This window comes from Nocardioides sp. NPDC092400 (assembly GCF_040684155.1).
Lineage (GTDB): Bacteria > Actinomycetota > Actinomycetes > Propionibacteriales > Nocardioidaceae > Nocardioides.
On sequence record NZ_JBFBFJ010000001.1, the window covers coordinates 866,846 to 923,865 of the forward strand.

A 57,020-nucleotide genomic window follows, 5' to 3' on the forward strand; every position below is an offset into this window, starting at 1 on the left:
CGCTGACGCCCGCCGGCCGGCGCCCGCGCGGGCCGGAGCGCGGTGAGCGGGACGGTGGGCGGACCCGCCGGCGGCGGCGCCGCCGGGGACGACCGGTCGTGGGACTGCCCGATCCTCCACGTCGACATGGACGCGTTCTTCGCCTCGGTGGCGCTCCGGGAGCGGCCCGACCTCCAGGACGTCCCGGCCGCGGTCGGTGGCGGCCACCGCGGCGTGGTCCTCTCGGCCAACTACGCCGCCCGCGCCTACGGCGTGCGCGGCGGGATGCCGGGGGTGCGTGCACGGCGCCTCTGCCCGCAACTGGTGTCGGTGCCCGGCGACCACGCGGCGTTCTCGTCGGTCTCCACGGCACTGCGCGAGATCTTCCGGCGGGTCACGCCGCTGGTGGAGATGGCCTCGCTCGACGAGGCGTTCCTCGACGTGCGCGGGTCGACGCGGCTGCTCGGCTCGCCGCGGACGATCGCGGAGCTGGTCCGGGCGACGGTGCAGGAGGAGCAGCGCATCACCTGCTCCGCCGGCGTCGCCCCGACGGTCTCGGTGGCCAAGCTGGCCAGCCGCCGGGCCAAGCCCGACGGTGTGGTCGTGGTGCCGCCGGAGGAGGTCGTCGACTTCCTGCACGGCCTCGACGTCGGTGAGCTCTACGGCGTGGGCGACAGCACCGCCCGCAAGCTCCGGCGGATCGGCCTCACCACGGTCCGCCAGCTCGCCCACGCACCCTTCGAGGAGATACGTGGCGCGGTCGGGACGGCGGCCGCTCGCCAGCTGCAGGTGCTCGCTTGGGGTCGCGACCGCTCGCAGCTCCACGAGCGGCGCGGCCCCCAGGAGCCGGACCGCTCGATGGGCGCCCAGCGGACGTTCGCCCGGGACCTGACCGCCCGTGCGGACGTCCTGCGCGAGGTGCTCGCCCTGGCGGAGAGGGTCACGCGGCGGCTGCGCGCCGGCGGAGTGGCCGGACGCACGGTGGTGCTCACCGTCCGCTACACCGACTTCACCACCCTCACCCGGTCCAAGGCGCTGCCGGAGCCGACCGACGTCACCCAGGAGGTGTACGTCGCGGCCGTCGCGCTGCACGACGCGCTGCGCCAGGGTCGCTCCGGTGGCCGGGCCGGAGCGGCGCTGCGCCTGGTCGGGGTGCGGGTCGAGGGTCTCGTGCCGAGCACGCGGGTCCAGCGCCAGCGCGTGCTCGGGGAGCGGGAGCACGGGTGGTCCGACGTCGACCGGGCGGCCGACCGGGCGGGCGCCCGGTTCGGCAGCGGAGCGGTGCGCCCGGCCACCCTGCTGCCGGGCGCGGACCGGGCGAGGCGAGCAAAATCCTGAGGCGCCTACCGTGTTGCGGACGGCCTGCCTAGACTTGCTCCACGGCCCACGCAGGGACGTATTCGGCTCGTGAGACCAGTGGAGGACCGGTGCCACTCTCGGAAGAGGAGCTGCGACTGCTCGAGCAGATGGAGCGCGCACTCTCGGAGGAGGATCCGAAGTTCGCCTCCACACTGCGCGGGACGTCGCTGCGACGCTCGGCGCGACGTCGCGCGATCCTCGCCGGGGCCGGCTTCGTGGTCGGGGTCGCCGTCCTGATGACCGGTGCGGTCAGCCAGGTCGCGCTCGTCGGGGTCGTCGGGTTCGTCATCATGCTCGGCTCCGCGACCGTCGCCCTCACCGCGATGCGCGGACAGGCCGCAGCAGCGGCCGCCGCCCCCACGGACCCGCGGCAGGCGGCCCACCCCTCGCGCGGCTTCACCGTCATCGACGGCGGCCGCAAGGGACGCTCCGGTCGCACCCGCCGCTCGCGCCGCACGTCCGGCTCCTTCATGGAGCGCATGGAGCAGCGGTGGCGCCACCGTCGGGAGCAGAACGGCGGCTTCTGAGCCGCACGCTCCCCGGGTCATTGACCCGGTGAGCAGGACCTCCGGGCGACCGGGTGGGCCGAACCCTGTGCGTCCCCGGCGCCCGCGTCCGGTGCCGCGGCTGCAGCGGCTGCCCCCCGCGCGACCCGTGCGCCGCCCACGTCGCGTCGGCGGGAGCGACGTCGGGCCCCCGCCCCCGTCCCGGTCGCCCGCACCGGGTCCCGGGCCGTCGCCCGAGCGCCGCTCAGCTGGTGACGTGGTCGACCACGGCGCCGTACCGCGCGCCGCCCGCACCGGCGCCGGGGGAGCCGGTCGCCGGGGTGCTCCGCACGAGCACCGACCGGGGGAACCAGGTGGCGAGGCGCCGCGCCCGTCGCGGTGCCCCGTCGCGCAGCGCCTCGGTCACGGTCTCGACCTCGGCGCGGAGCGCACCGGTCGCGTCCGCGCCGCGCGGGGAGTAGCGCAGCACCTCCAGCGCAGCCACCATCCGGTCGAGGGCACGGACGGCGTCCGGGGCGAGGGAGGGTCCTCGGGGCGGGGGCTCCGCGGTGTGCTCACCGGCCGGGGCACCGAGGTGCTGGGCCACCCAGTCGCCGGTCTGCCGAGGGGTCCGGGAGTACGGCCACGCGAGCCCGAGGTCCAGGGCGGTGTCGCGTACCTCGTCCCACGCCGGTTCGGGGCCGGCCGACAGGCGACGGTCCCTGCGCCGGGTCCGGACGGCACGCGGCACGAGCGCCAGTGCGAGAAGGAGGCCTCCGCCGACGCCGCCGCCGAGGACCGGCAGCAGCCAGGCCCGGTCGTCCTGGTCCGCGGCGGCGTCGTCGACCTGGTCCTCCTCGGTGGCGTCCGCGCGCTGCTCCTGGGCGCGGTCGGCCTGGCGGGGGGCCGGGCCGATGCTCGAGTCGGGGACCTGGGGGTCCGGCGCCTGGACGTCCTGGCGGGTCCACGTCGGCGCGCCCTGGGTCCGGGCGGCCGGCGTGGGCTCGAAGCGGACCCAGCCGCTGCCGGCGAAGAACAGCTCCGGCCAGGCGTGGAGGTCGTGCGCGCTGAACTCCCAGGTGTCCCGCCCGACGCTCTCGGGACCCAGGAAGCCCACTGCGACGCGGGCGGGGATGTCCACCAGCCGGGCCAGGACCGCCATGGAGGCGGCGTACTGCTCGCAGTAGCCCCGGCGACCCTCCGGGCTCAGGAAGGAGGCGAGGTCGCCGCTGCTCGTGCCCGCGTCCGCGCTCGTGTCGTACACGAAGCCACCGGTCTCGCGGAACCAGCGCTGCAGGGCCACCGCCTTCTCGTAGCGGGTGCTGGCCTCGCGGGTAACCTGCACCGCCAGGTCGCGGACCTCCGTCGGGAGGTCGGCCGGGACGTCGGTGTAGGTGCTCGGCACCGAGACGCCGGCGGCCGGCGCGCGGGCCATGTCGGTGGCGTCGTAGGAGAGCTCGAGGCCCGTCATCTGGTAGCTGAGGCCCGCGGAGTCCAGGTCGTCGTCGGCCGCGATGAAGTCGCGGGTCTCGGTGTCGTAGCGCCAGTCGCCGACCGCCTGGACCCGGCTGCTCGTCGTCCACGTCGGGAGCCAATCGGACTTGAAGGTCTCGTAGACGTCGACGTCGTAGTCGTAGGCGCGGCGCCCGAGCGCGGGGTCGACGCCCTGCAGCGGCGGCAGCGCGCCGTCGGCGGCGTTCCCCTCCGGGACCTTGCGGTTGCCGGCGCTCCAGGTCTCGCCGTTGAAGGAGGTGAGCGCGGTGGTCCGCAGGTACGACGGGTCGGGGTCGTCGGTGGTCAGTCGCAGCAGCGGCTCGTCGGGGCCCAGGACCAGGTCCTGCTTGAGGTCGGCGAGCGGGTTGGTCAGCGTGATGTCGTCGTCGCCCCCGGGGCCCGCGCCGAAGTCGACCAGCCGCAGGTCGAGGGTGGGGACCGCGAGCGGCACCGCGACGGCGAGCGCGGTCGCGACCCCGCCGATGGCCCCGGCCGTCCTGCGGGCCCGGCCGGTGCGGACGTCGAAGCCCAGCGGGTGCTGGTCGCCCAGGGCACGACCCCAGCGCGTGACCCGCTCGCTCTCGTGCAGGTAGAGCACGAGCAGGAAGCCGGCGGCGGTCAGCACGAACACCCATCCGGAGAGCTCGCCGCCGATGACGCTGACCGGGACGCTGTAGATCGTGAGCAGCGGCAGGCCGGCCAGCGAGACGCGGCGCAGCGTGGACACCAGCACGTCGACCAGCAGGAAGCAGCCGAGGCCGCCGGCGAGGAGCAGGGGATCGACGGGCGGCACATCGCCCGGCACCGGAGGCGCGTACTGGTTCGCGCTGTCGACGGCGCCGCGGAGAGCCGCGTCGAGCTCGACCCACCCGGGACCGAGCGGCACGGGGTAGCCGGTGATCGACAGGCTGGTGACGACACCGCCGGTGAGCACCTGGAGCAGGACGACCAACGGGCGCGGCACGCGGGCCCAGCGGGCCAGGGCGCCGGTGGCCGCGACGACGAGGCCGATGACGGCGAGCGGGCCGAGGTAGCGGCCCGGGACCTCGGTGAAGGGACGCCACGACATCGTCGCGACCCACGTGGTCGCCGCAGCGGCCAGCGAGATCGCCAGCGTGGTGCGCAGGTTCGCGCGACGGGTGCTCATCCGACGACCTCCTGGGCGGCTGCCTGCGACGCCGTGGCCTCGTGGGCCGCGACGTGGGGGACGGTGTCGGGTCCCCGGACGGCCGAGCCCTGGCCGGCGGCCGAGCCCAGCTCCTGCCAGACCGACTCGAGCCGGTCCCGCGGGCCGAGCGCGGTCGCGCGCCAGCCCTGCTGCACCAGCACGGGGACCGACGCCCCCGGAGCACCGGACCGGTCCCCGGGACCGGCGGTCGCCCGACCACCGGCGGCGGCCCAGGCGTCCACGTCGACGGCCACCGCGAGCCCGGCCCCGGCGTGGTTGCGCATCCTGCGCAGCACGGGCACGTCCACCGCCCCCACCGCGCCGAGCACGGCGACGGTCAGCCCGCCGTGACCCTGCTCGCCGAGCCAGGACCCGTCGAGGCGGGGCGTCGCGATCGGCCGCAGCACGGCGAGCGCCTCGAGCAGCGGGCCCTCGCCGACGTCGGCGTCGCGCTGGTGCCACGCGCTGCCGTGGTCCTCACCGGCCGCCGTGACGAGGCGGACGGCGAAGCCGCGCCGGCACAGGTGGACCGCGATCGACGCCGCGGCCGAGACGGCCGCCTCGATGGAGGAGGCGACGCCCTGGCCGCGGTGCACGCCGGCGCGGTTGTCGATGAACAGGGTCGCCCGGGACTGCCAGGGCTGCTCCTCGCGGCGCACCATCAGCTCCCCGGTACGGGCCGAGCTGCGCCAGTGCACCCGGCGCAGGTCGTCGCCCCGGCGGTACTCGCGGACCGTGACGTCCTCGGCGGAGCCGGTCGCGAACGCGCGGGGGCGGTTGTCGCCGGCGCCGGTCCAGCCGCCCCCCAGCGGGATCGAGGGCAGCACGACGGTGCGGGGGGTGACCGTGAGCGCCGCGGTGGTCTGGAACGCCCGGCCGAGCTCGACGAGGCCGAACGGGTCGGCCACCCGGACCGACATCGGCCCCAGCTCGAAGCGACCGCGCACGTCCGAGCGCACCTGGTAGGCGACCTGCCGCTTCCACCCGTGGGAGATGCCCTCGAGCACGAAGCGGGGGCGGGAGCCCAGCACGTAGGGGACCTGGTCCTCGAGGAGCAGCAGACCGCTGGGGGCGCGGCCCTCGTTGGTCAGCGTCAGGCTGACCCGGGCCGGCTGGCCGGCGCCGACCACCTGGGGGGCGACGGTGCGCACCAGTGCCAGCTTGTAGCGGCTGCGGGACAGCACGGCGGCGGTCAGCAGGGGCAGGGCCAGCACGAGCACGCCCACCCGGTTCAGGGCCGGCTGCCCCAGCACGACGGCGCACACGATGGCGGTCACCCCGGCGGCCACGAAGGCCCGGCCGCGGACGGTCAGGCCGGCGAGCGCCTCACGCACGGTGCTTCCCGTGGAGGCCTGCGGCGGACCGGCCGGAGCCGTGCCGCGTCATGTCCGGTGCCCGTCGGGCACCGGGACGGAGGCGAGCACGCCCTCCAGCACGGTGCTGGTGGAGCGCCCGCTCATCGCCGCCTCGACGCTCGGCAGCAGCCGGTGCGCCAGGACCGGTCGGGCGAGGGCGACGACGTCGTCGGGCAGGACGTAGTCGCGGCCGTGCATGGCGGCGTACGCCTTGGCCGCGCGGACCAGGTGGAGCGTCGCGCGCGGCGACGCGCCCAGCGTGAGGTCGCTGGTACGACGCGTGGCGCCGGTGAGCGCGACGACGTAGCGCTGCACGGCGTCCGAGACGTGCACCTGGCCGACAATCGCGGTGAGCTTGCGGATCTCTGCGGCGTCGGTCACCGGCTCGAGGTCCTCGAGGGGGCTGGCGCCGGTGTGCGAGGCGATCATCGCGATCTCCGCGGCCTCGACCGGGTAGCCGACCGACACCCGCGCCATGAACCGGTCCCGCTGCGCCTCCGGCAGGGCGTAGGTGCCCTCCATCTCGATGGGGTTCTGCGTCGCGATGACCATGAAGGGCGTGTCGAGCTGGTAGGTGGTGCCGTCGACGGTGACCTGGCGCTCCTCCATGCACTCCAGCAGTGCCGACTGGGTCTTGGGGGAGGCGCGGTTGATCTCGTCGCCGACCACGATGTTGGCGAAGATGCCGCCGGGCCGGAACTCGAACTCGCGGGTGTCCTGGTTGAAGACCGAGACACCGGTGACGTCGGAGGGCAGCAGGTCCGGCGTGAACTGGATGCGCCGCACGGTGGAGTCGATGCTCCGGGCGAGCGCCTTGCTCAGCATGGTCTTGCCGACGCCCGGCACGTCCTCGATGAGCAGGTGCCCCTCCGCGAGCAGCACGACCAGCGAGGACGACACCACGTCGGGCTTGCCCTCGATCACCCGCTCAATGTTGGAGCGGATGCGCGTGACCACGTGCGCGAGCGTCTCGAGGTCCGCGCCTCCCGCCGTCGGAGTACCCACGTCGACCCTTCCCGTCCCGTCCAGCCCTGCGCACCACCGTATTCGGTGGCGGCAACCTACGCCGCTCCACGAGCTCCGGCGACGTCCTCGACGGGTCCGCCCCACCCCTCCTCCCCACCACGCCCCACCCCTCCTCCCCACCGGCGCCCCACCGCAATGCCGCGGGTGGGCCGGAGCGGTCGGAAGTCGCCGCTGACCTGCGCCGACGGCCCGGGTGTCGGTGGCGCTCGCGTACGCCACCGCGGGGGCGGGGAGCGGCGTCGTACGCCGGAAAAAGGGGCGTGGACACGCTCGATGTGGTTGACGGTGGGGAGAAGTGGGTTAAAGTGGTGCGAAGTGGAGGAAGTGGCCGTGACGGAGGTGCCCGATGTTCTTCATGGGCACCTACACCCCCCGGCTCGACGAGAAGGGGCGGCTCTTCCTCCCGGCGAAGTTCAGGGAGCGACTGTCGGAGGGGCTCGTGGTGACGCAGGGTCAGGAGAACTGCCTGGTCGTGTGGCCGACCGACGTCTTCATGCAGGAGGCGCAGCGCGCCCGGGCGACGCCGATGACCAACCGCTCGGCACGTGAGTACGCCCGCGTGCTCTTCGCCGGCGCGGACGAGGGACAGCTCGACAAGCAGGGGCGCATCTCGATCCCCGCGACCCTGCGCGACTACGCATCGCTCGAGAAGGACGTGGTCGTCATCGGCGTCATGGACCGGATCGAGATCTGGGACCCGGCCCGGTGGCAGGACTTCTCCGCCGAGGCCCAGCGCAAGTTCGCCGAGCTCGACGAGGCCGGGGACGACTGACCGGCCCCACCCCGCCCCACCGGGCACCACCCGCAGCACCCGAACCGAAGAACGGATCCGCAGGGCCAGGTCTCTGGCCCGCTCTCCCCGCCAGCTGGCGCACCTTCCCCGGTGCCAGGTGGCGGCACTTCCCCACCGGGGGAGCGGGCAGGAGACCTGGCCCTGCGGCACCGCAGCACCACGCAGCACCACGCACCACCACCGCGCACCACCGAACTCAGCAGGGGTCGAATCCGATGAGCACCACGCACGTGACGTCCGCCAGGACGAGCGACGGTGCCGTCCCGCGGGTACGGCACCAGGCCCGCGACGCGGCCGTGCTCATGGTGTTCTCCGCGGCCACCTCGATCTCGCTGGCCGTCACGCTCCTCCTGCTCGCCCGGCTCGGGAGCTGAGCCCGCGATGAGCGCGCCCCGCCACGTCCCGGTGCTGCTCGACCGGGTCGTCGCCCTCCTGCAGCCCGCCCTCGACCACGACGGCGCCGTCCTCGTCGACTGCACCCTCGGTCTCGGCGGCCACACCGAGGCGGTCCTGGAGCGCTGCACCGGCGCCCGGGTCATCGGTGTCGACCGCGACCCCGAGGCGCTGCGCCGGGCCGGCGAGCGGCTCGCGCCGCACGGCGACCGCTTCACCGGCGTCCACGCCGTGTACGACGAGCTGCCCGACGTGCTCGACGACCTCGGGCTCGCCAGCGTCGACGCCGTCCTGTTCGACCTCGGCGTGTCCTCCATGCAGCTCGACGTGCGCGAGCGGGGCTTCGCCTACGCCGAGGACGCCCCGCTCGACATGCGGATGGACGGCACCACCGGCCCCACGGCGGCCGACGTGCTCAACACCTACTCCGCCGGAGAGCTGACCCGCGTGCTCCGCGACTACGGCGAGGAGCGGTTCGCCAAGAAGATCGCCCACGCGATCGTGAGGCGCCGCGAGACCGAGCCGTTCACCACCTCCGGCCCGCTGGTCGAGCTGCTGTACGCCGAGATCCCGGCGCCGGCGCGCCGTACCGGCGGGCACCCGGCCAAGCGGACCTTCCAGGCCCTGCGCATGGAGGTCAACGACGAGCTGGCCGTGCTCCGTCGAGCGATCCCCGCGGCGATCGACGCCATCGGGGTCGGCGGCCGCGTGGTGGTCGAGTCCTACCACTCCCTCGAGGACCGGCTGGTCAAGCAGGCGTTCACCGCCGCGACCCGGTCCACCGTCCCGATCGACCTGCCGTTCGTGCCCGAGGGGAGCGAGCCGGCCCTGCGCCTGGTCACCCGCGGTGCCGAGCAGGCCGACGAGGACGAGATCGCCCAGAACCCGCGAGCGGCCTCGGTCCGCCTGCGTGCCATCGAACGGCTTCGCGCATCCCAGGGAGCAGCCTCATGAGCACCACGTCCAGCGCCGCGTCGCAGATCCGGCACCGCGTCCCGCGCCTGGCCGAGGCGGCCGTCGAGCGGGCCCGCCTCACCGTCGTCCCGCGCCGTCGCGTCCGTGCCGCACGAGTCCCCTTCGTGACCCTGGTGAGCCTGGTGCTGCTCGGCGGCGTCGTCGGGCTGCTGCTGTTCAACACCCAGATGCAGCAGGCGTCCTTCGCCGCCACGGCCCTCGAGCAGCAGGCGGGCAACCTCGCCGCCCGCGAGCAGACCCTGACGATGGAGATCGAGCGCCTGCGCGACCCGCAGACCATCGCGGCGCGCGCCACCAAGCTCGGGATGGTCGTCGCCCCGGCGCCCGCGTTCCTCGACCTCGACACGGGCGCGGTCGAGGGCACGCCCGCGCCGGCCGGCGACGGCACCTCGCTGCGGATCCGCCCGCGCCCCCCGGTGCTCCCGCCCTCCCTCGACCCGACGCCCACCGTGGTGACCGACCTCCGGCCCGGAGCCGTGCCGCCCGAGGGCGTGCTGCCCGAGGACCGAAACTCCGGCGACACGGGCCGCGGTGACGGCCAGGGACGCGGTGACGGGGGTAGAACTTCACAGGAGTCACAGCAGTCCCAGGGCTCCCAGGGCCAGCAGGACCGCCAGCAGGACCGCCAGCAGGACCGCCAGCAGAACCGCCGCTGACCACTCACCTCGATCAGGACCCAGGGAGACCCCGTGCGACGTACCCGCCCGACCAGCGGACGGCGCGGCGCCCTGCGCGGGTCCCCGCAGCTCCGGCTGCGCGTGGGGTTCATCCTGATCGCGATCGTGCTGTCGGTCTTCGGTGGCCGGCTGGTGCAGCTGCAGGGCCTGGACCCGCGGTCGTACGCCGCGATGGCGGCCGCCGAGGGCACCGAGAAGGTCGTCCTCCCCGCGGTCCGCGGCGACATCGTCGACCGCAACGGCAAGCCGCTCGCGGACTCCGTCGACGGGCTGATGGTCGTCGCCGACCCCTTCCTGACCGCCGACAAGGCCCAGGAGATGGCGACGTTCCTCGCCCGTCGGCTCGACGTCGACTACGTGCAGACGCTCGAGCGGCTCCGCGAGGAGGACAGCCGGTACGAGTACATCGCCCGGCAGGTCCCCTCCACCCTCGCCACGGACGTGCTCAGCGAGGCACGTGAGCTCGGGTACGACGGCCTCATCACGCAGCGCGACCCGGTGCGGGAGTACCCCGCCGGCGACGTGGCCGCGAACATCGTCGGCGCCCTCGGCACCCCCGACCCGGAGAAGGGCGACCAGCCGCTCGTCGGTCTCGAGCTCGCCCTCAACTCCTGGCTCGCCGGCACCGACGGCTCGGCCCGCTACGCAGTGGGCGGCGGCAACAAGCTCCCGCTCGGCGAGAACGTCGAGGTGCCGCCGGTCGACGGCAAGGACGTCGAGACGACGCTGGACCGCGAGATGCAGTGGTACGCCCAGCGCGTGCTGCGCCAGACCGTGGAGGACGCCGGCGGCACGTCGGGCTACGCGGTGGTCCTGGACACCCGCACCGGCGACGTGCTCGCGCTGGCCGACACCCCGACGTTCGACGCGAACGCGCCGGAGCTCGCCGACAAGCCCGACCTGGTCTCCCGCGCCCTCGGCGACGTCTACGAGCCCGGGTCGGTGGAGAAGGTGCTGACCGTCGCGGGCCTCCTCGACGCCGGCAAGGTCACGCCCCGGACCAAGATCACGGTGCCCCCGCTGCTGCACCGCCAGGACCGCCCGATCGGCGACTGGTGGGACCACGAGGAGATCAAGCTGACCCTGGCCGGGGTGCTGGCCAAGTCCTCCAACATCGGCACGGTGCTCGCGGCCGACAACTTCGACGAGGGGCAGATGCGCGACTACCTCGTCGACTTCGGGCTCGGGTCCCGCACCGGTCTCGGCGTGCCCGGCGAGTCGGCCGGCATCCTGCCCGACGGCAGCGCGTGGACCAGCCAGACCGAGGACCGCATCGCGTTCGGCCAGGCGCTCTCGGTCAACGCGATGCAGATGGCCGCCGCGGTCAACACCATCGCCAACGGCGGCGTGCGGGTCGACCCCAGCATCATCCGGGGGACCGCCACGCTCACCGACGGCACCGAGGTCGGCACCGGCACCGCGACCCGCCGGCGCGTGGTCAGCGAGCAGGCCGCCCGCCAGACGGCGCGGATGATGGAGCTGGTCGTCGACCCCGACGTCGGAGTCGCCCCCGCCGCGGCGGTGCCCGGCTACCGGGTCGCCGGCAAGACCGGCACGGCCCAGCGTGCGGTCGACGGCGGCTACGAGGGCACCACGGTGTCCTTCGCCGGCTTCGCCCCGGCGGACGAGCCGCGGTTCACCGTGTACGTCGTCGTGCAGGAGCCCGACGCGGGCGGCGGCGGCTCGGTCGCGGGCCCCGCCTTCGCCAAGCTGATGAGCTACGCGCTGCGCCGGTACGGCGTCCCGCCCACGGGCACCGAGCCGTCGCGCCTGCCGGTCGAGTGGTGAGCCGCGGCGATACCCTCGCCGCGTCATGACGAGCCCCCTCCGGCCGCGGCACCCGCGGCGCACGTCCCTGTCCGACCTCGTCGCCGAGGTCGGCGGCCTCCACCTCGCCGACCCCTCCGAGGAGGGCGCGGCGACCACCGTCACCGGTGTGTCGCTGAGCTCCCAACGCGTCGTGCCGGGCGACCTGTACGCCGCGCTGCCGGGCGCCCGGGCCCACGGCGTCGACTACGCCGGCCCGGCGGTCGAGGCGGGCGCGGTCGCAGTGCTCAGCGACGCCGCCGGCGCCTCCCGAGCGGTGGGGCTCGGCGTGCCGGTGCTGGTCGCCGAGGACCCGCGCGCCCTGCTGGGCCGGCTCGCCGCCCACGTGTACGGCGACCCGGCCACCCGGATGCGCATGGTCGGCGTGACCGGCACCCAGGGCAAGACCACGACCACCCGCCTGGCCGAGACAGGTCTGCACGCGGCCGGGGTCGGCGCCGCCGTCATCGGCACCGTCGGCACGCGGGTCAAGGGCGTCGACGTGCGGACGACGCTGACGACCCCCGAGGCCCCCGACCTGCACGGCCTCTTCGCCGCGATGGTCGAGCAGGACGTCGAGGCCTGCGCGATGGAGGTCTCGAGCCACGCCCTGGTCATGGGCCGCGTGGACGGCATCGTCTTCGACGTCGCGGTGTTCTTGAACCTCGGCCGCGACCACCTCGACTTCCACGCCGACGTCGAGGACTACTTCCGCGCCAAGGCTGCGCTGTTCACCCCCGAGCGTGCCCGGCTGGCACTGCTCAACGTCGACGACGAGCACGGCCGCCGGCTGGTGCGGGAGGCCACCGTGCCGGTGCGGACGTTCTCGGCCACCGGCGCCGAGGCGGACTGGCGCGCCGTGGACGTCGAGCTGCACCCGCACGGCTCGCGGTTCCGCGTGCTGGGTCCCGACGGCCTCGAGGTCGCGGCCGCCTGCCCGATCCCGGGCGGCTTCAACGTCGCCAACACGCTCGCCGCGGTCGCGGCCTGCGCCGAGGCCGGGCTGGGCGCGGCGCGGGTCGCGGACGGCATCGCGTCCGGCGCGGGCGTGCCGGGCCGGCTCGAGCGGGTCGAGGCCGGCCAGGACTTCGTCGTGGTCGTCGACTACGCCCACAAGCCCGACGCCGTCGAGGCGGCCGTCGCCGCGCTGCGACCGGTCACCGAGGGGAGGCTGCTCGTCGTGCTCGGCGCCGGCGGCGACCGCGACCCCGGCAAGCGGCCGATCATGGGGGAGATCGCCTCCCGGCTCGCCGACGTGCTGGTCGTGACCGACGACAACCCCCGCACCGAGGACCCCGCCGCGGTCCGTGCGGCCGTGCTGGCCGGCGCGACCGGCGGTGCGGAGGTGCTCGAGGTCGGTGACCGGAGGGCCGCGATCCGCGAGGCGCTCGCCCGGGCACGCGCCGGCGACGTGGTGCTCGTGGCCGGGAAGGGGCACGAGACGGGTCAGGAGGTGGCCGGCGTGGTCCACCCGTTCGACGACCGCGAGGTCGTCCGCGAGGAGCTGGAGGCGGTGCGGTCGTGATCCCCATGACGCTCGACGAGGTGGCCGGGGTGGTCGGCGGGACCGTCGACGGCGACGGCACCACCCAGGTGACCGGCCCGGCGTACCTCGACAGCAGGGAGCCGGTCGTCGGCGGGCTCTTCGTCGCGATCGCGGGGGAGCGGGTCGACGGGCACGCGTACGCCGCCGACGCCCACGCCGTGCTCGGCAGCAGGCCCACGGGGCGCCCCGGCGTGCTCGTCGACGACCCGGTCGCGGCGCTCGGCCTGCTGGCGCGCCACGTCGTGGACCGCACGGGCGCGACCGTCGTCGCCCTGACCGGCTCCCAGGGCAAGACCGGCACCAAGGACTACCTCGCCCACGTGCTGGCCACCGCGGCCGGCAGCGGCGTGCCCGGGAGCACCGTCGCCACGCGCGGGAACCACAACAACGAGCTGGGCGTGCCGCTGACCGTCCTGCGCGCGACCGCCGACACCACCCACCTCGTCGTCGAGATGGGCGCTCGCGGCGTCGGGCACGTCGAGTACCTCTGCCGGGTCGCGCCCCCGGTCGTCGCCGCGGTCCTCAACGTCGGCACCGCGCACATCGGCGAGTTCGGCAGCCGCGAGGCGATCGCGCAGGCCAAGGGCGAGATCGTCGAGGCCCTCCCGGGCGCCGGCACCGCCGTCCTCAACGCCGACGACCCGCTGGTCGCCGCGATGGCCCCCCGCACGGCCGCCCGGGTGCTGACCTTCGGCGAGGCCGGCGACGTCAGCTGGCGGGGGCTCGAGCTCGACGAGCTCGGCCGGCCGACCTTCGAGCTCGGGCACCGGGGCACCTGGCACCTGGTCGCGCTGCGCCAGGTCGGTGCCCACCAGGTGGCCAACGCCGCCGCGGCCGCGGCGATGGCGCTTGCCCTCGGTCTCGACCTCGCCGACGTCGCGGCCGCGCTCGGCACCGCGGAGAGCGCGTCGCGTTGGCGGATGGAGCTGCGCGAGCGCGCGGACGGGCTCGTGGTGCTCAACGACGCCTACAACGCCAACCCCGCCTCGACCGTCGCCGCGATCGACGCCCTCGCCGCCATCGGCCGGCGCAGCACGCGTCGTACCGTCGCGGTGCTGGGGGAGATGCGCGAGCTCGGGCCGACCAGCCACGAGGACCACGTCGCCGTCGGCCGGGCCGCCGCCGAGGCCGGGGTGGACGTCGTCGTCGCCGTCGGCGAGCCCGCCGCGGGCATCGCGGAGGGCGCGCGCCAGGTGGCCGGGTGGACCGGTGAGGCGATGCTCACGGCGGGGCGGGACGAAGCACTGACCTGGGTGCGGGAGAATGCTTCGGCCGGGGACGCCGTCCTCGTCAAGGCCTCGCGCGGAGCCGCGCTCGAGGTCGTCGCGGAGGGACTTCTGGAGGAAGCGACGTGAGAGCCGTACTGCTCGGGGGTGGGCTCGCCCTGCTCATCTCCCTGCTCGGCACCCGGGTCGCGATCACCCAGTTCACGCGGATGGGCTACGGCCAGGAGATCCGCGACGACGGGCCGACCAGCCACCACACCAAGCGCGGGACGCCGACCATGGGCGGCGTCGTGATCATCGCCGCGACCGTGCTGGGCTACTTCGCCGCGAAGCTGATCACGACGAGCGAGCCGTCCGCGTCCGCGCTGCTGCTGCTCTTCCTCTTCGTCGGCATGGGCCTCGTGGGCTTCCTCGACGACTTCATCAAGATCTCCAAGCAGCGCAGCCTCGGCCTGCGCAGCAAGGCGAAGATGGTCGGCCAGACCGTCATCGCCCTCGTCTTCGGCTTCCTGGCGCTCTCGCCGTGGTTGGAGGACGACCGCGGACGCACGCCCGCCTCGCACAGCATCTCCTTCATCCGTGACTTCGCCTCCTTCGCGCTCCCGACGGTCGTCGTGCTCGCGCTGATCTGGCTGATCGTCACCGCCACCTCGAACGCCGTGAACCTCACCGACGGGCTCGACGGCCTCGCCACCGGGGCCAGCGTGATGGTCTTCGGCGCCTACACGCTGGTGAACATCTGGCAGAACAACCAGTCCTGCGAGATCTCGCCGGGCGCCACCTGCTACGAGGTGCGCGACCCGCTCGACCTCGCCGTCATCGCCGCGGCGATCACCGGTGCCTGCTTCGGCTTCCTGTGGTGGAACGCCTCGCCCGCGCAGATCTTCATGGGCGACACCGGCTCGCTGGCGCTGGGCAGCGCGCTCGCCGGGTTCGCGATCCTCACCCGGACCGAGCTGCTCCTGATCATCCTCGGCGGCGTCTTCGTCGTGGAGACCCTCTCGGTGATGCTGCAGGTCGGCTGGTTCCGGATCAGCGGCGGCAAGCGGATCTTCCGGATGGCGCCCATCCACCACCACTTCGAGATGCTCGGCTGGGAGCAGGTCACGGTGGTGATCCGGTTCTGGATCGTCACCGGTCTCTGCGTCGCCGCCGGCCTGGGCATCTTCTACGCCGAGTGGGTGGCCGGGATCTAGGTCTCGCCCCGCCCCCCCAATCGCTCGCTTCGCCCCGGTCCCGCGGGGGCGCCCCGGAGGTCTGTGGTGAATCTCGACTCGTTAGGACAGCGCGACTCCTGGCAGGGGGTCCGTGCCGTCGTCGCCGGCTTCGGCGTCTCCGGCTTCGCGGCCGCCGACAACCTGCTCCACCTCGGTGCCTCGGTCACCGCCCTCGACGAGTCCGCGGCCGGCAAGGAGGAGAAGGCCGAGCTGCTCGAGGTGCTCGGCGCCTCGATCCGGCTGGAGCAGGGCGCCACGGCCGTGCTGCCCGACGACGTCGACGTGCTCGTCACCAGCCCCGGCTGGCGCCCCGACGCACCGCTGCTCGCCCAGGCCCGGGACCGCGGCGTACCGGTCTGGGGCGAGGTGGAGCTGGCCTGGCGCCTGCGCGACCCCGAGCGGCCCGTGCCCTGGCTCGCGGTGACTGGCACCAACGGCAAGACCACGACCGTCCAGATGCTCGACTCGATCCTGCGCGCCGCCGGGCTGCGCAGCGTCGCGGCCGGCAACGTCGGACTGCCCCTCGTCGAGGCGGTCATGGACCCCACGCCGTACGACGTGATGGCCGTGGAGCTCTCCAGCTTCCAGCTGCACTACACCCGGTCGATGGCCGCGGAGTCCGCCGCTGTGCTGAACCTCGCCGAGGACCACCTCGACTGGTACGACGGCCCCGACCCGATGCGGGCCTACGCCGCCGACAAGGGCCGGATCTACGAGGGCGTCGAGCGCGCCTGCGTCTACAACGTCGCCGACCTCGAGACCGAGCGGCTGGTCCGCGAGGCCGACGTGCAGGAGGGCGCCCGCGCGATCGGGTTCACCCTGGGCATGCCCGGCGTCGGGATGCTCGGGGTGGTCGAGGACATCCTCGTCGACCGCGCGTTCATCGAGGAGCGGGGCACCAGCGCCGCCGAGCTCTGCACGGTCGCCGACCTGGCCAGCCCCGCGCCGCACGTCGTGGCCAACGCGCTCGCCGCCGCCGCGCTGGCCCGCGCGCACGGCGTCTCCCAGCAGGCCGTCCGCGACGGGCTGCGGGCCTTCCGGCCCGACGGCCACCGGATCGCCCTGGTCGCCGAGCACGACGGCATCGCCTGGGTCGACGACTCCAAGGCCACGAACCCGCACGCGGCGCAGTCCTCCCTGCAGGCCTACGACCCCGTGGTGTGGGTCGCGGGGGGACTGGCCAAGGGGGCCCGCTTCGACGACCTGGTCCGCGCCGTGCGTGACCGCCTGCGCGGCGTGGTGCTGCTCGGGCGGGACCGCGCGGTCATCGCCGAGGCGCTCGCGCGACACGCGCCGGATGTGCCCGTGATCGACGTCGGTGCCGGTGAGACTGGTCCCGAACAGGCACCCATGGAGCGCGTCGTGGAGGCGGCGGCCGTGTTGGCCCGACCCGGCGACACGGTCCTCCTGGCTCCGGGATGCGCCTCCATGGACCTGTTCGCCAGCTACGCCGACCGCGGGGAGCAGTTCGCGGCCGCCGTACGCGCCAGGACGAGCTGACCGGACACCGAGCACCTCACGGGAGGGGGACGCGTGACGACCACCGCGAACCCGCCGGGCACGACCCGGGCCCCGGCCCCCGGCAGCACCGAGGAGAACGACGGCGGACCGTCATCGAGGTTCGCCTGGTTCGCGGCGGCCCGCGACGCGATGGACCGCCCGCTGACGGCCTACTACCTGCTGCTCGGCGCCTCGGGCCTGCTGCTGACCATCGGCCTGATCATGGTGCTCAGCGCCTCGAGCGTGTACTCCTTCCGGGTCTTCGACAACTCCTACGCGATCGTCACCCGTCAGCTGATCTGGGTGGCGCTGGGCCTGCCGGCCGCGTGGGTGGCGAGCCGGCTCAGCACGCGGTGGCTCAAGCGGCTGGCGTTCCCGGCGTACCTCGTCGCGCTCGTGCTCCTGCTGATGACCGCCTTCCTCGGTGTGACCGTCAACGGCAACCAGAACTGGCTCGCCCTGGGCCCGGTGCAGATCCAGCCCTCGGAGATCGCCAAGCTCGCCCTGGTCCTGTGGGCCGCGAGCACCTACGCCAACAAGGAGCGCCGGCTCGACAACCTGCACCAGGTGATGGTGCCGGTCGTCCCCGGCCTGCTCCTCGCGACCCTGCTCGTCGTCGTCGGCCACGACCTCGGCACCGCGCTGGTCTTCATGGCGATCCTGCTCGGCCTGCTGTGGGTCGTCGGCGCACCGGCCCGGTTCTTCGCCTTCAGCCTGTCGATCCTCAGCGTGGTGGCGATCTTCGTCGCCTCGACCAGCTCCGAGCGGCTGGGTCGGATCACGAACTTCGTCGACCCCTTCCAGGACTACCACGACAAGGGCTGGCAGCCGGCCCACGGCCTCTACGCCCTCTCCACCGGCGGGTTCTTCGGGCAGGGCATCGGCGCGAGCCAGCAGAAGTGGGGCGACCTGCCCGAGGCCCACACCGACTTCATCTTCGCCGTGCTCGGTGAGGAGCTCGGCCTGGTCGGCACGCTCCTGGTGATCGGGTTGTTCCTCACCATCGCCTACGCCGCGGTGCGCGTCGCCCGCGACACCGCCGACCCGTTCGTGCGCTACTGCACCTTCGGCATCGTGGTGTGGCTGATGGGCCAGATGATCATCAACGTCGGCATGGTGCTGGCCCTGCTCCCCGTCATCGGCATCCCGCTCCCGCTGGTCTCCTACGGCGGCTCGGCCCTGCTCCCGTCCCTGGTCGCGCTCGGCCTGCTCATCGGCTTCGCCCGGCGCGAGCCGGAGGCGGCGCGCGCACTGGCCCACCGCAAGCGCGACCGCGGCCGCTCGCTCGTAGGCTGACCCGCGATGCGCGTCCTGCTCGCCGGCGGTGGAACCGCCGGCCACACCTCGCCCCTGCTCGCCACCGCCGACGCCCTGAAGCGGCTGCGGCCCGACATCGAGATCACCTGCCTCGGCACGCCCCGCGGCCTGGAGAACCGGGTCGTGCCGGAGGCGGGCTACCCCCTCGAGCTCGTCCCGCCGGTCCCGCTGCCGCGCAAGCCCGGCGCCGACCTGCTCAAGGTGCCGGTCCGCCTGCGCGACGCCGTGCGCGCGACCAACGACGTGCTCGACCGGGTCCGGCCCGACGTGGTCGTCGGGTACGGCGGGTACGTGTCGGTGCCGGCGTACCTCGCCGCCCGCCGCCGCGGCCTGCCGGTCGTCGTCCACGAGCAGAACGCCCTGCCCGGCCTCGGCAACAAGGTCGGCGCCCGGGTGGCCCGGCGGGTCGCGGTGTCCTTCCCGGACACCCCGCTGCCGAGGGCGGAGTACGTCGGCCTGCCGATCCGTCGGATGATCTCCACGCTCGACCGGCCCGCCCTGCGGGCCGAGGCGCGCGCGTTCTTCGGGCTCGACCCGGACCGCCCGACCCTCGTCGTCACGGGCGGCTCCCAGGGCGCCCGCCGGCTCAACCAGTCGGTCTCCGGTGCGGCGGCCGCGCTCGGCGCGGCCGGCGTCCAGGTGCTGCACGTCGTCGGTCCGAAGGGCGAGGCCGCCCCGGTCGCGACCGGCACGCCGTACGTCGTGGTGGACTTCGTCGACCGGATGGACCTCGCCCTGGCCGCGGCCGACCTGATGGTCTGCCGCGCGGGCGCCAACAGCGTCACCGAGGCCGCCGCCTCCGGGGTGCCGGCCGTGTTCGTGCCGCTGCCGATCGGCAACGGCGAGCAGGAGCACAACGCCCGGCCGGTCGTCGACGCCGGGGGAGCGCTGCTGGTCTCCGACGCCGCGTTCACCACCGAGTGGGTCGCCGCCACCGTGCCCGGCCTGGCCACCGACCCCGAGCGGCTCGCCGCCATGGGTGCCGCGGCCAGCGGGCTCGTCCCGCGCGACGCCGACGAGAAGCTCGCCCGCATCGTCCTCGAGGTCGGGGGCGCCGCGTGAGGGTGCCCGTCCCTGACGTCGTGGTGCCGGCCGAGGAGCTCGGCGGCGTCCACTTCGTCGGCATCGGCGGTGCCGGCCTCTCGGCCATCGCCCGGATCATGCTGGCCCGCGGGATCGCGGTCAGCGGCAGCGACGGCGTCCACTCGCCGACGCTCGACTCGCTGCGTGCCGCCGGCGCGACCGTGCACGTCGGCCACGCGGCGACGCAGGTGGGCGACGCCGACACGCTCGTGGTCTCCACGGCCGTGCGCGAGGACAACCCCGAGTACCTCGAGGCGGTCCGCCGCGGCCTGCGCGTCCTGCCGCGCTCGACCGCATTGGCCTCGGTCATGGCCGGCCGCCGCGTCGTCGCGGTCGCCGGGACCCACGGCAAGACCACCACCACCTCGCTGCTCACCGTCGCCCTCCAGGTCGCCGGTGCGGACCCGACCTACGCCGTGGGCGGGGAGCTCGCCGCGACCGGGACCAACGCCGCCGAGGGCACGAGCGACCTCTTCGTCGCCGAGGCCGACGAGAGCGACGGGGCGTTCCTGCACTACAGCCCGTACGCCGCGATCGTGACCAACGTCGACGCCGACCACCTCGACCAGTGGGGGACGCCGGAGGCCTACGCCGAGGCGTTCGACCGGTTCGCCGACACGGTCTCCCCCGAGGGCTTCCTGGTCTGCGTGGTCGACGACCCCGGCGCCGCCGCGCTGGCCGAGCGGCAGCGCGCCGCGGGGCGCCGGGTGGTCACGGTCTCCACCCGCCCCGACGCGGGTGCGGACGTCGGCCCGGACGCGCTCGCCGGGGTGACCCTGTGGTCGCCCGGCGACCACTACCTCGCCGACGCGCTCGCCGCGCTGGCGACCGGGCTGGCCCTCGGGCACGACCGCGACGCGCTGGCGCGCGGCCTGGCGTCGTACACCGGGACGAAGCGGCGCATGGAGCGCAAGGGCGAGGTCGGCGGGGTGCGCGTCTACGACAGCTACGCCCACCACCCGGCCGAGATCGTCGGGGACCTGCAGTCCGGCCGGGCGCTGGCGGGGGAGGGGCGGCTCGTCGTCGCCTTCCAGCCGCACCTGGTCTCCCGCACCCGGATCTTCGGCGAGGCGATGGGCGAGGCGCTCGGTGCGGCCGACGAGGTGGTCGTGACCGACGTCTACCTCGCGCGGGAGGAGCCCGACCCCGAGGTCACCGGCGGGTACGTCGCCCGCGCCGTGCCGCTGCCGACCGACCGGGTGGCCTACGTCCCCGACCTCGACGACGTCCCCGCCGAGCTGGCCCGTCGGGCCCGCCCCGGCGACCTCGTGCTGACCCTCGGCGCCGGCACGATCACCTCCGTCGGCCCGCGCGTGCTGGAGCTGCTGCCCGACCATGGCTGACCGGTCGAGCACCGACACCTTCGAGCGCACCCGCCGGCGGTTCGTCCGTCGCCGGCGGGCGGGTCGCCGACGGCGCTGGCGCCTCGTGCTGGCCGCCGTCCTGGCACTGGCCCTGGTCGCCGGCGGCGTGTGGCTCACGTTCTTCTCCGACCGGCTGGCGGTCTCCGGGGTGGAGGTCCGCGGGACCGACTCGCTCAGCGTCGGCGAGGTCCGCGCGGCCGCGGACGTCCCGGAGGGGGAGCCGCTCGCGACCCTCGACCTCGGTGCCGTCGAGGCGCGGGTCTCCACGCTGGCCCCGGTGCGCAGCGTGGACGTGTCGCGCAAGTGGCCGGACTCGGTGCTCATCGAGGTCACCGAGCGCACGCCGGTGGCGGTGGTCTCGATCGGCGGCGTCTTCCGCGGCCTCGACGCCGAGGGCGTCGTCTTCAACCGCTACCGCCGCGCACCGGCCGGCCTGCCGCGGGTGGAGGTCGACGCCGACGTCGCCGACGACGCGCTGGTCGAGGCGGCCGCCGTGGTCGCCGCCCTCCCCGCGGACCTCGCCACCACCGTCGACCACGTCGAGGTGCGCACGGTCGACCAGGTCTCCCTCGAGCTGCGCGACGGGCGCACGGTCCGGTGGGGGAGCGCGGACGACTCCGAGCAGAAGGCCGAGGTCCTCGCCGGCCTCCTCGCCGCCCAGGAGGCGCCGGTGTACGACGTCTCCGTCCCTGGGCAGCCCACCGTCTGCACCCAGCCCCGGGTCTGCGGCGACTCCTGACATCTCGGGGCGTCGGGCCTCCTGAGGCGGCCGCGGCGCACCTTCCCGGGGCAGTCCCTCGCTCACCGGGGTAGATCTGCCCCGGTAAGCGTGGGAGTCCCCGGTCCACCGGGGACCCCTGCACGGCACCCCCGCCACGACACCCGCCACGACACGCGGCGTGTCCTCCCGGATGCAGGTCGGTCGGTTGCCTAGTGTCGTAGCCACGACGTGGTTGACATAACTATAACCCTCCACCTGAGGGTCAGAGTTGGGAGACCACGTCGGACGAACTTCTCCAGCGGGCCAGCCCCGCACCGCACCGGACCGACCACCACCGAAAGGCGAAGCCGCCGTGGCAGCTGCACAGAACTACCTGGCCATCATCAAGGTCGTGGGCATCGGCGGTGGCGGCGTCAACGCCGTCAACCGGATGATCGAGGTGGGGCTCAAGGGTGTCGAGTTCATCGCGATCAACACCGACGCCCAGGCCCTCCTCATGAGCGACGCCGACGTCAAGCTCGACATCGGTCGCGAGCTCACCCGCGGCCTCGGCGCGGGCGCCAACCCCGACGTGGGTGGCCGGGCCGCCGAGGACCACGCCGACGAGATCGAAGAGGTCATCAAGGGCGCCGACATGGTCTTCGTGACCGCGGGCGAGGGCGGTGGCACGGGCACCGGCGGCGCGCCGGTCGTGGCGCGCATCGCCCGCTCGCTCGGCGCGCTGACCATCGGCGTCGTCACCCGCCCGTTCGCCTTCGAGGGCCGGCGTCGCGCCAACTCCGCCGAGGAGGGCATCGCCGCGCTGCGCGAGGAGGTCGACACCCTCATCGTCATCCCGAACGACCGGCTGCTCTCGATCAGCGACCGCAACGTCTCGGTGCTCGACGCCTTCAAGCAGGCCGACCAGGTGCTGCTCCAGGGCGTCTCCGGCATCACCGACCTGATCACGACGCCGGGCCTGATCAACCTCGACTTCGCCGACGTCAAGTCGGTCATGGCCAACGCCGGCTCCGCCCTGATGGGCATCGGCTCGGCGCGCGGCGAGGACCGTTCGGTGGCGGCCGCGGAGATGGCGGTCTCCAGCCCGCTGCTCGAGGCCTCGATCGACGGCGCCCACGGCGTCCTGCTCTCGATCGCCGGCGGCTCCGACCTCGGCCTGTTCGAGATCAACGAGGCCGCGGCGCTCGTCGCGCAGGCGGTGCACCCCGAGGCCAACATCATCTTCGGCGCCACCATCGACGACGCGCTCGGCGACGAGGTCCGGGTGACGGTGATCGCCGCGGGCTTCGACGGTGGCACGCCCAAGCGCCGCGACGAGGGCACGGTGCTGCGCCGCGAGCCGCGCCCGCAGCAGTCGCAGGAGGAGACTCGCAACGCCGCGCAGGCGCTCGCCAGCACCCGCCGCGACGACGCGCCCCGCGCCGAGGAGCGCCAGCCGGTGGCTGCCCGCCCGCAGCAGGCCGCGCCGGTCCAGCAGGCGGCGCCCGCGCAGCCCGCGGCCCGTCCCGCCCCCCGGCAGGTGCAGTTCGACGACGACGAGCTCGACGTCCCGGACTTCCTGAAGTAGTCCGCGGTGTTCGCCTTCCGTACGACGCACGGCCCCGTCAGCCGCTCGGTGGAGCTCGCCTTCACCGACCGGTACGGCGGGGTCAGCGCCGCGCCGTACGACGAGCTGAACCTCGCGATCGAGGGTGACGACGACCCGGGGTCCCGCGCGGAGAACCTCCGCCGGGTGCTGGCCGACTTCGCCCCCGACGCGGCCCTGGCCGACCTGCGGCAGGTGCACGGCTGCGACGTCGTGACGGCCGAGGGGCCGGTCGAGCGGGCCACCGCCGACGGCCTGGTGACCACCCGGGACGACGTGGTGCTGATGGTCCGCGCCGCCGACTGCGTCCCGGTGCTGCTCTCGGGCGGCACGGTCGTCGGGGCGGCCCACGCCGGGCGGGCCGGGGTGCTCACGGGCGTCGTCCCGGCCACGGTGGAGCGGATGCGGGAGCTGGGTGCGAGCGACGTGGTCGCGTGGATCGGCCCGCACGTGTGCGGGAGCTGCTACGAGGTGCCGGGACGGATGCAGGAGGAGGTGGGTCGGGTGGAGCCGAGGACGGTCTCGACGACGACCTGGGGCACGCCCTCCCTCGACCTCGGTGCCGGCGTCCGCGCCCAGCTCGAGCGGCTCGGCGTCGAGGTCGCGGAGGCCGCCGGGGCGACCCGGTGCACCCGCGAGTCGCCCGACCTGTACTCCCACCGCCGCGACGGCCGGGGCGCCGGTCGGCACGCCGGCCTGGTCAGGATCCTGCGGTGAGCCGCCGCGCGGAGCTGGCCGCCGGCCTGGCCGCGGTCCGGGAGCGGATCGCCGGCGCGTGCGCCGACGCCGGCCGCGACGTCGACGAGGTCACCCTGGTGGTCGTCACCAAGTTCTTCCCCGCCTCCGACGTCCGGCTGCTCGCCGACCTCGGTGTCACCGACGTCGGCGAGAACCGCCACCAGGAGGCCGAGGCCAAGGCCGCCGAGTGCGCCGACCTCGGCCTGCGCTGGCACTTCATCGGCGGCCTGCAGTCGAACAAGGCGGCTGCGGTGGCGGCGTACTCCGCGGTCGTGGAGTCCGTCGACCGCGCCAAGCTGGTCGGCCCGCTCGCCCGCGGTGCCGGCGGCCGGGAGCAGCCGCTCGACGTGCTGCTGCAGGTCAGCCTCGACCCGCCGGGCCGCGAGGGCCGTGCCGGCGTCGACCCCGACGACCTGCCGGCGCTCGCCGCGCGGGTAGAGCAGGAGCAGGACCTGCGGCTGCGCGGCCTGATGGCCGTCGCGCCGCTGGGGGAGGACCCGGCCGCGGCGTTCGCCCGGCTGGCAGAGGTGCGCGCGGCGCACGTCGCCGAGCACCCCTCGGCGACCTGGCTGTCCGCCGGCATGTCCGGCGACCTCGAGCACGCGGTGCGCATCGGTGCGACACACGTGCGGATTGGCTCCGCGGTCCTCGGTTCGAGGCCTGCGGGGAAGTAGTGTCCAGATCATCCAAGGAGTGCCCCTCGCGGGCGCTGAGTTCCGAAAGGTCACACCCATGAGCGGCGCGATGCGCAGGATCGGCGAGTACCTCGGCCTGCTCGAGGACACCGGCCGGTACGACGACGAGTACGACGGCGACGACTACCACACGCAGGAGACGACGCCCGTGGCCGCGGCCGCGCGCGCCCAGCGCCCGCGTGCCGCCGCGCCGGCCCCCGTCGCCGACCTCGCCGAGCGGCGCCGTCCCGTGGCCGCGGCCCCGGCGCCGGCCCCCGCGCCCGGCGTGGTCGCCGAGCTGAGCCGGATCACCACGCTGCACCCGAGCACCTACAACGAGGCGCGCACCGTGGGTGAGAACTTCCGCGAGGGCGTCCCGGTCATCATGAACCTCTCCGAGATGGACGACGCCGACGCCAAGCGGCTGGTCGACTTCGCAGCGGGCCTCGTCTTCGCCACCCGTGGCACCATCGAGCGCGTCACGAACAAGGTGTTCCTGCTGTCCCCGCCCAACGTCTCGGTGGCCGCGGAGGACAAGCAGCGGATCGCCGAGGGCGGCTTCTTCAACCAGAGCTGAGGTCAGGTGCAGGTCATCGGGTCGATCATCGAGATCGTCCTCTGGGTTTTCATCGCGCTGCTGTGGGTGCGGTTCGTCGTCGACTGGGTGCAGGTCTTCGCCCGCTCCTGGTCGCCGACCGGTCCGCTCCTCGTGGCGCTCGAGCTCGTCTACTCCGCCACCGACCCGCCGATCAAGGCGCTGCGGCGCGTCATCCCGCCGCTGCGGCTGGGCGCCGTCGCCCTGGACCTCAGCTTCATCCTGGTGATGATCTCGGCCTACGTGCTGCTCCAGGTCAACCGCGCCGTCTTCCTCTGAGGGCGCCCGCAGGTGGGAGCCGCCCCGGCGGGTCCGCCCGGCGGGTCTGTTCCGGGCCGCTGACCAGCGACTCTGCCGAGTCACACCAGTCCCAGGGCAGGCGCTATTGTTCGACGGAGGCAGCAGCCACAGCGTCTGCCACACGCACTTGCCACTACCGACACGACATTGAATGGGTGAGGTCATGCCGCTGACGCCTGAGGACGTGAGCAACAAGCGCTTTACTCCTGTCCGGCTCCGCGAGGGCTACGACATGGGTGAGGTCGACCAGTTCCTCGACGAGGTGGAGGCCGAGCTCGCGCGGCTCACGAAGGAGAACGACGACCTCCGGGCCCGGCTGTCCTCCGTGCAGTCGGGCACCCAGCCGGTGCCGGTCGCCCAGCCGGCCCCGCCGGCCGAGCCCGCCCCCGAGCCGGTCGCCGAGAAGGCTTCCGAGCCCGCCCCGGCGGCGCAGCCCGTCGCGGCCAGTGTCGGTGGCTCCGTCGAGACGATCCGCGTCGAGACCGTCCCGCAGGCGTCCAACGCCGCGGCCCGCCTCCTCGAGATCGCCACGCGCAACGCCGACGAGCTCGTCGAGGAGGCCAAGAACGACGCCGACAAGATCGTCGGCGAGGCCCGCACCAAGGCCGAGCGCCTCGAGTCGGAGTCGAAGTCCAAGGCCGACCGCCTCGAGTCCGACGCCCGCACCCGCGCGCAGATGCTGGACTCCGAGACCGCCGAGCGCCGCCAGCAGATGTTCGGCGAGCTCGAGCGCGAGCGGGACCGCCTCAGCAGCGAGGTGGAGACCCTCCGCTCGTTCGAGCGCGAGTACCGCTCCCGCCTGAAGACCTACTTCACCCAGCAGCTCGAGGCCCTCGGCTCCGCCGAGAGCGCCGCGCCCACCGACGAGCAGCCGGCGCCCAAGCGTCTGCGGTCGATCCTGGGCGAGGACGAGAGCTGAGCCTGCCCCGCAGGTAGCCGCCCCGCGGCAGCACGACGACCGGACGGCCGGCCCCAGCACGGGGCCGGCCGTCCGTCGTGCGCAGGGGCGTCGGCGCGGCCGGCAGGTCGCGCCGCGGGGTGCCCGGTTGGTCTCGTCGCCGGGCTCGGCTACCCTCCCGCCACACGGTGGCTTCCCGTCACCGACGTGACCGGCCCAGGAGGACCGATGGCGCGGAGCACGACGAAGCCGACCGCGAAGGCAGCGGGCAAGGGTGCCGCGAGCACCAAGGACGCGGCGCAGAAGGTCGACCTCTCGACCCTGGTGGTCAAGGAGGGCGAGGAGGCCTGGACCAGCGCGGAGCTGACCGAGGTCCTCGACGACCTGCACGAGGCCCGCGAGCACAGCGCGACGATCATCGAGGGCCTCGACAGCGAGATCAGCGGCCTGATGCGCGACTCCGGCGACGGGGCGGGGCAGGACCAGGCCGACATCGGCTCGACCACGTTCGAGCGCGACCACGAGCTCACGGTCCTGGCCAACGAGCGCGACAAGCTCGCCCAGATCGACCGGGCCCTCGCGCGCATCGACGACGGGACGTACGGCGTGTGCGAGTCGTGCGGGGAGCCGATCGGCAAGATGCGGTTGATGGCTTTCCCCCGTGCGACACTCTGCATGACATGCAAGCAGCGCGAGGAACGTCGCTGAGCGACGACACCGACCGTCCCGCCGTACCCTCGCACACGCGCACGGGCCGGTTGCGCCTGGTCCTGGCGGCCGTCTTCGCGGTGCTGTACGCCGTCGACGTGGTCTCCAAGGTGCTGGCGGTCGAGCACCTCACCGGGCGGCCCGACGTCGAGGTCGTCGGCGACCTGCTGGTGCTGCACCTGGTGCGCAACCCGGGCGCGGCGTTCAGCACCGGCACGGAGTACACCGTGGTGCTCTCCTGCATCGCGATCGTGGCGCTGTGCGTCGTCCTGTGGCTCGCCCGCCGGGTCGGGAACGTCGTGTGGGCGATCGCCCTGGGCCTGCTGCTCGCGGGCGTCGCCGGCAACCTCACCGACCGGCTGCTGCGCTCGCCCGGTCCGCTGCGCGGTCACGTGATCGACATGTTCATGCTGCCCAGCTGGCCGGTCTTCAACGTCGCCGACATGTGCATCAACGTGGCGGCCGGGCTCATCCTGCTGCAGGCCTTCCGGGGCGTGCGGATCGACGGCACGCGCGACGAGGGGGAGAAGTGACCCAGATCGACCAGCGCAGCCTGACCGTCCCCGACGGGCTCGCCGGCGAGCGCGTGGACGCCGCCATGGCGCGCCTGTTCGGCGTCTCCCGGACCCGGGCGGCCGAGCTGATCTCCGCCGGGCACGTGCAGCTGGACGGCGTGGCGCCCGGCAAGAGCGACCGGGTCCTGCCCGGCTCGGTGCTCGACGTGAGCATCCCGAGCATGGTCGACCCGCTCGAGGTGGTCCCCGAGATCGTCGAGGGCATCGGGATCATCCACGACGACGACTCCATCGTGGTGATCGACAAGCCGGTCGGCGTCGCGGTCCACCCCTCGCCGGGCTGGAACGGTCCGACGGTCGTCGGCCACCTCGCGGGCGCGGGCTTCCGGATCGCGACCAGCGGCGCGTCGGAGCGGCAGGGCATCGTGCAGCGCCTCGACGTCGGCACCTCGGGCGTGATGGTGATCGCCAAGTCCGAGCACGCCTACTCGGTGCTCAAGAACGCCTTCCGCGAGCGCACGGTCGACAAGACCTACCACGCGCTCGTGCAGGGGCACCCCGACCCGCTGGAGGGGACGATCGACGCCCCCATCGGCCGGCACCCGAAGGCCGACTACAAGTTCGCCGTGATGGCCGACGGCCGGGCCAGCGTCACCCACTACAACACCCTCGAGGCGCACCGCTTCGCCAGCCTCCTCGAGGTGCACCTCGAGACCGGCCGCACCCACCAGATCCGCGTGCACATGGCCGCGCTCAAGCACCCCTGCGTGGGCGACCTGACGTACGGCGCCGACCCGACGCTGGCCCGACGGGTGGGCCTGGAGCGGCAGTGGCTGCACGCCGTGCGGCTCGGCTTCGAGCACCCGGAGACCGGCGAGCAGGTGAGCTACGAGTCGACGTACCCCCAGGACCTGGCGGACGCGCTCGAGGTCATCCGTGACGCCTCCTGACCGTTCCACGGCCGGCGGCGACCCGCTGGAGCTGACCGTCCGCCCGGCGGAGCCGGCCGACGCCACCGCGCTGGCGGCGGTCCACCTCCGCGCGCGGCGCGCGGCGCCGATGCCGGACTCGCCCCACCCCGACGCCACCCTCGCGCCGTTCCTGGCGACCCGGATCGGCGCGGACGAGGTCTGGGTGGCCGAGGCGGGGGAGCGGGTCGTGGGCTACGCCCGGCACACCGGCACCTGGCTCGATGACCTCTACGTCGAGCCCACCGCCGCCCGGCGGGGCGTGGGCTCGGTGCTCCTCGAAGTGGTCAAGGAACGGCTGCCCGACGGGTTCTGCCTGTGGGTCTTCGAGTCCAACGCCCCCGCCCGCGCGTTCTACGCCCGGCACGGCCTGGTCGCGCTGGAGCGGACCGACGGATCGGCCAACGAGGAGCGGAGCCCGGACGTGCGGATGGCGTGGCCGGGCCGCGACCCGGTGGCGTTCCTCCGCGGCCTCGTCGACGAGGTCGACGTCGAGCTCGGCGACCTGCTGGCCCGCCGGGCCGCCCTGACGCGGGCCATCCAGCCGCTCAAGCCCGACGCCGCACGCGACCCCGCGCGGGAGCGGCAGGTCGCCGAGCGGGTCGCCCGCCGGGCACCGGAGCTGGGCACCGAGCGGCTCGTCCCGGTGGTCGACGCGATCATCACCGCCTCCCTCGACGCCGCCCGCTGACGCGTGCGTCACGGTCCGCGCGACTGTCGGCGGCGAGTGCCAACATCGGTCCCGGCCGTCGAGTAACCTGACGTCCTTCCCCAGGATCGACGCCGGGCCGTCCACCCGGTGGCTGATGCTGCCCACCCGCCGCTTCGACCCCGAGGAGATGCGCACCGCCGATGTCGACCGGCTCCCAGGACTCGTTCGTCCACCTGCACGTCCACACCGAGTACTCCATGCTCGACGGCGCGGCCCGTCTGGGCGCCCTGACCGGACGCGCGGCCGAGCTGGGCATGCCCGCGGTGGCGATGACCGACCACGGCAACGTGTTCGGCGCCTACGAGTTCTACCGCAAGGCCAAGTCCGCCGGCGTCAAGCCGATCATCGGCATCGAGGCCTACTTCACGCCCAACATCTCCCGCTACGAGCGCAAGGGCGTCAACTTCTACGACGGCGGCCCCGACGACGTCTCGGCGCGTGGTGCCTACACGCACATGACGCTGCTCTCGGAGTCGACCGAGGGCATGCACAACCTGTTCCGGCTCTCCACGGGCTCCTGGCGCGACGGGTTCTTCAAGCAGCCGCGCATGGACCGCGAGCTGCTGGCCCAGCACAGCAAGGGGATCATCGGCACGACCGGCTGCCCCTCGGGCGAGGTCCAGGTCCACCTGCGCTACGGGCAGTACGACGCGGCGCGCAAGGTCGCCGGTGAGTTCCAGGACATCCTGGGTCGGGAGAACTACTTCCTCGAGCTGATGGACCACGGGCTCGACATCGAGAACCGCGTCCGCGACGGCCTGCTCCGGCTGGCCAAGGACCTGCAGATCCCGCTGCTGGCGACGAACGACTCCCACTACGTCATGCGGGAGGACGCGAAGTCCCAGGAGCACCTGCTCTGCATCAACTCCGGCTCCACGATGGACATCCCCGCCGGTGACGGCCCCGGCCAGCGCTTCGCGTTCTCCGGCGACGGCTACTACCTGAAGTCCGCCGAGGAGATGCGGGCGCTGTGGGTCGACAAGTACCAGCTGCGCGAGGCGTGCGACAACACGCTGCTCATCGCCGAGCGGTGCGACGTCCAGTTCACCGAGGGCAACGGCACGTTCATGCCGAAGTTCCCCTGCCCGCCGGGGGAGAACGAGGACTCCTGGCTGGTCAAGGAGGTCGAGAAGGGCCTGCGGTTCCGCTACCCGGACGGCATCCCGGAGGCCGTGCGCAAGCAGGCCGACTTCGAGGTCGGCGTCATCACCCAGATGGGCTTCCCCGGCTACTTCCTGGTCGTCGCCGACTTCATCGGCTGGGCCAAGGACAACGGCATCCGCGTCGGCCCGGGTCGTGGCTCCGGTGCGGGCTCGATGGTCGCCTACGCGATGCGGATCACCGACCTCGACCCGCTCGAGCACGGCCTGATCTTCGAGCGCTTCCTCAACCCCGACCGCGTCTCGATGCCCGACTTCGACATCGACTTCGACGAGCGCCGGCGCGGCGAGGTCATCAGGTACGTCACCGAGAAGTACGGCGACGACCGGGTCTCGATGATCATCACCTACGGCACGATCAAGGCGAAGCAGGCCGTCAAGGACTCCAGCCGGATCCTCGGCTACCCCTTCGCCATGGGCGACCGGATCACCAAGGCGATGCCGGCCGCGGTGATGGGCAAGGACGTCCCGCTCCAGGAGATCTTCAACCCCGAGCACAAGCGGTTCGGCGAGGGCGGGGAGTTCCGGTCGCTCTACGAGGCCGACGGCGACGTCAAGCGCGTCGTCGACACCGCCATCGGCATCGAGGGCCTCAAGCGCCAGTGGGGCGTCCACGCCGCCGGCGTGATCATGTCCAGCGAGCCGCTGATCGACATCATCCCGATGCTCAAGCGCCCCGCCGACGGCGCGATGATCACCCAGTTCGACTACCCCACCTGTGAGGGCCTCGGCCTGATCAAGATGGACTTCCTCGGGCTGCGCAACCTCACGGTGCTCGACGACGCGGTCAAGAACATCGCCGCCAACCGCGGCGAGACCGTCGTGCTCGAGGAGCTCCCGCTCACCGACGAGGCGACGTACCGCCTCCTCCAGCGCGGCGACACCCTGGGCGTCTTCCAGCTCGACGGCGGCCCGATGCGCGCCCTGCTGCGCTCGATGCGTCCCGACACCTTCGAGGACATCTCCGCGGTCGGCGCGCTCTACCGGCCCGGTCCGATGGGTGCGGACTCCCACAACAAGTACGCCCGCCGCAAGACCGGCCGGGAGCCGGTCGAGGCGATCCACCCCGAGCTGGCCGAGCCGCTCGAGGACATCCTGGGCGAGACCTACGGCCTGATCGTGTACCAGGAGCAGGTCATGGCCATCGCCCAGAAGCTGGCGGGCTACAGCCTGGGACAGGCCGACATCCTGCGGCGCGCGATGGGCAAGAAGAAGAAGGAGGAGCTGGACAAGCAGTTCGCCGGCTTCTCGGCGGGCATGCAGGAGCGCGGCTACTCCATGGCGGCGGTCAAGACGCTCTGGGACATCCTGCTGCCGTTCTCCGACTACGCCTTCAACAAGGCCCACTCCGCGGCGTACGGCCTGGTGTCGTACTGGACCGCCTACCTCAAGGCCAACTACCCGGCCGAGTACATGGCGGCGCTGCTGACCTCGGTCAAGGACGACAAGGACAAGTCCGCGATCTACCTCAACGAGTGCCGCCGGATGAAGATCCAGGTGCTCCCGCCGGACGTCAACGAGTCGGCGTCGAACTTCACCCCGGTCGGCACCGACATCCGCTTCGGCCTCACCGCGGTCCGCAACGTCGGCGCGAACGTCGTCGACGGCATCGTCGCCGGGCGCGAGGAGAAGGGCCGCTACACCGACTTCAACGACTTCATGGAGAAGGTGCCGGCGCTCGTCTGCAACAAGCGGGTCATCGAGTCGCTGATCAAGGCCGGTGCCTTCGACGAGATGAACCACCGGCGGCGCTCGCTGGTCGCCATCCACGAGACCGCGGTCGACCAGTACGTCGACATCAAGCGCAACGAGGCCATCGGCCAGGACTCGCTCTTCGGCGGCATGGACACCGAGGACGGCGGTGGGTTCGGCATCTCGGTGACCGTGCCGGAGATGGACGAGTGGGACAAGACGACCCTGCTCGGCCACGAGCGGGACATGCTCGGGCTCTACGTCTCCGACCACCCGCTGCTCGGCCTCGAGCACGTGCTCGCCAACGGCACCGACTGCACGATCGGCCAGCTGATGCTCGACGAGGACCGGCAGGACGGCGCGCCGATCACGGTGTCGGGCCTGGTCACGTCGGTGCAGCGCAAGATCACCAAGCGCGGCGACGCCTGGGCGATGATCACCCTCGAGGACCTCGACGGCGCGATCGACGTGCTGCTGTTCCCGAGCGCCTACCAGCTGGCCAGCACCTACCTCACCGAGGACGCCATCCTCACGGTGAAGGGGCGGCTCTCGCGCAGCAAGGACCAGCCCGAGATCCACGGCCAGGAGGTGACGGTCCCCGACATCTCCGACGGTCCGTCCGGTCCGGTCGTGATCTCGCTACCGTCCACCCGGTGTACTGGTCCCGTGGTGGAACAGCTGCGAGACGTCCTGGGCACGCACCCCGGCATGACCGAGGTGCGGCTCCGCCTGCTGACGCGTGAGGCGACCAAGGTGATGCGCCTCGACGACCGGCTGCGGGTGACCCCGAGCCCCGCGCTCTTCGCCGACCTCAAGCAGCTGCTGGGCCCCGGGTGCCTGACCAGCTGACCGTCGCCGCACCCCGCGGCGCGACGACCGTCCGCGGTCGGCCCCCCATCCGCGTCCTGGTGCTCCAGGCGCTCGCGGCCGTCGCGCTGCTCGTGGTGGCCGGCGCCGCCGCCGGCGCGGTGTGGTTCCAGCTGTGGACGCCGACGCCGGGCGTCGTGCAGGACGGCCGGTGGTTCACCGACGAGGACGGGCTGCGCCACGCGTTCGCCGGCACCGGTCTCTACGTCCTGGTGGCCGTCGCCGCGGGGCTCCTCTCCGGTGCCCTGGTGGCCTTCCTGCTCGACCGCGCCGAGCTGGTCACCCTCGCCGCCACGCTCGTCGGGGCGGCGCTGGGCGGTTGGCTGATGCTCCGGCTCGGGCTGCACTGGAGCCCGGCGGACCCCGAGGTGCTGGCCCGGACGGCGAGGGACGGCACGGAGCTGGACAGCGCGCTCACCGTCGACGTCCCGCACGCCTGGCTGGCCTTCCCGGGCGCGGCGCTCCTCGGCACCGCCGTCGTCTTCCTCGCCACCACCAAGCGCGGGGCCTGAGCAGGTCGCTGCGCGGGTAGGGTCCGGCTGACCGCAGCCGCAGGAGGCCACGATGAGCAGCCCCGTCCCCCCGTCCGGCACCCCCGAGTACCTCGAGCAGGGTGGTGGTGCGCCCGCGCCCCGCTCCCCGGGCACCCGCCGCCGCACGGCGTTCGTCGCCGGCGGTGTCCTCGCGGCCGCGGTCGTGGGAGGTGGCGCGTGGGCGGCGATGTCGTTCCTGGCCACGGGACCGCAGCCGGCCGAGGCGCTGCCCGGCTCGACGCTCGGGTACGTCTCGGTCGACCTCGACCCCGGTGGTGCGCAGAAGATCGAGGCGCTGCGGACGCTGCGTGAGTTCGAGGCGTTCCGTGACGAGGTCGGCCTGGACACCGACGACGACGTGCGCCGCTGGGTCTTCGAGGAGGTCCTCGGCGGCGCGGCGTGCGAGGGCGTCGACTTCGGCGACGACGTCGACCCCTGGCTCGGCGACCGGGCCGCGGCGGCGGCCGTCGACGTGGGGGAGGAGGACCCGGCGGCGGTGTTCGTGCTGCAGCTCGACGACGCCGACGCTGCCGACGACGGGCTCGCCGCGGTGAAGGACTGCCTCGGTGGCGGCGAGGACGGCGCCTGGCACGTCGCGGGGGACTGGGCCGTGGTCGCCGAGACCCAGGAGATCGCCGACCGGGTCGCGGAGGAGGCGGAGGACTCCCCGCTGTCCGAGGACGAGGACTTCACGCGTTGGACCGGCGAGGCGGGCGGCTCCGGCATCGCGACGGCGTACGCCGCCCCCGAGGCGGGCCGGGTGCTCGCCGACCTGGCCGACGAGCTCTCCATGCCGTTCCTCGGCGGGGAGGTGCCTGCGCCCGCGCTCGGGCTGTCCGTGCCGGACGGCGGGAGCGACGGCTACTCCTCCGAGCCCCCGACCGAGGAGGACCTGCCGCCGCTCCCCGCGCCGGGGGCGACGGAGGAGATGACCGCCGCACTCGAGGACTTCGAGGGGATGGCCGCGACGCTCCGCTTCGACGACGGCTCCCTGGAGCTCGAGGTGGCCGCCGGCGCCGGCGGTGCCGACGACGTCACGACCACCGACGAGGGAGGCGCGCTGGTCGCCGACCTGCCCGACGACACCGTGGCCGCGCTCGGGATCGGACTCGCCGACGGCTGGGCCGAGGGCCTCCTCGAGCAGGTCGCCGCCCCTCTCGGCGCCGACCCCGACGAGCTGCTCGCCGAGCTGGGCGTCACCGGGCTGGAGCTCCCCGAGGACCTGGAGACCCTCACCTCGGGTGGTGTGGCGGTCGCGGTGGGGGCCGGGATCGACCCCGAGGCGTTCTTCACCGGAGAGGGTGGGACCGTCCCGGTCGCCGCCCGGCTGGGCGGCGACGTCGAGGCCGTGGAGTCGGTCCTCGACCGGCTCCACGGGCAGCTGCCGCCGTTCCTGGCCGGCGTGCTGGAGCGGACGGTGGCCGACGGCGCGGTCGCCGTCGGGCCGGACCCGGCGTGGCGCGAGCAGGTCGCCGCCGGCGGTGACCTCGGCGGCTCGGAACGGTTCCGCAGCGTCGTCACGGACGTCGACGAGGCCGGCGCGGTGCTCTACCTCGACTTCGACGCCGGCCTCCTCGCCGACCTGGCCGCCGACGACGAGGACGTCTCGGGTGTGCTCGGGCCGCTCGCCGCCCTCGGTGCCACCTCGCGGATCGAGGACGGCGTCTCCCGGTCCACCGTCCGGATCTCGACCGACTGACCTGGTCGCCCCGGCCGCACGGGTCAGCGGCTGATCGGTGCGACGACGGCGTCGGTCGCGGTCACCAGGTCGCCGGGGGCGAGGCCAAGGTCGAGGCCGCGGCGGCCCCCGGAGACGTAGACCGTCGGGTGCTCCAGGGCGGTGGCGTCGACCACCGTCGGGTGCACCCGCTTCTGCCCGAGCGGGGAGATGCCGCCGGCGACGTACCCCGTCGCCCGCTCGGCGGCGGCCACCTCGGCCATCGCCGCCTTGCTCCCGCCCAGGGCGCGGGCCAGCGCCTTGAGGTCCAGCTGCCGGTCCACCGGCACGATCCCCACGACGAGCCGCCCGTCGCAGCTGGCCATCAGCGTCTTGAACACGCACGCCGGGTCCAGCCCGAGCGCCTCGGCCGCCTCGAGCCCGAACGACGCGGCCCGCGGGTCGTGCTCGTACTCGTGGGTGGTGAACGCGATCCCGGCGGCGCCGAGCGCCACCGTCGCGGGGGTCCCGCCGGCGCGGGCGGCGGTCTTCTTCTTGGCCACGTCTTCCTCGACGACTCTCTCTCGGCGGCCCAGGCGGGTCCGGTCAGTTGGGCGACCAGCGGGTGCGGGCCACGTCGGTGGCCGGCAGGGAGGGGATGACGTTCATCGCGCGCAGCTCGGTGCGCAGCAGGTCGGTCACGAGGATCAGCCGCTCCTCGGCGTCCTCGGCCTCCAGCAGCATCTGGCGCTCGGGCATCGGCAGGGGAGCGCAGGCCGCCAGCGTCCAGGAGAGGTACGACGCGTCGCGGGGCAGCGTGCCGTCGTAGGGGTCGGCCCGGATCTCGGCCAGCGCCGCCCGGTAGGCGACGAAGGTCGCCCGCGCCTGCTCGAGCAGCCCCTCGGGGACCGGCCGGGTGGGCTCGGGCCGGTCGTGCACGTGGCCGACCGGGAAGAGGCCGGTCGAGTCGAGCCGGTCGAGCTCGATGCGGTCCAGCCCGACGGCGACGACGTCGAAGGAGCCGTCGGGGTGCGGCTCGACCTCGGTCAGCTGCACCTTGACGCCGATCCGGTACAGCGACTGCGCGCCGTGGTCGCCGATCTCGTAGCCCTCCCGGATGGCGACGGAGGCGAACACGCGCTCGGCGGGGTCCTCGACGCGCAGCAGGTGGTGCACCAGGGCGCGGTAGCGGTCCTCGAAGACGTGCAGCGGCACGCTGACCCCGGGGAAGAGCACCGCGTTCAGCGGGAACATCGGCAGCGCGTCGGTCACGCCCCCAACCTAGTGCGCGGGGCCTGCGGGTGGTCCACGCAGCGTCGGCGGTTCGGGGCGGGGACCGCCCGAACGTAGGATCGGGGCCATGATCCGCCGCATCGACCTGCGCGGGACCACGGGTCCCGTCGACTACCGCGACGTCGTCCCCCGGGCCGACTTCGACGTCGAGGCAGCGGTGCCCGCGGTGCATGCGATCTGCGAGGCGGTGCGCACCCGCGGCGTCGACGCCATCAAGGAGTACGCCCGCCAGTTCGACGGTGTCGAGGTCGACGACCTGCGCGTCCCGGACGGTGCGCCGGCCGCCGCGCTCGCGCAGCTCGACCCCGCGATCCGCGCCGCGCTCGAGGAGTCGGTGCGCCGCCTGCGCGCGACCTGCGAGGCCGAGCTGGAGAAGGACGCCGTCACCGACCTCGGCCCCGGCGCCCGGGTGACCCACCGCAAGGTGCCGATCCGCCGCGTCGGTCTCTACGTGCCCGGCGGCCTCGCGCCGCTGGTCTCCAGCGTGCTGATGAACGTGGTGCCCGCCCAGGTCGCCGGCGTGGAGTCGATCGCGCTGGCCTCCCCGCCGCAGAAGGAGTTCGGCGGAGCCGTGCACCCCACGATCCTGGCCGCGTGCGCGCTGCTGGGCGTCGAGGAGGTCTACGCCGTCGGCGGCGCCCAGGCCATCGCGATGTTCGCCTACGGCACCGGCCCCTGCGAGCGGGTCGACCTGGTCACCGGGCCGGGGAACATCTACACCGTCACCGCCAAGCGGCTGCTCAAGGGCCAGGTGGGCATCGACTCCGAGGCCGGTCCGACCGAGATCGCGATCCTCGCCGACGACACCGCCGACGCGGCGTACGTCGCCGCCGACCTGGTCAGCCAGGCCGAGCACGACCCGCTGGCCGGCGCCGTCCTCGTCACCCCCTCCGAGCGGCTGGCCGGCGAGGTGGAGGCGGAGCTGGACAAGCAGGTGTCCGCCACCCGCCACACCGAGCGGATCCGCACCGCGCTGACCGGCCCGCAGTCGGGCATCGTGCTGGTCGAGGACCTGGAGCAGGGCCTCGACGTGGTGAACGCCTACGCCGCCGAGCACCTCGAGATCCAGACCGAGGACGCGCCCGCGTGGGCCGGCCGGGTGCGCAACGCCGGGGCGATCTTCGTGGGTCCGCACGCACCGGTGAGCCTCGGCGACTACTGCGCCGGGTCGAACCACGTGCTGCCCACCGGCGGCTGCGCGTGCCACTCCTCGGGCCTGTCGGTGCGCGCGTTCACCAAGTCGGTGCACGTCGTGGACTACTCGCGCGAGGCGCTGGCCGAGGTCGCCGACCACGTCGTCACGCTGGCGGAGGCCGAGGACCTGCCCGGTCACGGCGCCGCGGTCCGCGTCCGCTTCGGGGGCTGATTGCGTCGTGTTCCCGCCGATCCGGGAGGAGCTGCGCGGCCTCGAGCCGTACGGCGCCCCCCAGCTGGACGTGCCCGTCCAGCTCAACACCAACGAGAACCCCTACGGCCCGTCCGAGGCCTGCGTCGCCGACATCGCGGCGTCGGTCGCGGAGGCGGCCCGGGGGCTGCACCGCTACCCCGACCGCGAGCACTTCGCGCTGCGCACCGCGCTGGCCGACTACCTCGCCCGCGACACCCCGCACGGGATCGCGGTCGAGCAGGTGTGGGCGGCCAACGGCTCCAACGAGGTGATGCTGCAGCTGCTGCAGGCCTTCGGGGGTCCCGGTCGCTCGGCGCTCAGCTTCGCGCCGACGTACTCGATGTATCCGGAGTACGCCCGCGACACCTCCACGACGTGGGTGCAGGGGCGCCGCGAGGACGACTTCTCCCTCGACCTGGACGCGGCGGCCGCGCTGGTGCGCGAGCAGCGGCCCAGCGTGGTGCTGCTGCCCTCGCCGAACAACCCGACCGGCACCGCGCTGCCGCCCGAGGCGGTCACCGTGCTGTGCGAGGCGGCGGCGTCCTACGAGCCGCAGGGCCTGGTCGTGGTGGACGAGGCGTACGGCGAGTTCCGGCGCGCCGGGGTCCCGAGCGCGCTCGAGCAGCTGCCGGTCCACCGCAACCTGGTCGTCACCCGGACCATGAGCAAGGCCTTCGCCGCGGCCGGGCTGCGGCTGGGCTACCTGGCCGCCGACCCGGCGATCTGCGACGCGATCCGCGTGGTGCGGCTGCCCTACCACCTCTCCGCGGTGACCCAGGCTGCCGCGGTCGCGGCCCTGCGGCACGCACCGGAGCTGCTCGGGAAGGTCGACGAGCTGCGGGCCGAGCGGGACCGGGCCGTCGCCTGGCTGCGCGAGCAGGACCTGCAGGTGGCCGAGAGCGACGCCAACTTCGTGCTGTTCGGCACCTTCGCCGACCGCCATGCTGTCTGGCAGGGGCTGCTGGACCGCGGGGTGCTGGTCCGGGAGGTCGGCCCCGCGGGGTGGTTGCGGGTCTCGGTCGGAACACCCACGGAGATGGCCGCGTTCAGGCAGGCGTTGAGCGACGTACTGGTGACGGAAGAGGGACAGTCATGAGCAGGACCGCACGCATCGAGCGACAGACCAGCGAGTCGAAGGTGCTCGTCGAGGTCGACCTCGACGGGACCGGTCGCCACGACGTCTCCACCGGCATCGGCTTCTACGACCACATGCTCACCGCGTTCGCCCGGCACAGCCTGGTCGACCTGACCGTGCAGTCCGAGGGCGACCACTGGATCGACGCCCACCACACCACCGAGGACACCGCCATCGCGCTGGGCCAGGCGCTGCGCCAGGCCCTGGGCGACAAGGTCGGCATCCGCCGGTTCGGCGACGCCACCGTGCCGCTGGACGAGGCGCTCGTGCACGCGGTCGTCGACGTGTCCGGCCGGCCCTACTGCGTGCACACCGGCGAGCCGGAGGGACAGCAGTACGTCCAGCTCGGCGGGTCGACCCCGGCGTACCTCGGGTCGCTGACCCAGCACGTCTTCGAGTCGATCGCCTTCCACGGCCACCTCGCCCTGCACGTGCGCGTGCTCGCGGGCCGGGAGCCGCACCACATCGTCGAGACCCAGTTCAAGGCCTTCGCGCGCGCCTTCCGCGACGCCGTCGCCCTCGACCCGCGCGAGACGGGGATCCCCTCGACCAAGGGCGCCCTGTGAGCGGGCCGAGCGTCGCGGTCCTCGACTACGGCTCGGGCAACCTGCGCTCCGCGGTCCGCGCGATGGAGCAGGCGGGCGCCGAGGTCGAGCTGACCTCGGACTTCGACACCTGCCTGGCCGCCGACGGGCTGCTGGTGCCCGGCGTGGGTGCCTTCGCCGCCTGCATGGAGGGCCTGCGCGCCGTGAAGGGCGACCGGCTGATCGGGCGCCGCCTCGCGGGCGGGCGGCCGGTGCTGGGCATCTGCGTGGGCATGCAGGTCCTCTTCGGCCGCGGCGTCGAGCACGGGGTCGAGACCGACGGCTGCGACGAGTGGCCCGGCGTGGTCGAGCGGCTGCAGGCCCCGGTCGTGCCGCACATGGGCTGGAACACCGTCGAGGTCGCCGAGGGCTCCACGCTGTTCGCCGGCATCGAGGACGAGCGCTTCTACTTCGTGCACTCCTACGGCGTGCGCGAGTGGGAGCTGGTCACCAACGACAGGACCCGGGCGCCGCTGGTGACCTGGGCCGAGCACGGCGGGGACCGCTTCGTCGCGGCCGTCGAGAACGGCCCGCTCACCGCCACCCAGTTCCACCCGGAGAAGTCCGGGGACGCCGGCGCGGCGCTGCTGCGCAACTGGGTCGCCTCGCTGAGCGCCGGGCGGTGAGCAAGGAGCGGGCCCGCCGTCGCGAGGAGCGGCAGCGGGAGGCCGCTGTCGTCGCGGCCGCCCGGGCCGCCGAGGCCGAGCGGCGGGAACGTCGTGACGCGCGCGTCCGTGCGGTGACCGCCCGCCTGCCGGCGCGGCGTACCCGGCCCTCGGGGATCCTCGCCACCCGGCGCCGCCGCCAGTGGCAGTGGCTGCTCGGCGCCCTGCTGGTCGCGAACGTCGCGGTCTGGGTCCTCGTCCCGGAGTGGTCGGCCCGCCTGGCCGCGCTCGTCGTCGCCGCCCTCGCCGCGCCCGTCCTGCACACCCTGCTGTTCCGCCGCTGAAGCCCGCGGTCCACCCCACACCCGAACCAGGAAGCGAACCCCATGTCCTACCTCCAGCTCCTCCCGGCCGTCGACATCACCGAGGGTCGCGCCGTGCAGCTCGCCCAGGGCGTCGCGGGCTCCGAGCGGGTCTACGGCGACCCGGTCGCCGCCGCGATGCGTTGGCAGGACGCCGGCTCGGAGTGGCTGCACCTGGTCGACCTCGACGCGGCGTTCGGCCGCGGCTCCAACCGGGCGCTGCAGGCCGAGATCGTCGGCGCGCTCGACATCGACGTGGAGATGAGCGGCGGCATCCGCGACGACGAGTCGCTCGAGGCGGCCCTGGCCACCGGCTGCCGGCGGGTCAACATCGGCACCGCGGCGCTCGAGCAGCCCGAGTGGTGCGCGCGGGTGATCGCCGAGCACGGCGACCGGATCGCGATCGGCCTGGACGTGCGCGGCCGCACCCTCGCGGCCCGCGGGTGGACCCAGGACGGGGGCGACCTCTACGAGACCCTCGCCCGGCTCGACGCCGAGGGCTGCGCGCGGTACGTCGTCACCGACGTCAACAAGGACGGCATGCTCCAGGGGCCGAACCTGCAGCTCCTGCGCGACGTCTGCGCCGCCACCGACCGGCCGGTGGTCGCCTCCGGCGGCGTCACCACCCTCGACGACATCCGGGCCCTCATGGACCTGGTCCCCGACGGCGTCGAGGGCGCCATCGCCGGGACCGCGCTCTACGAGGGCCGGTTCACCCTCGAGGACGCCCTCGCGCTGACCAAGGGCAGCGCGTCGTGACACTCGCGGTCCGGGTGATCCCGTGCCTCGACGTCGACGGCGGCCGGGTGGTCAAGGGCATCAACTTCCAGGACCTGCGCGACGCCGGTGACCCCGTCGAGCTGGCCAAGGTCTACGACGCCGAGGGCGCCGACGAGCTGACCTTCCTCGACATCTCCGCCTCCCACGAGGGCCGCTCCACGACCATGGAGATCGTCTCGGCCACCGCCGAGCAGGTCTTCATCCCGCTCACGGTCGGCGGCGGCGTCTCCTCGACCGAGGACGTCGACCGGCTGCTGCGCGCCGGTGCCGACAAGGTCGCGGTCAACACCGCCGCGATCCGGCGCCCCGAGCTCGTCGCCGAGGTCGCCGACCGCTTCGGCAACCAGGTGCTCGTGCTGTCGGTCGACGCCCGGCGCGCGGCCGGCACCGCCTCGGGCTTCGAGGTCACCACGCACGGCGGGCGCCGGTCGGCCGGGCTCGACGCCGTCGAGTGGGCCGTCCGCGCCGCCGAGCTCGGTGCGGGGGAGATCCTCCTCAACGCGATGGACTCCGACGGCACCCAGGACGGCTTCGACCTCGAGCTGATCCGCGCGGTCCGCCGCGAGGTCACCATCCCCGTCATCGCCTCCGGCGGCGCCGGCCGCGTCGAGCACTTCCCGCCCGCGGTCGACGCCGGCGCCGACGCCGTCCTCGCCGCCACGGTCTTCCACTTCGGCACCCTCCGCGTCGGTGACGTCAAGCGGGCCCTCGACGAGGCCGGCCACCCGGTCCGGTGACCGGGCCTGCTCGCCGGGCCGGCTCGGGTCTCGGGGTCGTCGCCATCGTTCAATTGCGCGGAAGTGACGCTGTGCAAGCGCTTGCACCCGTCGACACGGCGACGATCGAACGATCGGTGCGCCCCGGGACCGGTACGCCGCGGGCGGCCCGGTGAGCCCCGGGAGCACGGCGGGCGCCCGGGTCGTCGCGCTGCACGTCGCACCGGAGCGGCACGCGCCGATGGAGGCGCGGGCGAGCATCGAGGTCGTCGCCGGGCGGGGCGTGGTGGGGGACCGGTGGTGGGGCGCGAAGCACCGGCACGTGTCGGTGCAGTCCGCCGAGGCGCTGGCCGAGGCCGCCGCGGAGCTCGGCCGGCCGGTCCCGCCGGCCGCCACGCGACGTACGGTCACGATCGCCGGGGGAGCCGTCCCCACCGAGCCCGGGGCCCGGCTGCAGGTCGGCGAGGTGCTGCTCGAGGTGGTCCGCGTGGCCGCGCCCTGCCGGGTGATGGAGTCCTCGATGGGCACCGGCGGCGCCACCGCCCTGCGCCGCCGTGGTGGCTCGATCCTCCGGGCGCTCACCTCCGGCACCGTCCGCCTCGGCGACGAGGTGAGCGTCGTCCCCACCGCCTAGAGGCGCTCGGCGGCGTCGCTGGCGTACCGAGCGGCGGTCCGGCGACACCCCGTGAGGGAGCGACGGCGGCGGAACCTCAGCGGACTTGCGCAGGCCTTGAGGGAACGTCGGGGAGGAGCCGGGGAGTGCCTTGATCTGGGCTCGGCAGAGTTCAGGTCATCAAGGAACACACCGCCGGAGAGACCGGCGGACCACTCACCGGAAGGCTCCCTCCGATGCGCACCTCCACCACCACGAACCGCAAGAACACCCGCAAGACCGCCGCGAAGATCGCCGCCTCTGTCGTCCTGGTCGCCGGCGCCGCGTCGGTCGCGGGCCTCGGCACCTTCGGTGCGTTCACCTCGACGACCTCGGCCTCCGAGCAGGTCGCCGCGGGCACCATCACCCTCGGCCTGGGCGCCGCGTCCCAGCCCACCTCGGTGCAGGCCGCCGGCCTGGTCCCCGGTGACAACGTCCAGCGCGACCTCACCCTGACCCGCGGCGCCACCGACGAGAAGTTCGGCTCGGTCTCGATGACCACCACGCCGAAGGTCGGCAGCCTGCTCACCACCGACACCGCCAACGGCCTCAAGCTCGCCGTCGACCAGTGCTCGGTGCCGTGGACCAAGGCGACCCCCGCCGCGACGAACGGCGCCCTCACCTGCTCCGGCACGACCACCTCGGTGCTCGCCGCCAGCCCGGTCATCGGCGCCAACCGCGCCCTGCCCGTCGCCCTGACCTCGCTCAACGACGCCAAGACCTCCTACCTGCGGGTCACGATGACCCTGCCGGAGGCCGCGGGCAACGACTTCCAGGGCAAGAACGCCACCGTCGACTTCACCTTCGACGCCACCCAGCGCGCCGCCGAGAGCCGCTGACCACCAGCCAGCGGCAAGCCCCGGCAGCACGCCAGCAGCACCCCACGGATTCCGGTCGCCGACGGCGGCCGGAATATCGTGGCGCGCCCCGGAGGTTGAGCCCGGGCCGAGGGAAGCAGGAGCGGGTGACGGACGAGCAGGAGCAAGGCCGGGGTTCCACGAGCGCGGGGTTCCGCGTGCTGTGGGTGGCGATCCGGCGCGAGCCGTGGATCTTCACCCTGTCGACCCTCGGGAGCGTCCTGTTCGGCGCGCTGACCGTCGCCGACGCCTGGGTCCTGGGCTGGTCCACCGACCACGTGGTCCTGCCGGCCTTCGAGGACGGCGAGGTGGGCGCCGACATGCTGCTCGCCGTCCTCGGCCTCTTCCTCGGCGTCGCGATCCTCCGCGCGGTCGGCATCGTGGCCCGCCGCCTCGGCGCGGGCGTCATGCAGTACCGGATGCAGGCGCACACGCGCCGCGCGGTCACGCGCCAGTACCTCTCGCTCCCCATGGCGTGGCACCAGCGCCACCCCACCGGCCAGCTGCTCTCCAACGCCAACTCCGACGTCGAGGCGGCGTGGGGACCGATCGCGCCGCTGCCCATGGCCGTCGGGACGGTCGCGATGATGGCGATCGCCGTGGTCCAGATGCTGCTGGCCGACCTCGTCCTCGCCGTCGTCGGGCTGACCATCTTCCCGGTCGTCATCGCGGTGAACGTCGCCTACCAGCGCCTGGCCCAGGGCTGGATGACCCGGGCACAGCAGCTGCGCGCCGAGGTCAGCGAGATCGCCCACGAGTCCTTCGACGGGGCGATGGTCGTCAAGACCCTCGGCCGCGAGGGCGAGGAGACCGAGCGGTTCGCCGCCCGGGCGCGCGAGCTGCGCGACGTCAACATCAAGGCCGGTCGCATCCGCGCGGCGTTCGACCCGACGCTGGCCGCGCTGCCCAACCTCGGGGTGCTCGTCGTCCTCGCCGTGGGCGTCTCGCGGGTGCTCAGCGGCGCCACCGACGCCGGCGACGTGGTCACCGTGGCCTACCTGCTCACCATCGTCTCCTTCCCGATCCGCTCCATCGGCTGGCTGCTGGGGGAGTTCCCGCGCAGCGTCGTGGGCTACCGCCGCGTGCGCAGCGTGCTGGACGCGACCGGCGAGATGCCGTACGGCGACCGCACCGTGCCCGCGGGCGGGACCGGCCCCCGCGGCGCCTCGCTCGCGGTCGAGGGCCTCACCTACTCCTACGAGCCCGGCCAGCGGCTGCTCGACGGCGTCGACTTCTCCGTGGCCCCCGGCCGCACCGTGGCGGTCGTGGGCGCGACCGCGTCCGGCAAGAGCACCCTCACCATGCTGCTGAGCCGCCTGGTCGACCCCGATGGCGGTCGGATCCTCCTCGACGGCACCGACCTGCGCGACCTGGCCCGCGGCGAGCTCGCCGACGCCGTCGCGACCGTCCCGCAGACGCCGTTCCTCTTCGACGACACCGTCCGCGGCAACGTCACCCTCGGCGCCGACGTCTCCGACGAGGAGGTGTGGGCGGCGCTGCGCGCCGCGCAGGCCGACGGGTTCGTCGCCGCCCTCCCGCACGGCCTCGACGCCCGGCTGGGGGAGCGGGGGACCTCGCTCTCCGGCGGCCAGCGGCAGCGGATCTCGCTGGCCCGTGCGCTCGTGCGCCGCCCGCGGCTGCTGGTGCTCGACGACGCGACCTCCGCGGTCGACCCGGAGGTCGAGGCGCGCATCCTCGCCGCCCTCCGCGACGAGACCGGCGCCGGCCCGACCCTCGTCGTCGTGGCCTACCGCAAGGCGACGATCGCCCTGGCCGACGAGGTCGTCCACCTCCAGGACGGCCGCGTCGCCGACCGCGGCACGCACGCCGAGCTGCTGCGCCGGAGCCCGGCGTACGCCAACCTCGTCAACGCCTACGAGCAGGAGCACGAGCCCGAGGGGCAGGAGGTGGGCGCATGAGCACCGTCATGGACTCCGGCGAGGACATCGGTGCGATCCGCACCATCCGCCGCGGCGTGCACTTCTCGCCCGAGCTCAAGGAGGGCATCGGCGGCACGCTCGTGCTGGCGGTGCTCGCCTCCATCGGCCAGGTCGTCGTCCCGGTGGTGGTCCAGCAGGTGCTGGACCGCGGGGTCAACGGCCCCGACGGCCCCGACGTGTCGTTCACGGTCTGGGCCGGCGTCATCGCCGCGCTGGCGATCGTGGTGACCAGCTGGGCGTCGTACGCCATGACCACGCGGCTCTTCACCACGGCCGAGCGGGGGCTCGCGACGCTGCGGACCAAGGCCTTCCGCCACGTCCACGACCTGCCGCTGCTGACGCAGAACACCGAGCGCCGCGGCGCGCTGGTCGCCCGGGTCACCAGCGACGTCGACCAGGTCAGCCAGTTCCTCGTCTTCGGCGGGCTGCTCTTCGTGGTCAGCGTCGGGCAGGTGGTGATCGCGACCATCGTGATGGTCGTCTACAGCTGGCAGCTCGCCCTCGTGGTGTGGCTCTGCTTCGCGCCGCTGTTCCTGTCGCTGCGCTACTTCCAGCGCAAGCTCTCCGACGCGTACGGCACCGTGCGGCGCCAGGTCGGCCTGATGCTCTCCGCCGTGTCCGAGCCGGTCGTCGGTGCCGCGGTCGTGCGGTCCTACGCCGTCGAGGACCGGACCCAGCGCCGCATCGACGAGGCCATCGACGCCCACAAGGCCGCCAGCACCCGCGCGCAGGGCTTCACGGCGTTCTCCTTCTCCCTCGGCGGCGTCTCGGCCGGCCTCGCCAACGCCGGCGTGCTCATCGTCGGCATCTGGCTGGGCCAGGGCCGGCTGTGGGGCGGCGACATCACCGCCGGTGAGGTCGTGGCCTTCGCGTTCCTCGTGACGCTGTTCGTCGGCCCGGTGCAGATGGGCACCCAGATCCTCACCGACGCCCAGAACGCCATCGCCGGCTGGCGCCGGGTGATCGGCATCCTGGAGACGCCGGCCGACCTGGTCGACCCGGGCGAGGACGGCGTCGTGCTGCCGCGCGGCCCGATCGACGTGCGGTTCCAGGACGTGTCGTTCGCCTACCCCGGTGGTCCGCTGGTGCTCCGCGACATCGACCTGGCCATCGCCTCGGGCACGCGGGTCGCCGTGGTCGGCGAGACCGGTTCGGGCAAGTCGACCGTCGCCAAGCTGCTGACCCGGCTGATGGACCCCTCCGAGGGTCGCGTGCTGCTCGACGGCGTCGACGTCCGCGACATCCGGTCGGAGTCGCTGCGGCGCAGCGTCGTGCTGGTCCCGCAGGAGGGCTTCCTCTTCGACGACACCCTCGCCGCGAACGTCCGCTACGGCCGCCTGCACGCGACCGAGGACGAGATCCGCGCGAGCGCGGAGGAGCTCGGCCTCGGGGACTGGCTCGCCGGCCTGCCGCGCGGGCTGGAGACGCGCGTCGGGCAGCGGGGCGAGTCGCTCTCGGCCGGCGAGCGGCAGCTCGTGGCGCTGCTGCGCGCGCACCTCGCCGACCCCGACCTGCTCGTCCTCGACGAGGCGACCAGCGCGGTGGACCCGGCGCTGGAGATGCGCATCGGCCGGGCGCTCGAGCGGCTGATGAGCGGGCGCACGTCGGTGACCATCGCCCACCGGCTCTCCACCGCGGAGAACGCCGACGAGGTCGTCGTCGTCGACCGGGGTCGCGTCGTGCAGCGGGGGCCGCACGCCGCGCTCGTCGCCGAGGAGGGCGGCGTGTACGCCGGGCTGCACGCCTCCTGGATCGCCCAGCAGGGCCGCTGACCCGCCGGGCCGCCGCCCCGGGCCCGGTACGGCCCTAGCTGTGATACCTAGCCCCGCAGCTCCGCGGTGGTCGCCGGGGTCGGGCGCGGCGCGCTCGGCTGGCGCGCGTGGACGGCGACGCTCGCCACGACCAGGGCCGCGGCGGTCCCGAAGGCGACGGTCGGCGTCGTCGCCCCGGACAGCGCGCCGAGCCCGGCGGCGCCGACGGCCTGCCCGGCGGTCAGCGCGATGAACAGCGCGGCGGTCGCCTGGGCCGCCCCGCGGGGGACGACCCGGGTGGCCACGGCGATGAGCACGCCGCTGAGGGCGACGTAGCCGCCGCCGAAGGCGGCCAGCGCCACCGCCGCTGCCGGGACGCTGGCCGGTGCGGCCACCAGGAGCGCGGTCGCCGCCGCCACGACGAGGGCCGACCCCGTCCAGGCCCGCTGCGGACCCCACCGCACGACGAGGTCCCCGCTGAACGCACCGAGCACCCCGGCACCGCCGAGCACGGCCCACAGGAGGGCCGTGGTCGCCCCACCCATCCCGCCGTCCTCGCCGAGGAGCTCGCGCCCGAAGGTCCACACCGCGGCGCTCCCGGCGCCGGCGAGGACGGCGGCCAGCATGGCGGGCCGCACCGCGGAGAGGTCCACCCCCGGACGGTCCGCGTCCGGTCCCGCCTCTGCCGCCGCCCAGGTCGCGCGCCGGTCGGCCCACCACGTGGTGAGCAGCGCGGCGACGGCGAAGCCCAGCCACAGCAGGCGCCACTGGTCGGCCACCACCGCGGCGAGCAGGCCACCGGCCACCACCCCGAGCCCGGTACCGCTGTTGACCACCGCCTGCGCACGGTCCGCGGCCGGAGCCCGGACGGTGGCAGCCACCGCGGCCACCAGCGCCGGCGAGGCCAGCCCGGCGCCGCTGCCACCGACGAGGACCCCTGCGGCGAGGGCCGGGGCGGACCACGCGAGGCCGACCGTCGCGGACCCGGCGGCGGCGAGGAGGCCCGCCACCCACAGCGTGACCCGCGGGTGGCCGCGGGCGACCAGCCGGTGCGCGAGCAGCGCCGCGGCGCAGTACCCGGCGAAGCTGCCGCCGGCCACCGCACCCGCGATGCCGGGCGAGATGGCGAACTCGTCGGCCAGGACCGGCAGGTGCAGGCCGTAGCCGAACCGGACCAGCCCGTAGGTGACCGCAATGACGGCCGTCCCCGCCGCGACGACACCCCGGTGCTCCGTGCTTCCCATGCCTGCTCCTCGACAATAACGATCGTTACGGTGAGCCGATCGTTACAGTAACCGCATGGTGGAGGCCCAGACCCGGACGGGTGCCCGTGACCGCATCCTCGACGCCGCGGAGCGGCTCTTCTACGCGCACGGGATCGCCGCCACCGGCGTGGACGCGGTGCTGCGCGAGGCCGGGGCGTCGCCGGCCACCCTCTACGCGCAGTTCGGGGGCAAGGACGGGCTGGTCGCCGCCTACCTCGAGCGCCGGCACGACCGGTGGCGCGCGGCCTGGGACGAGGCGCTCGCCGCCGCCGAGGGGCCCGAGGCGCGGCTGCTGTCGGTCCTGGACGCCGTGGCCGGCTTCCGTCGGGAGCACGGTGCGACCCGCGGGTGCGCCGTGCTGGCGGCGGCCGTGGAGCTGCCCGCGGCCGGCCACCCCGCGCGGGCCTGGGTCGACGCCGACACCCGGCTGCTGCGCGAGCGGCTCCGCGGTCTCGCCGCCGAGGCGGGCGCGGACGACGCCGACGCGCTGGCCGCCGAGCTGCTGGTCGTCTACGACGGGCTCCTGGCGGCGTACGCCCGGGGGGACGCCGGGCCGGGGCCCGACCCGCTCGTGCTGGCCAGGGACCTCGCCGAGGCCGCCGTCGACCGGCGGACCCGCCGCTCGGGCTGAGCCGGCGACGGCCGGCGGTCGGGCGGCGGTCGGGCGGCGGTCGGGTGCTCGCGCCCGACCGGGGATACTGGCCCGGTGAGCTCCCTGGCCCCCGACATCGCCGACCGACTCAAGCGCACCGCCGACGGCCTGGTGCCCGCGGTCGTGCAGCAGCACGACACCGGCGAGGTACTCATGCTCGGCTGGATGGACGACGAGGCCCTGCACCGCACGCTCACGACCGGGCGCGCGACGTACTGGTCCCGCTCCCGCCAGGAGTACTGGATCAAGGGGGCGACCTCCGGCAACGTCCAGTGGGTCAAGCAGGTCCGCCTCGACTGCGACGGCGACACGCTGCTGGTCAAGGTCGACCAGGAGGGCGCGGCCTGCCACACCGGCGACCGGACCTGCTTCGACGCGGTGGAGCTGCCGACCCGTGGCTGACACCGCCGCCGCTCCCCAGACGCCCGCGACGCCTCCGGGCCGGCGCACGTTCGGGCCGGTCGTCCTGCTCGGCCTCGCCGGCGGCACCCTCGCCGCGGTCGGCGGCAGCAGGCCCTGGGCCGAGGTCGCCGGCGGCTCGGACCAGGCGGGCGCCGTGCTCGGCTACTCCCTCGGCGACACCGGCGAGATGCCGGCCGCGACCGCGGCGGCGCTGGTGGTGCTCGCCTGCTGGGGCGTCGTGCTGGTCACCCGGCGCCGGGTACGCCGCGCGGTCGCCGTCCTCGGCGCGGTCGCCGCGATGGGGCTGGCGGCCGCGGTCGTCGTCGGCTGGTCCTCGACGGTCGACGACCTGCGGGACGCCTACACCGCCGCCAGCTCGACGGCCGAGGTCGGCCGGACCGGTTGGTTCTGGGCCTCGGCGGTCGGGGCGCTGCTGACCCTCGTCGCCTCGGTCCTCGCGGTGCGGCTGGTCCCGCAGTGGCCGGAGATGGGCAGCCGCTACGACGCCCCGACCGGCGGCACCGGTGCCGACCCGGTCGCCCGGCCGGTGGAGGAGGCCACCAACATCGACCTGTGGAAGGCGATGGACGAGGGGCACGACCCGACGGCCTGATGCCGTCCCCGGTGTCGCTAGGATCGCCCCCGAACCTCCCGCACGACCCTCACCCCGACCCTGATCGAGGAGCACCACGCATGTCTGCTGACAACCACGGCAACACTCCCGCGGCCTGGACCGCCGTCGTGGTGGCCCTGCTCGGCTTCGTGGTCGGCGGCGTCGGGCTGATGCTCGACCCGATCAGCTTCGTGGTCTTCTGGGTCGGCGTCGCGCTGGCCGTCGGCTCGCTGGTGCTGTTCATCGTCATGGACAAGATGGGCCTGCACGGGTGATCCCGCGGTGACCCGCCGGCAGCGCCTCCTGGCGCCCGCGGTCACCATCGGCGGCCTCGCGGCCGCCACCCTCGCCCTGCACCTGCGCGACCCGCACGAGGGCGGCAGCTGGGGCGTGTGCCCGAGCGCGCTGCTCGGGCTCTCCTGCCCGGGCTGCGGCGGGCTGCGGGCGGTCAACGACCTCACGCACGGCCGGTGGGCCGACGCCGCCTCGAGCAACCTGCTGCTCGTCGTGCTGCTGCCCCTCGCGGTGCTCGCCCTCGCGGTGTGGACGGCCGACCGCTGGCGAGACCGGTCCCGCGCGCTCCCCGCCGGGGGGACCGCCTCCTGCGCCGCGGTCGGCGTCGTGCTGGTCTTCACGGTGCTGCGCAACCTGCCGGCCGGGAGCTGGCTCGCCCCCTGACCGGCAGGCCCGCGTCGCCACGACGGGCGACGCGTCGGCATCAGCTGGTCTCGATGCCGCCGTCGAAGGTCAGCGCGCCGGTCGCGAACAGGATGATCTGCAGCACCAGCAGCGCCACGGCGATGATGCCGAGGATGAAGCCCGCCTTGGCCATGCCGGAGCCGCCCTGGCCGGTGCGGGCGTTCTCCGCCTGGGCGCCGCGGCCGAGGATGATCGCCACCACGCCGAGCGGGCTGCAGCACAGCAGGCCGAGGATGCCGGTGACGAGGGCCCAGACGGCCTTCTTGTTGGTCGGCTGCGGGCCGCCGCCGCCGTAGGACGGCTGACCGCCGTACGGGGGCTGGCCACCGCCGTAGGGAGGCTGGCCGCCACCGTAGGGGGGCTGGCCGCCGGCGCCGCCGTAGGGCGGCTGGCCGCCGTCGTACGGTCCGGACGGCGGGGGCGGGTCGGTGTAGCTCATGAGGGGTCTCTCCTGGGTCTCGTGGCCGGGGTCCCAGCGCCCGGCCGGTGGAAGGACCGTAGCGGTCCGCGTGACAGACTCCTGGGAGGCGGAACCGCTGCCCGACGGCGCGGTCACACCCGTGCACCTGCCCGACCCGAACGAGATCCGATCCGAGGAGGACCCGTGTCCGTGCTCGACGACATCGTCGCCGGGGTCCGGGCCGACCTCGCGGAGCGCGAGGCGGCCCTCCCGCTGGCGGACGTGCGTGCGGCGCTCGCGGACGTCGACCCGCCGCTCGACCCGATGCCGCACTTCCGTGCGCCGGGCTCGAGCGTCATCGCCGAGGTCAAGCGCCGCAGTCCCAGCAAGGGCGACCTCGCCGACATCCCGGACCCCGCCGTGCTCGCCGCGGAGTACGCCGCCGGCGGTGCCGCCGCGATCAGCGTGCTCACCGAGCAGCGCCGGTTCGGCGGCAGCCTGGCCGACCTGCGCGCGGTCCGCGCGGCCGTCGACGTACCGGTCCTGCGCAAGGACTTCATCGTCTCGACCTACCAGCTCGTCGAGGCCCGGGCCGCGGGCGCCGACCTGGCCCTGCTGATCGTGGCCGCGCTGCCCGGGGACGAGCTGCGGCGGCTGCACGACGAGGCGCGCGAGCTGGGCCTGACCGTGCTGGTCGAGGTGCACGACGAGCCCGAGACCGAGCGTGCGGTCGGGCTTGGCGCCGAGCTGGTCGGCGTCAACGCGCGGAACCTGAAGACCCTCGAGATCCACGACGACACCTTCGGGCGGCTCGCCCCGCTCGTGCCCGACGACCGGGTCAAGGTGGCGGAGTCCGGGATCTTCTCGCCCGCCGACGTGCAGCGGTTCGTCGGCGAGGGCGCCCGCGCGGTCCTGGTGGGCGAGGCACTGGTGAAGGACGGCGACCCGCGCTCCGCGGTGCGCTCGATGACAGGGGTGGGTGCATGACGACCGAGGTGCAGCGCACGACCAGCTACGACGCCGACGAGCGCGGCTGGTTCGGTGGGCCCGAGAACGGCTGGGGCGGCCGGTTCATGCCGGAGGCGCTGGTGGCCGCGCTCGACGAGCTGACCGAGGCCTGGCAGGAGGCGATGGCCGACGAGGCCTTCGTCGGGGAGTTCGACGCGATCCTGCGCGAGTACGGCGGCCTGCCCAGCCCGCTCTACCACGCGGAGCGGCTCAGCCGGCAGGTCGGCGCCCGCATCCTGCTCAAGCGCGAGGACCTCAACCACACCGGCGCCCACAAGATCCGCAACGTCCTGGGCCAGGCCCTGCTGACCAAGCGGATGGGCAAGACCCGGGTCATCGCCGAGACCGGTGCCGGCCAGCACGGCGTCGCGAGCGCGACCGCGGCGGCGTACTTCGGCCTCGACTGCACCGTCTACATGGGCGCCGTCGACACCCGCCGCCAGGCGCTCAACGTCGCCCGGATGCACCTGCTCGGGGCCAAGGTCGTCCCGGTGGAGTCCGGCAGCGCCACGCTCAAGGACGCCATCAACGAGGCGCTGCGCGACTGGGTCGCCAGCGTCGACCACACCGCCTACCTCTTCGGCACCGCCGCCGGTCCGCACCCCTTCCCGAGCATGGTCCGCGACTTCACGCGCGGCATCGGGGACGAGGCGCGCGCCCAGTGCCTCGAGCGGTACGGCGTGCTGCCCGACGCGATCGCGGCCTGCGTGGGCGGCGGGTCGAACGCCATCGGCCTGTTCACCGCCTTCCTCGACGACGAGGCCGTGGCCATCCACGGCTTCGAGCCGGGCGGCGAGGGCGTGGACACCCCGCGGCACGCCGCGACGATCCACGCCGGCGACAAGGGCGTGCTGCACGGTGCACGGACCTACGTGCTGCAGGACGCCGACGGCCAGACGATCGAGTCGCACTCGATCTCCGCGGGCCTGGACTACCCGGGCGTGGGGCCGCAGCACGCCCACCTCGCCGCCACCGGCCGTGCGACGTACACGCCGGTGACCGACGCGGAGGCGATGGACGCGATGGCCCTGCTCAGCCGCACCGAGGGGATCATCCCGGCCATCGAGTCGGCGCACGCGGTCGCCGGTGCGCTCCGCGTCGCGCGCGAGCTGGCCGCCGAGAAGGGCCCGGACGCGACCGTGCTGGTCAACCTCTCGGGCCGCGGCGACAAGGACATGGGGACCGCCATCGAGTGGTTCGGCCTCGGCCGGACCGAGGCGGAGGTCTCCGACGACGTGACGGAGGAGCCCGTCGGATGAGCACCACCACCACGGTCGGCTTCGAGGCGGCGCGGGCCGAGGGCCGCGCCGCGCTCGTCGGCTACCTGCCCGCCGGCTTCCCGGACGTCGCCGGCGGCATCGACGCCCTCCGCGCGATGGTCGACGCCGGCTGCGACGTCATCGAGGTCGGCCTGCCCTACAGCGACCCGGTGATGGACGGACCCACCATCCAGGCCGCCGCCCAGCAGGCGCTGGAGCGCGGGGTCCGGACCACCGACGTCCTGCGCACGGTCGAGGCCGTCGCCGCGACCGGCACACCGACGGTCGTGATGACCTACTGGAACCCGGTCGAGCGCTACGGCGTGCCGCGCTTCGCGGCCGACCTCGCCGGTGCCGGGGGAGCGGGCCTGATCACGCCCGACCTCACCCCGGACAGCGCACCGGAGTGGATCGCCGCCGCGGACGAGCACGACCTCGACAAGGTCTTCCTCGTCGCGCCGTCGTCCACCGACGAGCGGATCGCCATGACCACCGCCGCGTGCCGCGGCTTCGTCTACGCCACCGCCGTCATGGGCGTCACCGGCGCCCGCACGACCACCAGCGACCTCGCCGGCCCGCTCGTCGCGCGCACCAAGCAGACGACCGACCTGCCCGTCGGGGTCGGCCTGGGCGTCAGCAACGGCGCCCAGGCGGCCGAGCTCGCGTCGTACGCCGACGGCGTCATCGTCGGCTCGGCGTTCGTGCGCTGCCTGCTCGACCACCCCGACGACCGCTCCGCCGGCCTGCGCGCGCTCACCGCGCTGACCGAGAACCTCGCCGCGGGGGTGCGCCGTGCGTAGCCCGCGCCGTTCCCTGACCGCCCGCGCCCTCGCCGGTGCCCTCGCGGCCGGCCTGCTCCTCGCCGGCTGCAGCGGGGGAGACGACGGCGGTGGCGGCGCGGCGACCACCGGCAGCGTCGTGCAGCCGCCGTTCGACGTGGCGTCGGCGCCGCTGACCGACACCGACGGCCGTGCGTTCTCGCTCACCGAGGACACCGACGCCCGGCTGACCCTGGTCTTCTTCGGCTACACCCAGTGCCCCGACATCTGCCCGCTGGTGATGCAGACGCTCACCTCGGGGCTGAGCAAGCTCACCGACGCCGAGCGCGAGCAGGTCGAGGTCGTCTTCGTGACGACCGACCCGGCCACCGACGAGGCGGCGGTGCTGCGTGACTACCTCGACCGCTTCGACCCGTCGTACGTCGGCGTGCGCGGGGACCTCGACACCACCGTCGAGGTCGCGAGGTCGGTCGGCGTGTTCGTCGCCGACGGCGAGCAGCTCGACTCCGGGGGCTACGACCTCGGCAGCCACGGCACCTACCTGATCGCCGTCGACGGCAACGACCAGGCGCCGATGTTCTGGCGCCAGGACACCTCCGCCGCGGAGTACGCCGCCGACATCTCCAGCCTGCTGGGCGACGCGTGAGCCCCGAGCTGGTCGCCGGCCTGGCGGCCCTGACGATCCCCAGCCCCGACCAGGGCACGTGGCACCTCGGCCCGGTGCCGATCCGGGGCTACGCCCTCGCGATCATCCTGGGCATCGTCGTCGCGGTCTGGCTCTCCGAGCGCCGCTGGATCGCGCGCGGCGGCACCGCCGGCGACATCCAGGACCTCGCGATCTGGGGCATCCCCTTCGGGCTCGTCGGCGGCCGGCTCTACCACGTCGCCACCGACAGCGGCCGCTACTTCGGCGAGGGCAACGACCCGATCACCGCGCTGTACGTGTGGCGCGGGGGCCTGGGCGTCTGGGGCGCGATCGCGCTCGGCGCGGTGGGCGTGATCATCGGCGCCCGGCTCAAGGGCATCAAGCTGCTCCCGGTCCTCGACGCCATCGCGCCGACGGTGCTGGTGGCGCAGGCGATCGGGCGGTGGGGCAACTGGTTCAACCAGGAGCTCTTCGGCAAGCCCACCGACCTGCCGTGGGCGCTCGAGGTCAGCGACTCGACCGCCATCGGGGCGGGCTTCGCGCCCGGCACGACGTTCCACCCGACGTTCCTCTACGAGTGCCTGTGGAACCTCGCCGCCTTCGCGCTGGTGGTCTGGCTCGACCGCAGGCTCCGGCTCGGCCACGGCCGCGTCGCCGCGCTCTACGTGATGGCCTACACCGCCGGTCGCGGCTGGATCGAGATGCTCCGGATCGACGACGTCGAGCTCTCCGACGTGGGCGGCCTGCGGTTCAACGTGTGGACCTCGATCGTGCTCTTCGTGCTCGCCGCGGCGTACTTCGCCTGGGCCTCGCGGCGCCACCCGGGACGCGAGACGACCGTTCACACCGACGGCCGACCCGCGGTCGCGGGCGGGACGCCGGCCGGGAGTGATGTTCGCGACGACGTCACCGGGTGACGCTGGATGACTTCGACCCGCAACGCGGTGGTAATCTGAGGTCTCCGCGTGGGCCAACGTCGTCCCTGCACCCACCCTCAGCTCCCGGGCCGTCCGGCCCGCGCTGATCCTGCATGTGCCGACCAGCCGGTCACCCGTCACGGAGCCCACCTCGGTGGTCCGGTGCGGGGCCGGCACGACGACGGGAGAACCCAGTGCCCTACTCGCACGCGTTCCCGCCGCCCCAAGGGCTCTACGACCCCACCCACGAGCACGACGCGTGCGGTGTGGCTTTCGTCGCGACCCTGACAGGCGTGGCGAGCCACGAGATCGTCCGCCAGGGCGTGACCGCACTCCTCAACCTCGACCACCGCGGAGCCGCGGGCGCCGAGACCAACTCCGGCGACGGCGCCGGCATCCTGATCCAGGTGCCCGACGCGTTCCTGCGCGAGGTCGTGGACTTCGAGCTGCCCGGCCGCGGCGCGTACGCCGTGGGCACGGCGTTCCTCCAGGGCGACGACGAGGCGGTGGCCGCGACGCGGCGCCGCATCGAGCAGATCGCCGACGAGGAGGGCCTCGACGTCCTCGGCTGGCGCGAGGTGCCGGTCGACCCCACGCCGCTCGGGCAGACCGCGCTCGGCGTCATGCCGTCCTTCGCGCAGCTGTTCGTCGCCGGCAAGGGCAGCCGGCTCACCGGCCTCGGCCTCGAGCGGATGGCCTTCTGCCTGCGCAAGCGCGCCGAGCGGGAGACCGACGTGTACTTCCCGTCGCTGTCCTCGCGCACGCTGGTCTACAAGGGCATGCTCACCCCGGCCCAGCTCGACGAGGTCTACCCCGACCTGCGCGACGAGCGGATGACCTCGGCCATGGCCGTGGTGCACTCCCGCTTCTCGACCAACACCTTCCCGAGCTGGCCGCTCTCGCACCCGTTCCGCTACATCGCGCACAACGGCGAGATCAACACGGTCATGGGCAACCGCAACTGGATGCGGGCCCGCGAGGCCCTGCTCGCCTCCGACCTCATCCCCGGCGACCTGGAGCGGCTGTACCCGATCTGCACGCCGGGCGCCTCGGACTCCGCGTCCTTCGACGAGGTCCTCGAGCTGCTCCACATGGGTGGCCGCTCGCTGCCGCACTCGGTGCTGATGATGATCCCCGAGGCGTGGGAGAACCACGGCGAGATGGACGACAAGCGCCGCGCGTTCTACGAGTTCCACTCCGCGATGATGGAGCCCTGGGACGGGCCGGCCTGC

Annotated in this window: 58 protein-coding genes (2 of these 58 running past the window's edge); 51 read left to right on the forward strand and 7 right to left on the reverse strand. The window is 74.1% G+C overall.

What is annotated here, in order from left to right; translation table 11 throughout:
* From AB0N29_RS04300 to AB0N29_RS04310, 3 genes are all read left to right on the forward strand, one after another.
* Positions 1-6: the 3' portion of a methyltransferase domain-containing protein gene (locus AB0N29_RS04300; protein ID WP_364864375.1), read on the forward strand. 756 nt of this gene lie to the left of the window's left edge; the window shows 6 of its 762 coding nt (coding positions 757-762); its start codon lies off the left edge, out of view; the stop codon is at positions 4-6.
* Between the two features lie 36 nt (positions 7-42).
* A complete protein-coding gene (dinB, locus tag AB0N29_RS04305) occupies positions 43-1,317 on the forward strand; it encodes a DNA polymerase IV (protein WP_364864377.1) in 1,275 nt (424 codons plus the stop codon).
* 89 nt (positions 1,318-1,406) lie between these two features.
* Positions 1,407-1,865, forward strand: coding sequence for a DUF3040 domain-containing protein (locus AB0N29_RS04310; protein ID WP_302270761.1), 459 nt, complete (start codon positions 1,407-1,409; stop codon positions 1,863-1,865).
* A gap of 223 nt (positions 1,866-2,088) precedes the next feature.
* Here AB0N29_RS04310 and AB0N29_RS04315 read toward each other — a convergent pair whose 3' ends face one another.
* Genes AB0N29_RS04315 through AB0N29_RS04325 form a run of 3 tightly spaced genes read right to left on the reverse strand, consistent with a single transcriptional unit; the run spans position 2,089 to position 6,845 of the window.
* Positions 2,089-4,464, reverse strand: a complete 2,376-nt coding sequence (locus AB0N29_RS04315; RefSeq protein WP_364864380.1) for a DUF3488 and transglutaminase-like domain-containing protein — start codon at positions 4,462-4,464, stop codon at positions 2,089-2,091.
* Complete coding sequence (locus AB0N29_RS04320) at positions 4,461-5,819, reverse strand: DUF58 domain-containing protein (RefSeq protein WP_364864382.1); 1,359 nt, start codon at positions 5,817-5,819, stop codon at positions 4,461-4,463. Before AB0N29_RS04320 ends, AB0N29_RS04315 begins: the two co-directional genes overlap by 4 nt.
* A gap of 48 nt (positions 5,820-5,867) precedes the next feature.
* Positions 5,868-6,845, reverse strand: a complete 978-nt coding sequence (locus tag AB0N29_RS04325; RefSeq protein ID WP_302270764.1) for a MoxR family ATPase — start codon at positions 6,843-6,845, stop codon at positions 5,868-5,870.
* Between the two features lie 367 nt (positions 6,846-7,212).
* On the opposite strand from AB0N29_RS04325, the gene mraZ reads away from it, so the two are divergent.
* The 26 genes from mraZ (at position 7,213) to AB0N29_RS04455 (ending at position 35,128) form a co-directional block, all read left to right on the forward strand.
* Complete coding sequence (mraZ, locus tag AB0N29_RS04330) at positions 7,213-7,638, forward strand: division/cell wall cluster transcriptional repressor MraZ (RefSeq protein ID WP_302270766.1); 426 nt, start codon at positions 7,213-7,215, stop codon at positions 7,636-7,638.
* Between the two features lie 236 nt (positions 7,639-7,874).
* Positions 7,875-8,033, forward strand: a complete 159-nt coding sequence (locus tag AB0N29_RS04335; RefSeq protein ID WP_302270768.1) for a hypothetical protein — start codon at positions 7,875-7,877, stop codon at positions 8,031-8,033.
* A 7-nt stretch (positions 8,034-8,040) separates the two neighbouring features.
* Entirely contained in the window at positions 8,041-9,006 is a 966-nt protein-coding gene (gene rsmH / locus AB0N29_RS04340; RefSeq protein WP_302270770.1) for a 16S rRNA (cytosine(1402)-N(4))-methyltransferase RsmH, read from the forward strand.
* Positions 9,003-9,683: a hypothetical protein gene (locus AB0N29_RS04345; protein WP_364864386.1), complete on the forward strand. Its 681-nt coding sequence runs from the start codon at positions 9,003-9,005 to the stop codon at positions 9,681-9,683. Before rsmH ends, AB0N29_RS04345 begins: the two co-directional genes overlap by 4 nt.
* Before the next feature lie 33 nt (positions 9,684-9,716).
* The gene (locus AB0N29_RS04350) at positions 9,717-11,492 is read left to right on the forward strand and encodes a penicillin-binding protein 2 (protein ID WP_302270772.1); all 1,776 of its coding nucleotides are present in this window, start codon (positions 9,717-9,719) and stop codon (positions 11,490-11,492) included.
* Positions 11,493-11,517: 25 nt separating this feature from the next.
* Positions 11,518-13,035 carry a UDP-N-acetylmuramoyl-L-alanyl-D-glutamate--2,6-diaminopimelate ligase gene (locus AB0N29_RS04355; protein ID WP_364864389.1) on the forward strand — a complete coding sequence of 506 codons (1,518 nt, stop codon included), beginning with the start codon at positions 11,518-11,520 and terminating at the stop codon, positions 13,033-13,035.
* Positions 13,036-13,040: 5 nt separating this feature from the next.
* Positions 13,041-14,411, forward strand: a complete 1,371-nt coding sequence (gene murF / locus AB0N29_RS04360) for a UDP-N-acetylmuramoyl-tripeptide--D-alanyl-D-alanine ligase (RefSeq protein ID WP_364865444.1) — start codon at positions 13,041-13,043, stop codon at positions 14,409-14,411.
* On the forward strand, positions 14,408-15,478 hold the full coding sequence (gene mraY, locus AB0N29_RS04365) for a phospho-N-acetylmuramoyl-pentapeptide-transferase (protein WP_364864391.1): 1,071 nt from the start codon (positions 14,408-14,410) through the stop codon (positions 15,476-15,478). Before murF ends, mraY begins: the two co-directional genes overlap by 4 nt.
* A 66-nt stretch (positions 15,479-15,544) precedes the next feature.
* Positions 15,545-16,999, forward strand: coding sequence for a UDP-N-acetylmuramoyl-L-alanine--D-glutamate ligase (gene murD, locus AB0N29_RS04370; RefSeq protein ID WP_364864393.1), 1,455 nt, complete (start codon positions 15,545-15,547; stop codon positions 16,997-16,999).
* 33 nt (positions 17,000-17,032) lie between these two features.
* Positions 17,033-18,295 carry a putative lipid II flippase FtsW gene (ftsW, locus tag AB0N29_RS04375; protein ID WP_364864395.1) on the forward strand — a complete coding sequence of 421 codons (1,263 nt, stop codon included), beginning with the start codon at positions 17,033-17,035 and terminating at the stop codon, positions 18,293-18,295.
* Positions 18,296-18,301: 6 nt separating this feature from the next.
* Positions 18,302-19,378 (forward strand): undecaprenyldiphospho-muramoylpentapeptide beta-N-acetylglucosaminyltransferase, encoded by a 1,077-nt coding sequence (gene murG, locus AB0N29_RS04380; RefSeq protein WP_364864397.1) that lies wholly within the window; start codon positions 18,302-18,304, stop codon positions 19,376-19,378.
* Positions 19,375-20,742 carry a UDP-N-acetylmuramate--L-alanine ligase gene (murC, locus tag AB0N29_RS04385; RefSeq protein WP_364864399.1) on the forward strand — a complete coding sequence of 456 codons (1,368 nt, stop codon included), beginning with the start codon at positions 19,375-19,377 and terminating at the stop codon, positions 20,740-20,742. The genes murG and murC overlap by 4 nt, the downstream gene beginning before the upstream one ends.
* Entirely contained in the window at positions 20,735-21,502 is a 768-nt protein-coding gene (locus tag AB0N29_RS04390; protein ID WP_302270782.1) for an FtsQ-type POTRA domain-containing protein, read from the forward strand. The genes murC and AB0N29_RS04390 overlap by 8 nt, the downstream gene beginning before the upstream one ends.
* Positions 21,503-21,836: 334 nt before the next feature.
* A complete protein-coding gene (ftsZ, locus tag AB0N29_RS04395; RefSeq protein ID WP_302270783.1) occupies positions 21,837-23,051 on the forward strand; it encodes a cell division protein FtsZ in 1,215 nt (404 codons plus the stop codon).
* A gap of 6 nt (positions 23,052-23,057) precedes the next feature.
* Entirely contained in the window at positions 23,058-23,786 is a 729-nt protein-coding gene (pgeF, locus tag AB0N29_RS04400; protein WP_364864403.1) for a peptidoglycan editing factor PgeF, read from the forward strand.
* Complete coding sequence (locus AB0N29_RS04405) at positions 23,783-24,481, forward strand: YggS family pyridoxal phosphate-dependent enzyme (protein ID WP_364864405.1); 699 nt, start codon at positions 23,783-23,785, stop codon at positions 24,479-24,481. The genes pgeF and AB0N29_RS04405 overlap by 4 nt, the downstream gene beginning before the upstream one ends.
* Before the next feature lie 58 nt (positions 24,482-24,539).
* A complete protein-coding gene (gene sepF / locus AB0N29_RS04410; protein WP_302270786.1) occupies positions 24,540-25,058 on the forward strand; it encodes a cell division protein SepF in 519 nt (172 codons plus the stop codon).
* 6 nt (positions 25,059-25,064) lie between these two features.
* Positions 25,065-25,355 carry a YggT family protein gene (locus tag AB0N29_RS04415; protein WP_364864408.1) on the forward strand — a complete coding sequence of 97 codons (291 nt, stop codon included), beginning with the start codon at positions 25,065-25,067 and terminating at the stop codon, positions 25,353-25,355.
* A gap of 184 nt (positions 25,356-25,539) precedes the next feature.
* Complete coding sequence (locus tag AB0N29_RS04420) at positions 25,540-26,295, forward strand: DivIVA domain-containing protein (RefSeq protein ID WP_364864410.1); 756 nt, start codon at positions 25,540-25,542, stop codon at positions 26,293-26,295.
* 207 nt (positions 26,296-26,502) lie between these two features.
* On the forward strand, positions 26,503-26,982 hold the full coding sequence (locus AB0N29_RS04425) for a TraR/DksA family transcriptional regulator (RefSeq protein WP_302270789.1): 480 nt from the start codon (positions 26,503-26,505) through the stop codon (positions 26,980-26,982).
* A complete protein-coding gene (gene lspA / locus AB0N29_RS04430; RefSeq protein ID WP_364864413.1) occupies positions 26,955-27,515 on the forward strand; it encodes a signal peptidase II in 561 nt (186 codons plus the stop codon). The genes AB0N29_RS04425 and lspA overlap by 28 nt, the downstream gene beginning before the upstream one ends.
* Positions 27,512-28,447: an RluA family pseudouridine synthase gene (locus tag AB0N29_RS04435; protein ID WP_364864415.1), complete on the forward strand. Its 936-nt coding sequence runs from the start codon at positions 27,512-27,514 to the stop codon at positions 28,445-28,447. Before lspA ends, AB0N29_RS04435 begins: the two co-directional genes overlap by 4 nt.
* Entirely contained in the window at positions 28,434-29,156 is a 723-nt protein-coding gene (locus AB0N29_RS04440; RefSeq protein ID WP_364864417.1) for a GNAT family N-acetyltransferase, read from the forward strand. Before AB0N29_RS04435 ends, AB0N29_RS04440 begins: the two co-directional genes overlap by 14 nt.
* 161 nt (positions 29,157-29,317) lie before the next feature.
* A complete protein-coding gene (gene dnaE, locus AB0N29_RS04445; protein WP_302270796.1) occupies positions 29,318-32,878 on the forward strand; it encodes a DNA polymerase III subunit alpha in 3,561 nt (1,186 codons plus the stop codon).
* The gene (locus AB0N29_RS04450) at positions 32,863-33,408 is read left to right on the forward strand and encodes a hypothetical protein (protein ID WP_302270797.1); all 546 of its coding nucleotides are present in this window, start codon (positions 32,863-32,865) and stop codon (positions 33,406-33,408) included. The genes dnaE and AB0N29_RS04450 overlap by 16 nt, the downstream gene beginning before the upstream one ends.
* A gap of 52 nt (positions 33,409-33,460) precedes the next feature.
* Complete coding sequence (locus AB0N29_RS04455; protein WP_364864420.1) at positions 33,461-35,128, forward strand: hypothetical protein; 1,668 nt, start codon at positions 33,461-33,463, stop codon at positions 35,126-35,128.
* Positions 35,129-35,151: 23 nt separating this feature from the next.
* Here the strand turns inward: AB0N29_RS04455 and ybaK are convergent, their stop codons facing one another.
* On the reverse strand, positions 35,152-35,649 hold the full coding sequence (gene ybaK, locus AB0N29_RS04460) for a Cys-tRNA(Pro) deacylase (RefSeq protein WP_364864422.1): 498 nt from the start codon (positions 35,647-35,649) through the stop codon (positions 35,152-35,154).
* 43 nt (positions 35,650-35,692) lie between these two features.
* Positions 35,693-36,358 (reverse strand): LON peptidase substrate-binding domain-containing protein, encoded by a 666-nt coding sequence (locus AB0N29_RS04465; RefSeq protein WP_364864424.1) that lies wholly within the window; start codon positions 36,356-36,358, stop codon positions 35,693-35,695.
* A gap of 88 nt (positions 36,359-36,446) precedes the next feature.
* Here AB0N29_RS04465 and hisD point away from each other — a divergent pair, with 88 nt between their 5' ends.
* The 11 genes from hisD to AB0N29_RS04520 all read left to right on the forward strand — a co-directional run bounded on the left by hisD (position 36,447) and on the right by AB0N29_RS04520 (position 47,169).
* The gene (hisD, locus tag AB0N29_RS04470; RefSeq protein WP_302270801.1) at positions 36,447-37,745 is read left to right on the forward strand and encodes a histidinol dehydrogenase; all 1,299 of its coding nucleotides are present in this window, start codon (positions 36,447-36,449) and stop codon (positions 37,743-37,745) included.
* A gap of 7 nt (positions 37,746-37,752) precedes the next feature.
* Positions 37,753-38,862 (forward strand): histidinol-phosphate transaminase, encoded by a 1,110-nt coding sequence (locus tag AB0N29_RS04475; protein WP_364864427.1) that lies wholly within the window; start codon positions 37,753-37,755, stop codon positions 38,860-38,862.
* Positions 38,859-39,467, forward strand: a complete 609-nt coding sequence (gene hisB / locus AB0N29_RS04480) for an imidazoleglycerol-phosphate dehydratase HisB (protein WP_302270803.1) — start codon at positions 38,859-38,861, stop codon at positions 39,465-39,467. Before AB0N29_RS04475 ends, hisB begins: the two co-directional genes overlap by 4 nt.
* On the forward strand, positions 39,464-40,111 hold the full coding sequence (hisH, locus tag AB0N29_RS04485; RefSeq protein WP_302270804.1) for an imidazole glycerol phosphate synthase subunit HisH: 648 nt from the start codon (positions 39,464-39,466) through the stop codon (positions 40,109-40,111). The genes hisB and hisH overlap by 4 nt, the downstream gene beginning before the upstream one ends.
* Complete coding sequence (locus tag AB0N29_RS04490) at positions 40,108-40,434, forward strand: hypothetical protein (RefSeq protein ID WP_302270805.1); 327 nt, start codon at positions 40,108-40,110, stop codon at positions 40,432-40,434. Before hisH ends, AB0N29_RS04490 begins: the two co-directional genes overlap by 4 nt.
* Before the next feature lie 42 nt (positions 40,435-40,476).
* A complete protein-coding gene (gene priA / locus AB0N29_RS04495; RefSeq protein WP_364864431.1) occupies positions 40,477-41,211 on the forward strand; it encodes a bifunctional 1-(5-phosphoribosyl)-5-((5-phosphoribosylamino)methylideneamino)imidazole-4-carboxamide isomerase/phosphoribosylanthranilate isomerase PriA in 735 nt (244 codons plus the stop codon).
* Entirely contained in the window at positions 41,208-41,969 is a 762-nt protein-coding gene (hisF, locus tag AB0N29_RS04500) for an imidazole glycerol phosphate synthase subunit HisF (protein ID WP_302270807.1), read from the forward strand. Before priA ends, hisF begins: the two co-directional genes overlap by 4 nt.
* Before the next feature lie 151 nt (positions 41,970-42,120).
* Entirely contained in the window at positions 42,121-42,582 is a 462-nt protein-coding gene (locus AB0N29_RS04505) for an MOSC domain-containing protein (protein WP_364864434.1), read from the forward strand.
* Between the two features lie 215 nt (positions 42,583-42,797).
* Positions 42,798-43,439, forward strand: a complete 642-nt coding sequence (locus AB0N29_RS04510; protein WP_302270810.1) for a TasA family protein — start codon at positions 42,798-42,800, stop codon at positions 43,437-43,439.
* Between the two features lie 125 nt (positions 43,440-43,564).
* Positions 43,565-45,376, forward strand: a complete 1,812-nt coding sequence (locus AB0N29_RS04515) for an ABC transporter ATP-binding protein (RefSeq protein ID WP_364864437.1) — start codon at positions 43,565-43,567, stop codon at positions 45,374-45,376.
* On the forward strand, positions 45,373-47,169 hold the full coding sequence (locus AB0N29_RS04520; protein ID WP_364864438.1) for an ABC transporter ATP-binding protein: 1,797 nt from the start codon (positions 45,373-45,375) through the stop codon (positions 47,167-47,169). The genes AB0N29_RS04515 and AB0N29_RS04520 overlap by 4 nt, the downstream gene beginning before the upstream one ends.
* A gap of 47 nt (positions 47,170-47,216) precedes the next feature.
* Here AB0N29_RS04520 and AB0N29_RS04525 read toward each other — a convergent pair whose 3' ends face one another.
* Positions 47,217-48,392: an MFS transporter gene (locus AB0N29_RS04525; RefSeq protein ID WP_364864441.1), complete on the reverse strand. Its 1,176-nt coding sequence runs from the start codon at positions 48,390-48,392 to the stop codon at positions 47,217-47,219.
* Between the two features lie 55 nt (positions 48,393-48,447).
* Between AB0N29_RS04525 and AB0N29_RS04530 the strand changes: the two genes are divergently transcribed.
* From AB0N29_RS04530 to AB0N29_RS04550, 5 genes are all read left to right on the forward strand, one after another.
* Positions 48,448-49,044, forward strand: a complete 597-nt coding sequence (locus tag AB0N29_RS04530) for a TetR/AcrR family transcriptional regulator (protein WP_302270815.1) — start codon at positions 48,448-48,450, stop codon at positions 49,042-49,044.
* Between the two features lie 75 nt (positions 49,045-49,119).
* A complete protein-coding gene (gene hisI / locus AB0N29_RS04535) occupies positions 49,120-49,467 on the forward strand; it encodes a phosphoribosyl-AMP cyclohydrolase (protein WP_364864444.1) in 348 nt (115 codons plus the stop codon).
* Positions 49,460-50,080 carry a Trp biosynthesis-associated membrane protein gene (locus AB0N29_RS04540; protein WP_364864446.1) on the forward strand — a complete coding sequence of 207 codons (621 nt, stop codon included), beginning with the start codon at positions 49,460-49,462 and terminating at the stop codon, positions 50,078-50,080. Before hisI ends, AB0N29_RS04540 begins: the two co-directional genes overlap by 8 nt.
* A gap of 80 nt (positions 50,081-50,160) precedes the next feature.
* On the forward strand, positions 50,161-50,355 hold the full coding sequence (locus AB0N29_RS04545; protein ID WP_302270819.1) for an HGxxPAAW family protein: 195 nt from the start codon (positions 50,161-50,163) through the stop codon (positions 50,353-50,355).
* A gap of 7 nt (positions 50,356-50,362) precedes the next feature.
* On the forward strand, positions 50,363-50,758 hold the full coding sequence (locus AB0N29_RS04550; protein WP_302270821.1) for a DUF2752 domain-containing protein: 396 nt from the start codon (positions 50,363-50,365) through the stop codon (positions 50,756-50,758).
* A gap of 40 nt (positions 50,759-50,798) precedes the next feature.
* On the opposite strand, the gene AB0N29_RS04555 is transcribed toward AB0N29_RS04550, so the two are convergent.
* A complete protein-coding gene (locus AB0N29_RS04555) occupies positions 50,799-51,218 on the reverse strand; it encodes a DUF4190 domain-containing protein (protein ID WP_302270823.1) in 420 nt (139 codons plus the stop codon).
* Positions 51,219-51,383: 165 nt separating this feature from the next.
* Here AB0N29_RS04555 and trpC point away from each other — a divergent pair, with 165 nt between their 5' ends.
* The 6 genes from trpC to gltB all read left to right on the forward strand — a co-directional run.
* A complete protein-coding gene (trpC, locus tag AB0N29_RS04560; RefSeq protein ID WP_364864450.1) occupies positions 51,384-52,166 on the forward strand; it encodes an indole-3-glycerol phosphate synthase TrpC in 783 nt (260 codons plus the stop codon).
* A complete protein-coding gene (trpB, locus tag AB0N29_RS04565; protein WP_364864452.1) occupies positions 52,163-53,446 on the forward strand; it encodes a tryptophan synthase subunit beta in 1,284 nt (427 codons plus the stop codon). Before trpC ends, trpB begins: the two co-directional genes overlap by 4 nt.
* Positions 53,443-54,246, forward strand: a complete 804-nt coding sequence (gene trpA / locus AB0N29_RS04570; protein ID WP_364864454.1) for a tryptophan synthase subunit alpha — start codon at positions 53,443-53,445, stop codon at positions 54,244-54,246. Before trpB ends, trpA begins: the two co-directional genes overlap by 4 nt.
* Entirely contained in the window at positions 54,239-54,871 is a 633-nt protein-coding gene (locus tag AB0N29_RS04575) for an SCO family protein (RefSeq protein ID WP_364864456.1), read from the forward strand. The genes trpA and AB0N29_RS04575 overlap by 8 nt, the downstream gene beginning before the upstream one ends.
* Positions 54,868-55,788 (forward strand): prolipoprotein diacylglyceryl transferase, encoded by a 921-nt coding sequence (lgt, locus tag AB0N29_RS04580; RefSeq protein ID WP_364864459.1) that lies wholly within the window; start codon positions 54,868-54,870, stop codon positions 55,786-55,788. Before AB0N29_RS04575 ends, lgt begins: the two co-directional genes overlap by 4 nt.
* 194 nt (positions 55,789-55,982) lie before the next feature.
* A protein-coding gene (gene gltB / locus AB0N29_RS04585) for a glutamate synthase large subunit (protein WP_364864461.1) crosses the window boundary here: on the forward strand, positions 55,983-57,020 show its beginning. The gene runs 3,507 nt beyond the window's last position; the window shows 1,038 of its 4,545 coding nt (coding positions 1-1,038); its start codon is at positions 55,983-55,985; the stop codon falls past the right edge of the window.

What these genes read in the sequence shown, in the direction of transcription:
- AB0N29_RS04315 (WP_364864380.1), bottom strand. Translation starts at nt 4,464, where the DNA reads ATGAGCACCCGTCGCGCGAACCTGCGCACCACGCTGGCGATCTCGCTG.
- mraZ (WP_302270766.1), top strand. Translation starts at nt 7,213, where the DNA reads ATGTTCTTCATGGGCACCTACACCCCCCGGCTCGACGAGAAGGGGCGG.
- AB0N29_RS04335 (WP_302270768.1), top strand. Translation starts at nt 7,875, where the DNA reads ATGAGCACCACGCACGTGACGTCCGCCAGGACGAGCGACGGTGCCGTC.
- rsmH (WP_302270770.1), top strand. Translation starts at nt 8,041, where the DNA reads ATGAGCGCGCCCCGCCACGTCCCGGTGCTGCTCGACCGGGTCGTCGCC.
- AB0N29_RS04345 (WP_364864386.1), top strand. Translation starts at nt 9,003, where the DNA reads ATGAGCACCACGTCCAGCGCCGCGTCGCAGATCCGGCACCGCGTCCCG.
- AB0N29_RS04355 (WP_364864389.1), top strand. Translation starts at nt 11,518, where the DNA reads ATGACGAGCCCCCTCCGGCCGCGGCACCCGCGGCGCACGTCCCTGTCC.
- murF (WP_364865444.1), top strand. Translation starts at nt 13,041, where the DNA reads ATGACGCTCGACGAGGTGGCCGGGGTGGTCGGCGGGACCGTCGACGGC.
- murG (WP_364864397.1), top strand. Translation starts at nt 18,302, where the DNA reads ATGCGCGTCCTGCTCGCCGGCGGTGGAACCGCCGGCCACACCTCGCCC.
- AB0N29_RS04390 (WP_302270782.1), top strand. Translation starts at nt 20,735, where the DNA reads ATGGCTGACCGGTCGAGCACCGACACCTTCGAGCGCACCCGCCGGCGG.
- sepF (WP_302270786.1), top strand. Translation starts at nt 24,540, where the DNA reads ATGAGCGGCGCGATGCGCAGGATCGGCGAGTACCTCGGCCTGCTCGAG.
- AB0N29_RS04420 (WP_364864410.1), top strand. Translation starts at nt 25,540, where the DNA reads ATGCCGCTGACGCCTGAGGACGTGAGCAACAAGCGCTTTACTCCTGTC.
- AB0N29_RS04425 (WP_302270789.1), top strand. Translation starts at nt 26,503, where the DNA reads ATGGCGCGGAGCACGACGAAGCCGACCGCGAAGGCAGCGGGCAAGGGT.
- lspA (WP_364864413.1), top strand. Translation starts at nt 26,955, where the DNA reads ATGCAAGCAGCGCGAGGAACGTCGCTGAGCGACGACACCGACCGTCCC.
- dnaE (WP_302270796.1), top strand. Translation starts at nt 29,318, where the DNA reads ATGTCGACCGGCTCCCAGGACTCGTTCGTCCACCTGCACGTCCACACC.
- AB0N29_RS04455 (WP_364864420.1), top strand. Translation starts at nt 33,461, where the DNA reads ATGAGCAGCCCCGTCCCCCCGTCCGGCACCCCCGAGTACCTCGAGCAG.
- hisD (WP_302270801.1), top strand. Translation starts at nt 36,447, where the DNA reads ATGATCCGCCGCATCGACCTGCGCGGGACCACGGGTCCCGTCGACTAC.
- hisB (WP_302270803.1), top strand. Translation starts at nt 38,859, where the DNA reads ATGAGCAGGACCGCACGCATCGAGCGACAGACCAGCGAGTCGAAGGTG.
- priA (WP_364864431.1), top strand. Translation starts at nt 40,477, where the DNA reads ATGTCCTACCTCCAGCTCCTCCCGGCCGTCGACATCACCGAGGGTCGC.
- AB0N29_RS04510 (WP_302270810.1), top strand. Translation starts at nt 42,798, where the DNA reads ATGCGCACCTCCACCACCACGAACCGCAAGAACACCCGCAAGACCGCC.
- AB0N29_RS04520 (WP_364864438.1), top strand. Translation starts at nt 45,373, where the DNA reads ATGAGCACCGTCATGGACTCCGGCGAGGACATCGGTGCGATCCGCACC.
- AB0N29_RS04525 (WP_364864441.1), bottom strand. Translation starts at nt 48,392, where the DNA reads ATGGGAAGCACGGAGCACCGGGGTGTCGTCGCGGCGGGGACGGCCGTC.
- AB0N29_RS04530 (WP_302270815.1), top strand. Translation starts at nt 48,448, where the DNA reads ATGGTGGAGGCCCAGACCCGGACGGGTGCCCGTGACCGCATCCTCGAC.
- AB0N29_RS04545 (WP_302270819.1), top strand. Translation starts at nt 50,161, where the DNA reads ATGTCTGCTGACAACCACGGCAACACTCCCGCGGCCTGGACCGCCGTC.
- AB0N29_RS04555 (WP_302270823.1), bottom strand. Translation starts at nt 51,218, where the DNA reads ATGAGCTACACCGACCCGCCCCCGCCGTCCGGACCGTACGACGGCGGC.
- trpB (WP_364864452.1), top strand. Translation starts at nt 52,163, where the DNA reads ATGACGACCGAGGTGCAGCGCACGACCAGCTACGACGCCGACGAGCGC.
- trpA (WP_364864454.1), top strand. Translation starts at nt 53,443, where the DNA reads ATGAGCACCACCACCACGGTCGGCTTCGAGGCGGCGCGGGCCGAGGGC.